Genomic DNA, 55,190 nt, shown 5'->3' on the forward strand with positions numbered 1-55,190 from the left:
GCTTCAAGGGTGTCGGCGAGGATGGAAGCCTTGTCCCGGCCACCCGTGCCCTCTTCACCGCGGCCGAGCCGGATGAAGGAGCCGAGTTCGAGCCCGCGGCCCACTTCGGCGAGCGCACGCGAGTTGACCACCGCGGCCCGGAGCTTGGCCAGCTGGCCCTCCGGGAGATCCGGGTGGGTGCGGTACAGCGTGTCCGTGACCACCAGGCCGAGCACGGAGTCCCCGAGGAACTCCAGACGCTCGTTGGTGGGCAGACCGCCGTGCTCGTACGCGTACGAACGGTGGGTCAGCGCACGCACCAGAAGGGCGGACTCGAGGTGATACCCGAGCCGCCCTTCCAGAAGCGTGTGGGACGAGGCTGAGTTGATGTTGTCTGCCTGCTTCTTGGCGTGGGACAACTCAGACATCGGGCCTCTCACCAGCCGCTCAGACCTCGAGGACCTGGCGCTTGTTGTAGGTGCCGCAGCTCGGGCACGCGATGTGCTGCAGCTTCGGCTCCTGGCAACGCTCGCACGAAACCAGGGTGGGGACCGCAGCCTTCCACTGCGACCGGCGGTGGCGCGTGTTGCTGCGCGACATCTTCCGCTTCGGAACAGCCACGGCTACTTCTCCTGCTTCTCGTCGACGCCCGGTTCGGCGCCGCCCATGTTGTCCTTCTCGCCGTCCTGAACGGTCTCGGCGAGTCCTTGCAGTGCCGCCCAACGGATGTCGACGGCATCGTGGTGATGGTCCGGATTCTCGTCCAGCCTGACTCCGCACTCGGAGCACAGGCCGGCACAGGTCTCCTTGCACACCGGCTGCAACGGCAGTGCGAGCACCACCGCGTCACGCAGCACAGGCTCGAGGTCGAACGAGTCGTCCTCGAGGAAGTACCTGTCCTCGTCGTCCTCGGCGTCGTCGACCGGGTCCGCGGTACGCCCGCGGTTCCGGTCATCGGCGTCAGGGTACGAGAACATTTCCTGGAAGTCCGCTGCGACCTCGATCGTCAGCGGCTCCAGACACCTTACGCACTCCCCTTCGGCCGTCGCACGGGCGGTGCCTGTGACGAGCACCCCTTCCATGACGGATTCGAGGCGGAGCTCCAGCTCCATGGGCGCCTTCTCCGGCACACCGACGACTCCGTCGATGCCGAGGTCCTTCGGCGCCTCCACCGTGCGGGAGAACCGCTTCATGGCACCGGGACGCCGGCCCAGCTCGCGTGTGTCGAACACGAGAGGGCTGCGGTGGTCGAGGTGGCCGTTCAGGGCTTCTCCTGCTTTCGGGATCATGTGCGTGTGCGGCTTCGGGAGGCCCGCTCCGTCCCCTGAAGGGGAAGCGGGCAGCCGGGATCGCGGATATACGCGCGACCGAAGAGCCAGGATACTGGACGTACCGCCCAGCCCCCAAACCGCTCCCCCGCCGCCCGGTTTTCCGGGGCGTCCGGCTCAGCCGCCCTGCTCGTACCGGCGCAGCTGGTCCAGGTCGATCATGCTCGTGTCGAAGAGGCTGGTCTCGTCCAGTGCGCCGTCGCCCTGCCGGGCGGGCGCCTGGGCCTGCTGGGGCCAGCCGTAGCCCTGCTGCTGGTCCGGGTCGTACGCCTGCTGCTGGTAGGCGTACGCGTCGGGCTGCTGCTGGTAGCCGTAGCCCTCCGGCGGGAGCGGCTGGTCCTGGTAGGCGTACGTCTGCGCGTACTGCGGTTCCTGCTGGGCCTGGCCGGGGAAACCGGAGGGCGCGGGGTCCCCGTATCCGGCCGCCGGCGCGAAGTCCTGCGGGGTGGGGTCCGCGTAGGAGGGGGCCTGCGGGGCCGGGTCCCCGTAGGCGGGGTCCCGGGGGGCGGGCTGCGGGGCGGCGAGCTCGGCCAGGCCCGCCCAGTGGTCCTCGTCGCTGGTGTGCACCGGGCCGCCGGCCGCGTCCTGTGCCGCCATGTGCGCGCCGAGCTCGTCGGTGGCGACCCGGCCGTGCAGCTTCTGCCTGCCGCGCCCGACGGCCTCCAGCGTCTTGGCGAGGACGGCCTCGAAGGCGCCGAACTTGGCGTCCACGTACGCGTCGGCACGCTGCCTGAGGGTCTCGGGGTCGGCGCTGCGCTCGGGCGCCTCGGTGTAGTCGGGGTCCTCGTAGCCCTGCCCGTCGAGGCCCGGACCGCGGCCCAGGAGCTTCTCGCGGCCCCGGTCGACGGAGCCGAGGGTCTTGGTGAGGACGACCTCGAAGTTGGCCAGCTTGCTGTCGACGTACTCGTCGGCCTCGGCGCGGACCTCGTCGGCCTCCCTGCGGGCCTCGGTCAGGAGGCGGTCGGCCTCCGCCTGGGAACGCATGACCACCTCGGTCCCGGCGATCAGCGTGCCGCGTTCGGCGCGGGCGGACTCGATGATCCGCTCGGCCTCCCGGCGGGCCTCCTCGACGACCTGCTCACGCCCGCCGAGGACCTCCTCGGCGTGTGCGAGCGAGCCCGGCAGCGCCTCGCGCACCTCCTGGAGCATCGCGAGCAGCTCGGCGCGGTTGACCACGCAGGACGCCGACATGGGCATGGAGCGGGCGCTCTTGACCGTATCGACGATCCCGTCGAGCTTCTTCTGTACGTCCACCGTGTGCTCGCCACTCTCTGCCGCTGTTGGAGACGGACGGGACGACTGTACGGCCAGTCGCCGCCGGTCCGACACCTGGTGACGGTACGTCAGCGCCTCAGGGGCGGCGCAGCCGTTCCACCAGGGCCGTGTGGACGGCCGGCGGCAGCAGGTGCGACACGTCGCCACCCCAGGTGGCGACCTCCTTGACCAGCGAGGACGACAGGAAGCTGTACGTCGGGTTGGTGGGCACGAAGAGGGTCTCGACACCGGTGAGGCCGATGTTCATCTGGGCCATCTGCAGCTCGTAGTCGAAGTCGCTGACGGCCCGCAGGCCCTTCACGATGGCCGGGATGTCGCGCTGCCTGCAGAAGTCGACCAGCAGGCCGTGGAACGCCTCGACCTCGACGTTGCCGAGGTCGGCGGTCACCTCGCGGATCAGCTCGATCCGCTCGTCGACCGTGAACAGCCCCTTCTTGGACTGGTTGATCATCACCGCGACGTGCACGACGTCGTAGAGTTTCGCGGCCCGGCCGATGATGTCGAGATGTCCGTTGGTGATGGGGTCGAACGACCCGGGACAGACGGCGCGTCGCAACGTGGTTCCCTCGCTCTCCGGTGCGGTCATCGTGCGTCTTCGCACGTGGAAGCGGCGCGACCGTACCAAAACGTCGCCTCGCCGTAGCGGCGGGAACGCAGCGGCTCGAACCCTTCGGGCCAGCCGAATTCCCCGCCTCTGGTGCTGCGTTCCACGGTGACGAGGGCATCGTCCGTGAGCCACCCCTGAGCACGGAGTGTGATCAGTATCTCCCGGAGGCCGTCGTCGGTGACGGCGTACGGCGGGTCGAGGAAGACCACGTCGTAGGGCTCGGCGGGCGCCGGACCCGTCACGGTCTGTTCCGCTTTGCCGGTACGCGCCTCGGCGCCCGGGAGGCCGACCGCCCGGATGTTCTCCCGGACGGTGCGGGCGGCCCGGGCGTCGGCCTCGACGAGCAGCACATGGGAGGCGCCCCGGGAGAGCGCTTCGAGGCCGACCGCCCCGGAGCCCGCGTAGAGGTCGGCCACCCGGGTGCCGTCGAGGGTGCCGAGGAGGGCCTCCCAGGTGGAGAAGAGCCCCTCGCGCGCACGGTCGGAGGTGGGGCGGGTGCCCGTACCGGGCGGGACGGCCAGGCGGCGTCCGCCGGCCACGCCGGCGATCACGCGGGTCATGGGTGTCAGGTCCTCGGGTCGCGGGGGCACGCAGGGAGGAGACGCGTGCCGTGATCCCACGATATGGCGTCGGGGCGGACGCGGCCCCGGCCGCCCTCGGGGGCCCGTCCGGCGGGTCCCGGCCCGGACGGCCCGCGCCGCGCCGGGTCACCCCTTGTCGAGGTACTCCTCGCGTTCCTTGTCCAGCAGGGCGTCCAGCGCCGTGCGCAGCTCCGGCAGGCGGTCCAGGGCGGGGTCGGCGGCGACGACCCGGACCGCCTCCTCGCGGGCGGCGGCGATGACCTCCTCGTCGTCGATGACGCTGAGCACCCGCAGGGAGGAGCGGACGCCGGACTGGGCCTGCCCGAGGACGTCGCCCTCACGGCGCTGTTCGAGGTCGATCCGGGAGAGTTCGAAGCCGTCGAGCGTGGCGGCGACGGCGGAGAGCCGGGCCCGGGCGGGGGACGCTTCGTGGGCCTCGCTGACCAGCAGGCAGAGGCCGGGGGCCGAGCCGCGCCCGACCCGGCCGCGCAGCTGGTGCAGCTGCGAGACGCCGAAGCGGTCCGCGTCCATGATCACCATGGCGGTGGCGTTGGGGACGTTCACCCCGACCTCGATGACGGTGGTGGCCACCAGGACGTCGGTCTCCCCGGCGGCGAACCGGCGCATCACGCCGTCCTTGTCGTCGGGCTGCATCCTGCCGTGCAGCACCTCGATCCGCAGCCCGGCCAGCGGGCCGCGGGAGAGCTGGGCGGCGATGTCCGTCACGGCGAGCGGCGGGCGCTTCTCCGCGTCCTCGGGGGCGGCCCGCTCCGTGCCCTTCCTCCCGCCGGCCTCCTCCGGGTCGTCCCCGATGCGGGGGCAGACCACGTAGGCCTGGTGGCCGCTCTCGGCCTCCTCGCGGACGCGTTCCCACGCGCGGTCGAGGAAGTGGGGCTTGTCCTTGGCGGGGACCACATGGCTGGCGATGGGTGAGCGGCCGGCCGGCAGCTGGTCCAGGACGGAGGTCTCCAGGTCGCCGAAGACCGTCATCGCGACCGTACGCGGGATGGGGGTGGCGGTCATGACGAGGAGGTGCGGGGGCTGCTTGCCCTTGGAGCGCAGGGCGTCGCGCTGTTCCACCCCGAAGCGGTGCTGCTCGTCGACGACGACCAGGCCGAGGTCGTGGAACTTGACCTTGTCCTCGATCAGGGCGTGGGTGCCGATGACGATGCCGGCCTCGCCGGTGACCAGGTCGAGCAGGGCCTGGCGGCGGGCCGCGGTGCCCATGGAGCCGGTGAGCAGCACCACTTTGGTGCCCCGGTCCGGCCCTCCGAGCATGCCTCCCTCGGCGAGCTCGCCCATCATCTCGGTGACCGAGCGGTGGTGCTGCTGGGCGAGGACCTCGGTGGGAGCGAGCATGGCGGCCTGGCCGCCGGCGTCCACGACGCGCAGCATGGCGCGCAGGGCGACCAGGGTCTTGCCCGAGCCCACCTCGCCCTGGAGCAGGCGGTGCATGGGGTGTTCGGTGGCCAGGTCGTCGAAGATCTCGGCGGTGACCTTCTGCTGGCCCTCGGTGAGGGTGAAGGGGAGCTTCGCGTCGAAGGCGTCGAGCAGGCCGCCCGCGCGGGGCCCGCGGGCGACGGCGGGGAGCTGGGTGTCGGCGTACCGGCGGCGGGCGAGCGCGACCTGGAGCACGAACGCCTCGTCCCAGCGCAGCCGCTCCCGGGCGGCGGCGACGTCGGCCTTGGTGCGCGGGCGGTGGATCTTCAGCAGCGCCTCGGGCAGCGGGACGAAGCCGCGCCCCTCCCTGAGCGGTGCGGGCAGCGGGTCCACCGCCTCCCCGGCGCTCGGCAGGACGGTGTCCACGGCCTTGGCGATCCGCCAGGAGTCGAGCTGCTTGCAGGCGGGGTAGATCGGCAGCAGCTGCCCAGCGAAGGCGTCGACGGCCTCGGCGGCCCCCTCCTCCTCGTCCGGGTCCCGGGCGTCCAGGAGCTGGTAGGTGGGGTGGGCGAGCTGCAGCTTGCGGTTGAAGACGGAGACCTTGCCGGCGAACATCGCGCGGCGGCCGGGGAGCAGTTCCTTGTGCGGCTTGTGGACGCCGTGGCCGAAGAAGACCAGCTGGAGCCGTCCGCTGCCGTCGGTGAGGGTCACCTCCAGGCGCTTGCCCCGGCCGTTGTTGAACACCATGATCCGCGCGTCGGCGACCTGGGCGACGACCGTGACGTGCTCGTCCAGCGGGAGGTCGGTGAGCGTGGTGAGGCGGCCGCGCTCCTCGTACCGCCGCGGGTAGTGGTGCAGCAGGTCGCCGACCGTGTGCAGGCCGAGGTGCTCGGCCATCACCTTCGCGGTGGCTCCGCCGAGCAGCTTCTTCAGTGGTTCATCGAACGCAGACACGCGTTCCATTGCACACCACGTCACTGACACCCGGGGCCGGGCGCCACGGGGGGACTCTCATTCGACGCCGATCAGCAGGGGCGCGGTCCTCGGGCCGCCGCGGTAGACGACGGTGTCGACGGCGAGATGGCTCTCACGCACATGGGCGGTGAGGGCGTCGGCGAGGGTGTCGGGGGTGTCCTCGCCGAGCACCAGGGTGACGAGCTCCCCGCCGGCCGAGAGCATCCGGTCCAGGACGGTGCGGGCGGTGGCGGCGGGCTCGTCGCCGATGACGGCGATGTCCCCGTCGATCAGCCCGAGGACGTCGCCGGCCTGGCAGATGCCGGCGGTGGTCCACGACTGCCGTTCGGCGACGGCGAGTTCGGCGTACCGGGTGGCTCCGGCCGCCGCGGTCATCGCGACGACGTCCTCGTCGAAGCTGCGGCCGGGTTCGTGGACGGCGAGGGCGGCGAGGCCCTGGACCGCGGCCCGGGTGGGGATCAGGGAGACGCGTACGCCCTCGGCCCTGACCTGTTCCGCGGCGGCCGCGGCGGTGTGCCGCAGTTCCGCGTCGTTGGGCAGCAGGACGACCTCGCGGGCGTGGGCGCGGCGGATCGCGTCGGCCAGCTCGCCGCTGGCGGGCGGTTCGCCGGGGCGGGCGAGGACGGTGGTGGCGCCGGCCTCGGCGCACAGTTCCAGGAGCCCGTCGCCGGGGACAACCACCACGACGGCGCGCTGGGCGGGTTCGGGGCCGGGGCGGAGGCGGTCGGCCGCGAAGTGGGTGATCCGGATCCGGTGGGGCCGGCCGGCCTCCACCCCGGCCTCCACGGCGGCTCCGGCGTCGTCGACGTGGACGTGGACGTTCCACAGCCCGTCGCCGCCGACCACCACCAGGCAGTCGCCGAGCGCGTCCAGCCGGGCGCGGAGCCGGGCGACGGCGTCGTCGGACGCCTCCAGCAGGTAGATCACCTCGAAGGCGGGCCCGTCCTGCGGTTCCGGCTCCGCGCAGGCGCCGGGCGCCGGGGGCGGTGCGGCCACGGGTACGGCCGGGGCCCGGCCGCCGAGCGCCTCCAGCAGGGCGCCGAGCACGGTCACCAGCCCCTGCCCGCCGGCGTCCACCACCCCCGCGCGCCCGAGGACGGCGAGCGTGCCGGGTGTCCGGGCCAGCGCGGCGCGGGCGCCCGTGTGGGCGGCGCGGGCCACGTCCGTGAGGGTGGCGGCCGGGGCAGTGGCGGCCGCGGCCCCGGCCGCCTCGGTGGCGACGGTCAGCACGGTGCCCTCGACGGGGTGGGCGACGGCGAGCCGGGCGGAGGAGGCGGCCTCGGCCAGGGCCCGGCGCAGGTGATCCGGGTCACCCGACCCGGCGAGGACGCCCGCCATGCCGCGCAGCAGCTGGGCGAGGATCGTGCCGGAGTTCCCCCGGGCCCCGATGAGCGCGCCGTGGGCCATGGCGTGGACGGCGTCGGCGCGGGCGGGGGCGGTGGTGCCGGTCCCGTGGGCGGCGAAGACGGCTTCGACGGCCGCGGCGGCCGACTCCATGGTCAGGTAGAGGTTGGTCCCGGTGTCGCCGTCGGCGACGGGGTACACGTTGATCGCGTCGATCGCCTCGCGCTCACGGCCCAGTGCCTCCAGGGCCAGCGAGCACCAGGTGCGTACCGCGACGGCGTCCAGGGCGTCGGGGGACTGCGGCACCGTTGGTCCTCCTTGAACGGCCGTGGGGCTGGCTGCACCGCAGAGTAGTCCCCGGGCGGATGCCCGGGCAGGGACAGGTGCGGACCGAAGGCCCGGCGAGCCGTGGTAGTTTCGTATCTCCGGAGCAGGCGTTGTATGCTGCTTCGGTTGCCCGACGAGAGTCGGGACATTCCCCGGTACCGCCACTTCAGAAATGATTCCGGCGCGCCGGAATTCTCTGTACGTGCATCTGAAGTCTTTGGAGTGACCCGTGGCTGCCAACTGCGACGTTTGCGGCAAGGGGCCGAGCTTCGGCAACAGCATTTCGCACTCGCACCGCCGTACGTCCCGTCGCTGGAACCCCAACATCCAGCGCGTGCGTGCCGTGGTCGGTCGGACGCCGAAGCGGCTCAACGTCTGCACCTCGTGCATCAAGGCCGGCAAGGTCGCGCGCTGACGTCCCCGTCGTAGCGCAGCCTTCCGGTTGCCCAAAAGCCGGTCCACCTCGGTGGACCGGCTTTTTGCTGTCCTGCGGCCGGTTCAGGGGGCGGCCGGCAGCGACCAGCCGTGGTGGACGGGGCCGATGCCGCCGCCCAGCGCGAACCCGCCGCGGATCGCGCCGGTGACGTACGCCTTCGCGCCCCGTACGGCGGTGGGTACGTCGTCGCCCTTGGCCAGGTGGCAGGCGATGGCGGAGGCGAGGGTGCAGCCGGTCCCGTGGGTGTGGCGGTTGTCGTACCGGGGGGCGCGCAGCCAGTGCTCCTCGTCGCCGTCGGTGAGCAGGTCCACGGCTTCGCCGGGGAGGTGGCCGCCCTTGATCAGCACCCATCGCGGCCCGTGGGCGAGTACGGCGTCGGCGGCCCGCCGCATGTCCGTCTCGCCGGTGACGGTGATCCCGGTGAGCTGGGTCACCTCGTCGAGGTTCGGGGTGGCCACGGTGGCGACGGGCAGCAGTTTCGCGCGTACGGAGCCGAGCGCCTCAGCGGCCAGCAGCGCGTCGCCGTGCTTGGAGACGCCGACGGGGTCGACGACCACGGGGGCGCCGGTGCCGGCCAGGAGTTCGGCGACGGTCTCCACGAGGACGGCCGAGGACAGCATGCCGGTCTTCACGGCCTGGACGCCTATGTCGTCCACCACGCTGCGGTACTGGGCCCGGACCGCTTCGACGGGGAGTTCCCACGCCCCTTGCACACCGAGGGAGTTCTGAGCGGTCACGGCGGTGAGCACGCTCATGCCGTGCGTCTCGAGGGCGAGCATCGTCTTCAGGTCGGCCTGGATGCCGGCACCGCCGCCGGAGTCGGATCCGGCGACGGTGAGCACGCGGGGCGGTACAGCGGTGGCTTCGTTCATGGAACGGAATCTACTGGGCGTCCTCGATGGTTCCGAAGTGGTCCCAGCCGCCCTTGCTGGTCCAGGGCGCCCCGTCGACGGTGACCTGGGGCAGGGCCGAGGGGCTGAGGACCTCGCCGATCACCTTCCAGCGGGCCGGGAGCTTCACGTCGGGCGGGAACGTCGCCACGATCGCGTGGTCCTCTCCCCCGGTGAGCACCCACTGGAGGGGGTCGACGCCGACGGCCTGGCCGATGTCGGACATCTGAGAGGGGATGTCGATGAGCCCGGACCTGAGGTCGATCCGGACCTTGCTGGCCTCGGCGATGTGTCCGAGGTCGGCGACGAGTCCGTCGCTGACGTCGGTCATGGCGGTGGCGCCGAGTCCGGCCGCGGCCGGGCCGGCGTGGTAGGGCGGTTCGGGGCGCCGGTGGGCCTCGACGAAGGCGCGCGGGGAGCGGAACCCCCGGGAGAGCACGGCGAATCCGGCGGCGGACCAGCCGAGCCAGCCGGTGACGGCGACGACGTCGCCGGGCCGGGCTCCGGACCTGGTGACGGGTTCGTGGTTGCGCAGGTCGCCGAGTGCGGTGATCGAGACGGTGATGGTGTCACCGCCGACGACGTCGCCGCCGACCACGGCCGCTCCGGCGACCTGGCACTCGTCCCGCAGCCCGTCCATCAGTTCGCCGGCCCAGGTGACCGGGAGGTCGGCCGGGACCACGAGGCCGAGGAGGATCGCGGTGGGTACCGCCCCCATGGCCGCGATGTCGGCGAGGTTCTGCGCGGCCGCCTTACGGCCGACGTCGTACGCGGTCGACCAGTCGCGACGGAAGTGCCGTCCTTCGAGGAGGATGTCCGTACTGGCCACGACCCTGCGGTCGGGAGCGGCCACGACCGCGGCGTCGTCGCCGGGTCCCAGCCGTACCGCCGGAGTGGTGGTGAGCCGGGAAGTGAGCTCTCTGATGAGCCCGAACTCCCCCAACTCGCCCACGGTTCCCTTCACCGAGTCTCACCTCTCATTTATCGCACCGGACATCCGTCCGGGCTGGTTCAGCGGCGGGAGGTCCAGGCCCCGGCCGGGCCGGCGACGGGTGTCCAGAACCCCGGGACGTACGGGCACCGCTGTCCCTCCTCTGCTCCGGTGGGCTCGCGGTCGCGGGCCCGTAGTGCTGTCGGTACCGTCAAGGCATACGTCAACTTCGGTGGTACGCGCGCCACGCCCGGCGCCGGCCGGCCCGTAGGTCTCCCCCCGGCCCGCGACGACGCGATAACGTGGCGTCCCTTTCCCCCACATGATCCTCGTGGCCGCCCTGGAGGTTCCGTGGTACAGGCGTACATCCTCATCCAGACCGAGGTGGGCAAGGCGTCGACCGTCGCCGAGACCATCGCAAGACTCCCGGGAGTGATCCAGGCAGAGGACGTGACAGGTCCCTACGACGTGATCGTGCGCGCGCAGTCCGACACCGTCGACGAACTCGGGCGCATGGTGGTCGCCAAGGTCCAGCAGGTGGACGGCATCACACGGACCCTGACCTGCCCGGTCGTCCACCTCTGACCCCCGTCTACCCTGGACCGGTGACGCATCGTGCCCGCCGGTCCCCCGGTTTCCCCCGTCTCGTCCCGTCCGCCGCCCTGGTGGTGCTGGCCGCGGCGGGATGTTCGTCGGGCGGCGGGCCCTCGGTGGCGGTTCCCACGCCGTCGTCCGAGGCCGCCGCCTACTGCGAGGCGCTGCACAAGGAGCTGCCGGAGAGCATCGCCGGCCTGGAACGCACCGACCCCGAGCCGGACTCGGTGCTGACCGCCGGCTGGGGTGACGGGGCGATCGTACTGCGCTGCGGGGTGCCGCGGCCCTCGAAGATGGACGACGCCCAGTCCAAGGGGGTCGACGCGGACGGCGTCAACTGGCTGCTGGAGCAGCCCGGTGACGCCGGTCCGCGGTTCACCACCACCTACCGCAAGGCGTACGTCGAGGTGACGCTCGGGCCCGGGTACGCCCATGACATCACCCCGCTGTCCGCCTTCGCGGGGCCCGTGGACCGTACGGTCCCCGAGAGTCTGTGAGGCGGTTCAGCGCAGTCCGGTCGACCGGTCCAGCGCCGCCCGGATGAGGCGGTCGACCAGTTCCGGGTAGTCCACGCCGCTCTCCTGCCACATACGCGGGTACATGGAGATCGGGGTGAAGCCGGGCATGGTGTTGATCTCGTTGATGACGAACGTGCCGTCCTCGGTGAGGAAGAAGTCCGCGCGCACCAGACCCTCGCAGGAGGCCGCCTCGAACGCTCCGACGGCGAGCCGCTGGACCTCGGCGGTCTGCTCGGCGGTGAGCGGCGCGGGCACCAGGCCGGCCGCGGAGTCGATGTACTTGGCCTCGAAGTCGTAGAAGTCGTGTGCGGTGACCGGCGGGATCTCGGCCGGCACGCTGGCGCGCGGGCCGTCCTCGAACTCCAGCACGCCGCACTCGATCTCCCGGCCGCGCAGCAGGGACTCCACGAGGAACTTGGGGTCGTGGCGGCGGGCCTCCTCGATCGCCTCGTCGAGTCCGGAGGGGTCGTCGACCTTGGTGATCCCCATGGAGGAGCCGCCGCGGGCGGGCTTCACGAAGAGCGGCCAGCCGTGTTCGGCGGCGAACTCCATGATGCGCTTGCGGGCCGCGGGGCGGTCCGCCTCCCACTCGCGGGGGCGGACCACCTCGTACGGGCCGACCGGCAGCCCGAAGGAGGTGAACACCCGCTTCATGTACTCCTTGTCCTGGCCGACGGCCGAGGCGAGCACCCCGGAGCCGACGTAGGGGACGCCGGAGAGTTCCAGGAGTCCCTGGAGGGTGCCGTCCTCGCCGTACGGGCCGTGCAGCATGGGGAAGACGACGTCGACCTCGCCGAGGGCCCTGGGCACCTCGCCCGGTTCGCCGACGACGACCTCGCGGTTGCCCGGGTCGACGGAGAGCGTCACCGCTCCGCGCGCGGAGCCGGCCAGCTGGTCCACGTCGGGGACCTGCCGGCCGGTGATGGCCATGCGGGCCGGGTCGTCGGCCGTGAGGGCCCACCGGCCGTCCCGGGTGATGCCGATCGGCAGGACGTCGTAGGCCGTCCGGTCGATGGCGCTCATGACGGCGCCGGCCGTGACGACCGAGATGCCGTGCTCGGAGCTCCGGCCGCCGAACACGACGGCCACACGCGGCTTGCGGCGCCGGCCGGTGCTCTGTTCCCGGCTCGTGGAGCGCTGTTCGGAGCCGGTGTGGCTCTCAGGGCTCTGGGGGAGGTTCTCGCTGCTCATATCGCGTTGAGGGTACCTGCTGGTAGCGCCGGTCCGGCGGACCAGGCCGCGGAACGGAAGCAGCACCACTCCGGTGCGGGCCCCGGTTCCGCGGCGCGGGCCCGCTCAGCGCCGCTCGGGCTTGGCGCTGCGCGACATGAGTTCCTTGAGGGCCACCATCGGGGGCTTGCCCTCGTGCACGATCCCGACGACCGTCTCGGTGATCGGCATGTCGACGCCGTGCCGGCCCGCCAGGTCCAGCACCGACCGGCAGGACTTGACGCCCTCGGCGGTCTGCCGGGTGGCGGCGACGGTCTGCTCCAGGGTCATGCCCCGGCCGAGGTTGGTACCGAAGGTGTGGTTGCGCGACAGCGGTGAGGAGCACGTCGCCACCAGGTCGCCGAGCCCCGCGAGTCCGGCGAAGGTCAGCGGGTCGGCGCCCATCGCCAGGCCCAGGCGCGTGGTCTCGGCGAGTCCGCGGGTGATGAGCGAGCCCTTGGTGTTGTCGCCGAGGCCCATGCCGTCGGCGATGCCCACGGCGAGCCCGATGACGTTCTTGACGGCGCCGCCGAGTTCGCAGCCGATGACGTCGGTGTTGGTGTAGGGGCGGAAGTAGGAGGTGTGGCAGGCGGCCTGGAGCCTGGTGGCCACGTCCTCGTCCGCGCAGGCCACGACGGCGGCGGCGGGCCGGCGTTCGGCGATCTCCTTGGCGAGGTTGGGGCCGGTGACGACGGCGATCCGTTCCCGCCCGACGCCGGTGACGTCCCCGATCACCTCGCTCATCCGCTTGGTGGTGCCTAGTTCGACGCCCTTCATCAGGGAGACGAGGACGGTCCGCGGTCCCAGGTGGGGCGTCCAGTCGGCGAGGTTGGCGCGCAGCGTCTGCGAGGGTACGGCCAGCACCGCGAAGTCGGCGCCGTCGAACGCCTCGGCCGCCTCGGCCGTCGCCCGGACGCGGGCGGGCAGCTCGATGCCGGGGAGGTACTCGTGGTTGACGCGGGTCCGGTTGACCTCGTCGGCGATCCGGGCGCGGCGTGCCCAGAGGGTGACCTCGCAGCCGGCGTCGGCGAGGACCATGCCGAAGGCCGTTCCCCAGGAACCGGTTCCGAGGACGGCGGCCTTCGCGGGACGGGTCACGCGGTTCCCTTTCCTTCTGCCTTGCGCCGCTGTTCGGCACGGGCCTTGCGGTGATCGTAGGGTGCGGCGGGGGCCTTCTCCCCGCGCACCTCCTCCAGCTGGGCGGTGACCGCCGCCATGATGACCTCGGTGGCCTGGCGCAGGACGTCGGGCGTCGGTTCGAGCCCGTGGAAGCGGGTGAGGTCGACCGGCGGTCCGGCCTGTACGCGGAGGGTCTTGCGGGGGAACAGCCGGAGCTTGTTCTCCTTGGCGTAGGGCGGCATCGCCAGGTTGGCGCCCCACTGGGCGACGGGGATGACCGGGGCCCTGGTCATCAGTGCGACGCGGGCCGCCCCGGTCTTGCCGGCCATCGGCCACATCTCGGGGTCGCGGGTGAGGGTGCCCTCCGGGTAGAAGGCCACGCATTCGCCCCGCTCGATGGCGGCGACGGCGGCGCGGAAGGCGTCCAGCGCGTTGGTCGTCTCGCGGTAGACGGGGATCTGGCCGGTGCCCCGGAGCATCATCCCGACGAAAGGCGCCCGGAACAGCCCGGCCTTCGCGAGGAATCGCGGCACCCGGCCCGTGTTGTACTGGAAATGCGCGTAGGAAAGCGGGTCCAGGTAGGAGTTGTGGTTGACCGCGGTGATGAATCCGCCGTCAGCCGGAACGTTCTCCATTCCCCGCCAGTCGCGCTTGAACAGAACCACCAGCGGCGGTTTTGCGATGACCGCTGCGAGGCGGTACCAGAAGCCGATTCTGCGGCGGGACACTCGGGCGCCTTCCTCTAGGACTGATCCGCTGCCGGGCCGGTGGCGCTGTCGCCCCTCCCCTGGCCTCCTGCGGTAGGAGAACACCGTACGCCTCGCTCCCGGGGGCGGGACCCCGGGCCGTCGTACCGGCAGGCGAGAATGGGGCGTGATGCGCACGGAGGGGGAGATCGCCACGAACACCGACCCGACCGGCTCCTGGTCCCTGGTCGTCCCGCTGAAACCGCTCGCCCGTGCCAAGAGCAGGCTGGGGGCGAGCGCCGGGGAGGAGTTGCGCCCGAGGCTGGCGCTGGCGTTCGCCCAGGACACGGTGGCCGCCGCGCTGTCCTGTCCGGCGGTGCGGGATGTGGTGGTCGTCACGGACGATCCGGTGGCGCGGGCGGCGGTGGCGGAGCTCGGGGCCCGTACGGTGGCGGACGTTCCGGCGGCCGGTCTCGACGCGGCGCTGGAGCACGGGGTGCGGACGGTGCGCGCCCGGCGCCCGGGTGCGGCGGTGGCGGCGCTCAACGCGGATCTCCCCGCCCTGCGGTCCGGGGAGCTGGCGCGGGTGCTCGAATTCTCCGCCGCATTCCCCCGGGCATTCGTCACCGATGCCCAGGGAATCGGCACCACTTTCCTTTCCGCCGCCCCGGGCGTGGAATTGCGGCCTGCTTTCGGCGGGCCCTCCCGCGCACGGCACCTCGCGTCGGGGGCGGTGGAGGTGCCCGGTCCCGGTCTCGACTCGGTCCGCCGGGACGTGGACACGGCGGACGATCTGCGGGTGGCGCTGGCCCTCGGGGTGGGCCGGTGGACGGCCGCGGTGGGCGCCGGTGCCCCGCGGGCCCCCGTTCCCCGTCCGCCCGTCCGGGCACGGGCGGAGGGATAGGGTGGCGCGCATGCAGGCGACCTCGTTCACGTACGACCCCGAGACCCGGTCCGGCAGTGTGCTGCTGGACGACGGCACCCCGGTGGACTTCGGCGCCGCCGCCTTCGACGCGGGCGGCCTGCTGCTGCTGCGGCCGGGGCAGCGGGTGCGGATCGAGACGGAGGGCGAGGGGCCCTCGGCGCGCGTCACCCTGGTGACCCTGCAGACGTTCTGAGAGCTCCGGCCCCCTCGGAGCTACGGGCAGGAGGGGCTCCGAAGGACACCGGACAGCCCGCGGGCCGGGCTCCCCGAGGGGAGCCCGGCCCGGTGCGTTCCGGACTGCGGGCGGCTGCCGCCCGGCTCACTTCTTACGCGTGGTGGCCTTCTTGGCCGCGGTCTTGCGGGCCGTGGTCTTCTTGGCCGGCGCCGTCTTCGCGGTGGTCTTCTTGGCGGGCGCGGTCTTGGCGGCGGTGGTCTTCTTGGCCGCTGCCGTGGTCTTCGCCGGGGACGCCTTCTTCGCCGTCGCCGTGGTCTTCTTCGCGGCCGTCGTGGTCTTCTTCGCCGGGGACGCCTTCTTCGCCGTCGCCGTGGTCTTCTTCGCGGCGGCGGTGGTCTTGCGTGCCGTCGCCTTCTTGGCGGTGGCCTTCTTGGCGGCCGCCTTCGCCGTCGTACGGGTGGAAGAACCGCCCGAGAGGCTGCCCTTGGGTGCCTTCTTGACGGAGACCTCGCCGCCCTTGGGGAGCTTCTTGGAGCCGCTCACCAGGTCCTTGAAGCCCTGGCCCGCGCGGAAGCGGGGCACGGAGGTCTTCTTGACCCGCACCCGCTCGCCCGTCTGCGGGTTGCGGGCGTAGCGGGCCGGGCGGTCGACCTTCTCGAACGAGCCGAAACCGGTGACCGAGACCCGGTCGCCGGCGACGACCGCACGGACGATCGCGTCGAGCACCACGTCGACGGCGTCGGCGGCCTGCTGACGGCCGCCGAGCTTGTCGGCAATCGCTTCTACGAGCTGCGCCTTGTTCACGTCTTCCCCTTCGGAGACATTGCCGGAACGAAACTGTTCAGGCTTTTTCGCACGTTAGGCAGATATATACCGCAAATCAAACACGAAACGGGCTAATCACCCTAGTGCCGCAACGAAGTCGACCGCCGCACCCTTCAGCGGGGTCGGTCACCTTCGGGGAATCGGCCCTCATCGAGGTCCTTCATCAACCGGTCCAGGCGCCTTGCCGCGCCCGGGAGATCGTGCTTAGCCGCGGCCGTGACGGCCAACAGCTTCCGGGACAGCGCCATCCGTACGCCCTCCGGGACTTGCAGTGCGCGCACTCGCGTGTGCGCTTCCTTCAGTCGGTCGGCGACTTGGCCATAGAGCTCGAGTTGGCTGTCGCGTTCCATGCACCGATTGTGCCATCTGGGGCGAGTTGTCGCCCGAGGGGGTCCCAACGGACGACTGCGCCCCCTGCCGGGAGGCAGGGGGCGCAGTCGTGGAAAAGCGCTGATCAGACCTTGAGCGTCTGCGGTTTGTAGGAGGGCCGGGCCGCCTCGTACGTCGCGATGTCCGCTTCGTTCTGAAGGGTGAGGCTGATGTCGTCGAGACCGTTCAGCAGCCGCCAGCGGGCGTTCTCGTCGAGTTCGAAGTCGGCGGTGACGCCCTCGGCGACGACCTGCCGCCTCTCCAGGTCGACGGTGACCTCGGCCATCGGGTCGGCCTCCGTCAGCTCCCACAGCCGGTCGACGACGTCCTGGTCCAGGACGACGGTCAACAGGCCGTTCTTCAGCGAGTTGCCGCGGAAGATGTCGGCGAACCGGGAGGAGATGACGGTCTTGAAACCGTAGTTCTGCAGAGCCCAGACGGCGTGCTCGCGGGAGGAGCCGGTACCGAAGTCGGGGCCGGCCACCAGGACCGAGGCACCGCTGCGCTCGGGACGGTTGAGGACGAAGTCCCCGTCCTTGCGCCACGCCTCGAAGAGCCCGTCCTCGAAGCCGTCGCGGGTGACCTTCTTCAGCCAGTGCGCGGGGATGATCTGGTCGGTGTCGACGTTGCTGCGGCGCAGCGGGACGACGCGGCCGGTGTGGGCGGTGAATGCTTCCATGGCTATCGGACTCCGGCGGGCGTACGGGTGTCGGACAGGTCGGCCGGCGAGGCCAGGTGGCCCAGCACGGCGGTGGCGGCGGCAACCTGCGGGGAGACCAGGTGCGTCCGGCCCCCCTTGCCCTGCCTGCCCTCGAAGTTGCGGTTGGAGGTGGAGGCGGAGCGCTCACCGGGGGCCAGCTGGTCGGGGTTCATCCCGAGGCACATCGAGCAGCCCGCGTGCCGCCACTCGGCGCCGGCGGCGGTGAAGACCTTGTCCAGGCCCTCCTCGACGGCCTGGAGGGCGACCCGGACGGAGCCCGGGACGACCAGCATCCGTACGCCGTCGGCGACTTTGCGGCCGCCCAGCACCGCGGCGGCGTTCCGCAGGTCCTCGATACGGCCGTTGGTGCAGGAGCCCACGAAGACGGTGTCCACGCTGATGTCGCGCAGCGGCTGTCCGGCGGCCAGCCCCATGTACTCCAGGGCCTTCTCGGCGGCGTTGCGCTCCGAGGCGTCCTCGTAGGAGGCCGGGTCGGGGACGTTCGCCGAGAGCGGCGCGCCCTGGCCCGGGTTGGTGCCCCAGGTGACGAACGGCGACAGCTCCGCGGCGTCGATGACCACCTCGGCGTCGAAGACCGCGTCGTCGTCGGTACGCAGCGTCCGCCAGTACTCCACGGCGGCGTCCCAGTCCTCGCCCTCGGGCGCGTGGTCGCGGCCCTTGAGGTACTCGAAGGTGGTCGCGTCGGGGGCGATCATGCCCGCGCGGGCACCGGCCTCGATGGACATGTTGCAGATGGTCATCCGGGCTTCCATCGAGAGCTTCTCGATGGCGGATCCGCGGTACTCGAGGATGTAGCCCTGGCCGCCGCCGGTGCCGATGCGGGCGATGATCGCGAGGATCAGGTCCTTGGCGGTGACGCCGTCGGGCAGTTCGCCCTCGACGGTGATCGCCATGGTCTTCGGGCGGGCCAGCGGGAGGGTCTGGGTGGCCAGGACGTGCTCGACCTGGCTGGTGCCGATACCGAAGGCCAGCGCGCCGAAGGCTCCGTGGGTGGAGGTGTGCGAGTCACCGCAGACGACCGTGGTGCCGGGCTGGGTCAGGCCGAGCTGCGGGCCCACCACGTGCACGACGCCCTGCTCGACGTCGCCGAGCGGGTGCAGCCGGACGCCGAAATCCGCGCAGTTCTTGCGCAGGGTCTCCAGCTGGGCGCGGGAGACCGGGTCGGCGATCGGCTTGTCGATGTCGAGGGTCGGGGTGTTGTGGTCCTCGGTCGCGATGGTGAGGTCGAGACGCCGGACCTGCCGCCCGGCCTGACGCAGGCCGTCGAACGCCTGCGGGCTGGTCACTTCGTGCAGCAGGTGCAGATCGATGAAGAGAAGGTCGGGCTCGCCCTCGGCGCGCCGGACGACATGGTCGTCCCAGACCTTTTCCGCGAGTGTCCTACCCATCGCTTTCCCTCCGGCCGGCGTCTTCGCCGGCCCAACTAGAGATTCGGTGCGCCTCCGTCCGGACCCCCGAGCAGGGCGGTGGCAGCGGGCCGTTGTACGGCCGCCGGTACAGGTTCGCAACTTCTGGAGAAAATTGAACTTGCGTTTCACAGAGTGAGACGCGAGTATCGTCGTATGGACAACTCTAGCGGCGTCGGCGTTCTCGACAAGGCGGCTCTGGTATTGAGCGCCCTGGAGTCCGGTCCGGCCACCCTCGCCGGACTGGTCGCGGCGACAGGGCTCGCACGGCCGACGGCACATCGCCTGGCCGTGGCACTCGAACACCACCGTATGGTGGCGAGGGACATGCAGGGCCGTTTCATTCTCGGCCCCCGGCTCGCGGAGCTCGCCGCCGCGGCCGGCGAGGACCGGCTCCTCGCGACGGCGGGACCCGTACTCACACATCTGCGCGACATCACCGGCGAGAGCGCCCAGCTCTACCGCCGGCAGGGCGACATGCGGATCTGCGTGGCGGCGGCGGAACGGCTGTCCGGACTGCGGGACACCGTCCCGGTCGGCTCCACGCTCACCATGAAGGCGGGTTCGTCCGCCCAGATCCTGATGGCGTGGGAGGAGCCCGAGCGTCTGCACCGGGGCCTCCAGGGGGCGCGCTTCACGGCGACGGCCCTCTCGGGCGTGCGGCGCCGGGGCTGGGCCCAGTCGATCGGCGAGCGCGAGCCGGGCGTGGCCTCGGTCTCGGCTCCGGTGCGCGGTCCTTCGAACCGGGTGGTCGCGGCGGTCTCCGTCTCCGGTCCCATCGAGCGGCTCACCCGCCACCCCGGCCGGATGCACGCCCAGGCGGTCATCGACTCGGCGGCCCGGCTGAGCGAGGCCCTGCGCCGCACGGGCTGAGGAATCGTCCCTGCCGGCTCCCCTCCCCCCGGCCGCCCCAGCGTCGTGGCGGCCCCCTTCTCCCTCCGGTGCCACCGTCCCGGAGCCCCCGGTGCCCTTCCCTCCCCGGCTGCCCGGCCAACAGGCCCGCGCCGCACGGGTGATGACGGCGCGGAGCCGTAACCGTCCTACGCGGAAGGGCCCTTCGCCGAAGCGAAGGGCCCTTCTGTCCTGCTCTGTACCCCCGACCGGATTCGAACCGGCGCTACTGCCGTGAGAGGGCAGCGTGCTAGGCCGCTACACAACGGGGGCTTGTTACTTCAATCGTGCGGTACTGCGCTGGGCTACCAGGACTCGAACCTAGAATGACGGTACCAGAAACCGTAGTGTTGCCAATTACACCATAGCCCATGGTGTTGCAAGTACCCCCGACCGGATTCGAACCGGCGCTACTGCCGTGAGAGGGCAGCGTGCTAGGCCGCTACACAACGGGGGCCCTAGCGATCCTCATCCGGCGGGAGCCGGATGGTTTCACCGCGTGAACATGGGTGCGACCCGGATGTTCCCACAGGAAGGATCTGTACCCCCGACCGGATTCGAACCGGCGCTACTGCCGTGAGAGGGCAGCGTGCTAGGCCGCTACACAACGGGGGCTTGTTACTTCAATCGTGCGGTACTGCGCTGGGCTACCAGGACTCGAACCTAGAATGACGGTACCAGAAACCGTAGTGTTGCCAATTACACCATAGCCCACTGAAACTCAACCCCGAGGGGTCTTGTTTCTGTCTGCGCTTCCCGGCCGGATCTTTCGGCCCGCTCGGGCGGCGCAGGAAGAACATTACCTGAAGGTGTCCGGCGCTCCAAAACGGGTATCGCCCGCCAGCAGGCCGGGCAGTTCGTCCAGGCTCCCGATGCGCGCCAGTTCGGGCCGTCCGCCCTGTCCCTCGCGGTCCAGCCAGATCCCGGTGAGCCCCGCCGCCACGGCCCCGCCCGCGTCGATGTCCGGCTCGTTGCCGACGTACGCCACCTCGTGCGGGTCGAGCGCGATGGCCTCGCACGCCGCGTGGAAGGCCGCCGCGGCCGGCTTGGCGACGCCCAGTTCGACGGCGCACACCACCGCCTCGAAGCGGTCCCGTACGCCGAGCGCGCGCAGCTTGCGGTCCTGGTTGTGGATGCTGGAGTTCGACAGGACGGCGTGCCGGAAGCCCCCCGCGAGCCGGTCCAGCACCGGCAGGACGTCCGGGAAGAGGGCCCAGGCGGCCTCGTAGCGCTCGGCGTGGCGCCCGAACCAGCCGTCGGCCTCGGCGTCGCTCACCGGGCGCCCCAGGAAGGCGCGTACGCGCTCCCTGCGCTGGCCCTGGAAGTCGAGCTCCCCGGCGGCGAAGCGCGCCCACTGCGCGTCCGTGATCGCTTTCCAGGCGTCCAGGGCCCGCTCCAGGGAGGTGTGCCCCGGGGGCAGGCCCTCGGTCCTGAGGTGCTCGCGCATGCCGATCCGGTCGGCTCCCGAGTAGTCGAAGATCGTGTCGTCGATGTCCCACAGCACCGCGCGGATCGTCATGGGACCGAACCTACCCCTCCCCCGGGCCCCGCGGAGGGAAGACCGGAGGCCGGGGCGCCCCCCAACGGGTGCCCCGGCCTCCGGTGTCCGTGTGCGTACGCCGTGTTACGCGGCCAGCTTCGCCAGCGCCGCGTCGATACGGGCGATCGTCCTCTCGCGGCCCAGGATCTCCAGGGACTCGAAGAGCGGCAGGCCGACCGTGCGGCCGGTGACGGCGACGCGGACCGGGGCCTGGGCCTTGCCCAGCTTCAGGCCGTGCTTCTCGCCGGCGGCCAGGACGGCCGCCTTGAGGGCGTCGGCGTTCCAGTCGGCGGCGATCAGCTCGGCGCGGGCGGTGACGAGCAGGTCGTCGGAGCCCTCCTTCATGGCCTTGTTCCAGGACGCCTCGTCCTCGACCGGCTCGTCCAGGAAGAGGAAGTCCACGTTGGCCGTGATGTCGGAGAGGACCGTCACCCGGGTCTGCGCGTGCGGGGCGATCTCGGCGAACCGCTCCGCGTCGAATGCCTCGGGCGCCCACGGGGCGAACGGCGCCTTCAGCCAGGGGCCGCACGCCTCGGTGAACGCCTTGACGTCCATCGCGCGCAGGTGCTCGGCGTTGATGTGCTCGCACTTCTTCAGGTCGAAGCGCGCCGGGTTGGCGTTGACGTCGGCGATGTCGAAGGCGGCGACCAGCTCGTCGCGGGAGAAGATGTCGCGGTCCTCGGCGATCGACCAGCCCAGCAGCGAGAGGTAGTTGAGCAGCCCCTCGGGCAGGAAGCCCCGCTCGCGGTAGAGGTTGAGGGATGCCTGCGGGTCGCGCTTGGAGAGCTTCTTGTTGCCCTCGCCCATGACGTACGGCAGGTGCCCGAAGGCGGGGATCTCCTTGGCGACGCCCAGCTCGATGAGCGCGCGGTAGAGGGCGATCTGGCGCGGGGTGGAGGAGAGCAGGTCCTCGCCGCGCAGGACGTGGGTGATCTCCATCAGCGCGTCGTCGACCGGGTTGACCAGCGTGTAGAGCGGGGCACCGTTGGCGCGGACGATGCCGTAGTCCGGGACGTTCTCCGGCTGGACGGTGATGTCGCCGCGGACCAGGTCGGTGAAGGTGATCGCCTCGTCGGGCATCCGGAAGCGGACGATCGAGGTGCGGCCCCCGGCCTCGTACGCGGCCTTCTCCGCGTCGCTCAGGTCGCGGCAGTGCCCGTCGTACCCCGAGGGCCTGCCGGCGGCGCGGGCGGCGTCGCGGCGGGCGTCGAGCTCCTCGGTGGTGCAGTAGCAGTGGTACGCGTACCCGGCGTCCAGCAGCTTGGCGGCGACGTCCTTGTAGAGGTCCATCCGCTGCGACTGGCGGTAGGGGGCGTGCGGTCCGCCGACCTCCGGGCCCTCGTCCCAGTCGAGTCCGAGCCAGCGCATCGAGTCGAGCAGCTGCTCGTAGGACTCCTCGGAGTCGCGGGCCGCGTCGGTGTCCTCGATACGGAAAACCAGGGTGCCCTGGTGGTGCCGGGCGAAGGCCCAGTTGAACAGGGCGGTGCGGACCAGGCCGACGTGGGGGTTGCCGGTCGGGGAGGGACAGAAACGTACACGGACGGGTGCGTTAACCACGCTTGATCACCTTGTTGGTGAGAGTGCCGATGCCTTCGATGGTGACGGCGACTTCGTCGCCGGCGTGCAGGGGTCCGACTCCTGCGGGGGTCCCGGTGAGGATCACATCGCCCGGGAGGAGCGTCATGGCCTCCGTGATGTGGACGACCAGGTCCTCGACGGAACGGACCATGTCGCTCGTACGGCCCAGCTGGCGTTGTTCGCCGTTGACCGTGGCCTGGATGGTCAGGTCGCCGGGGTCGAGGTCGGTCTCCACCCAGGGCCCGAGCGGGCAGGAGGTGTCGAAGCCCTTGGCACGGGCCCACTGCGGTTCGCGTCGCTGGACGTCGCGGGCGGTGACGTCGTTGGCGCACGTGTAGCCGAGGACGACGTCCCTGACGCGCTCACGCGGGACCTCGCGGCACATACGGCCGATCACCACGGCCAGCTCGGCCTCGTGGTGCAGCTCCTGGGAGAAGGCGGGGTACTCGATGGCGTCGCCCGAGCCGATCACGGAGGTGGTGGGCTTGAAGAAGGTGACCGGGACGTCCGGGACCTCGTTGCCCATCTCGGCGGCGTGCTCCGCGTAGTTGCGGCCGATGGCCACGACCTTGTTGGGGAGTACGGGGGGCAGCAGCCGGACCTTGTTCAGCGGGACCTTGGTCCCGGAGAGTTCGAAGTCCGTGTACGGGATGCCCTTGATGATGTCGAGGACGAGGGCACCGGACTCGATGGTCCCTTCGCCCTCGACCGCACCGAAGGCCACATTGCCGTCGATGGAGAACCTGGCGATGCGCACGGGTGCTGTCGCCCCTCACTTGCTGGCTGGCTGAAGACTGACGCTCCAGGCTAGCGCTTCGGCCGGGGGCGGCGTCCGCTTCAGCCGGCGGCGGGAGCGGGGGCCGGGGCGGGGGCCTTCATCAGGACGGTGCGGCGCGGGTTGGCCGTCCGGCCGGGCAGTTCCACGGTGTTCTCCCGCTGTTCCGGCAGTCGCAGGGTGGTGGCGTCGGAGAGGTGCGCCAGCCGGGTGCGCCGGGGGTTGGCGGTGCTGCGGGAGGGGGTCGTGGTGTTCATCTGCCGTGGGGGCCCTTGTCGTTCGGGCGCCGCGCGAAGGGGCGCCGGTGGTCGGATTCGCTATCCCTGTAAAGCGCCAGGCTAAACATCCGATTCCCCGCGGAAGCCTCGATGAGACGACGATCATCGTGTGAGTTTGCTCACGAACTTGCCGACAAATGGATCATTTCGGATTGTTGATCACGTATGACAAAAAGGACAATGGCTGACTGAATCCGCCATTCCGCTCCCGATCATGTCGTCTGGGACACCTGAAGCCCTCCGGGGACTCACCCTTTTTCACCCGTTTTGACCACGTAACTCTGCACGGCTTGTCACCCGCCCGTCACACCGCGTCACCCAGGTCACAGCCCGGCACACGGGCCTTGTTGGAGATCCGCCACTGTGCTGGAATTCCACGCACCGCCGCGGGTTCCAGGCCCAGCGCGCAGGGGCGCAACGCAGCGCCGAGTGGCGGCGGGAGGGGGAAGTACGCCGGTCACTCACGACCACCATGGGGCGCGTCCAGCGCCCCACGACGCCGACACCGTCCCGACGCCGCAGGCGGAGGGACGCCTGGTCCAGAGGTTGCGACGCTAGTGCAGGGACGTTTCAAGAGGGATGGCACGGGGTCTCCCCAGCCCCGCCAGGGCCGAGGGGAAGCTCCGGCGGATCAGGAGCCGCGCGGCGTGAACGACCGCGGCCCCTCCGCCCAGCACGCCCAGCACGCCCAGAAGCAGGGACCGGACGCGGCCGGCGACAACGGCGAGTCCACCAAGCCGGCCGGGGACGCCGAGACACCGGCGTCCAAGCCCGCGGGACCCTCCGGAGCCGGTTCACGTATCGCTCTGCGTAACTGGCGCATCAGCACGCGCCTGGTGTCCCTGCTCGCCCTCCCCGTGGTCGCGGCGACCACGCTGGGCGGTCTGCGCATCAACGAGTCCATGAACGACATGGACCAGTTGGAGCACATGCAGCTGCTCACCGAGATGACCAAGCAGGCGACCCTCCTGGCCAACGCGCTCCAGAACGAGCGCGACCAGTCCGCCGGACCGCTGGCGAACGGCGGCAAGGCGACCGATTACAAGGTCACCGAGCCCCGCAAGCGGACCGACCGGGCCAAGGAGACGTTCCTCGACGCCACCAACCAGATCGACAACAGCCCCGGTGACGAGGCGCTGGACAGCATCCACGCGAGCGTCAGCCAGATCAGCAACCAGCTCGGCGACCTGGCCAGCATCCGCAAGGACGCCTACGTCAAGGGCGCGCCCAGCCTCAACACGATCGACCGGTACAGCCAGCTGATCACCTCGCTGCTGAGCCTCTCGCAGGACATGGCGCAGGCGACCAGCAGCCCGGACATGATCAAGCGGACCCGTGCCCTGGCGGCGTTCTCGTCGGCGAAGGAGTACGCCTCGGTCCAGCGCGCCGTCATCGCGGCCGCGCTGCCCGGCAGCGACAGCCGCAAGGGCGAACTGAACGACAACGACCAGGCGTTCGGGCGTAACGCGCTCCTGAAGGAATCGCAGTCCAAGCAGACCTTCGAGACGACGTACGAGACCACGGGGAACAGCTCCGCCGAGCTCATGGCGTCGCTGGAGAACGGCAACCCCGAGATCACCGCCGCCGACATGTACGCGAAGAAGGTGCTCGACAGCCCGCTGGGTCTGGAGGGCAAGAGCACGCGGACGTACATGGACTGGTACGACCAGAGCTCCAACAAGATCCAGGCCATGAAGACCATCGAGGAGACGCTCCTCAGCGAGATGGAGACCAAGGCCCGCGAGCTCCGCGAGAGCTCGCAGCGTGAGGCGATCCTCAACGGTGCCGTGATCCTCATCGTCCTCGGTGTGTCGCTGGTCGGCGCCTTCGTCGTGGCGCGGTCCATGATCCGCTCGCTGCGGCGGCTCCAGGACACCGCGACCCGGGTCGCCCAGGACCGGCTGCCCGAGCTCGTCAAGCAGCTCTCCGAGTCGGACCCGCAGGACGTCGACACCTCGGTGGAGTCGGTCGGTCTGCACTCCCGGGACGAGATCGGCCAGGTGGCCGCGGCCTTCGACGACGTGCACCGCGAGGCGGTCCGCCTCGCCGCCGACCAGGCTCTGCTGCGGGGCAACGTCAACGCGATGTTCACCAACCTCTCGCGCCGCTCCCAGGGCCTGATCCAGCGTCAGCTCTCGCTGATCTCCGAGCTGGAGTCGCGCGAGGCCGACCCGGACCAGCTGTCCTCGCTCTTCAAGCTGGACCACCTCGCGACCCGTATGCGCCGTAACGGCGAGAACCTCCTCGTCCTCGCGGGCGAGGAGCCCGGCCGCCGGTGGACCCGCCCCGTGCCGCTGGTCGACGTGCTCCGTGCCGCCGCCTCCGAGGTGGAGCAGTACGAGCGCATCGAACTGGCCGCGGTGCCCGCCACCGACGTGGCCGGCCGTGTGGTCAACGACCTCGTGCACCTCCTCGCCGAGCTGCTGGAGAACGCGACCTCGTTCTCCTCGCCGCAGACCAAGGTCCGGGTCACCGGTCACGCGCTGCCCGACGGCCGCGTGCTGGTGGAGATCCACGACACCGGTATCGGCCTCTCCCCCGAGGACCTCGCCGCGATCAACGAGCGGCTGGCCTCGCCTCCCACGGTGGACGTCTCCGTCTCCCGCCGCATGGGTCTGTTCGTGGTCGGCCGGCTCTCCCTGCGTCACGGCATCCGGATCCAGCTGCGTCCCTCGGACTCCGGCGGCACGACCGCACTGGTCATGCTGCCCATGGAGGTCGCGCACGGGGGCAAGCAGCCGCCCTCCAAGCAGGGCCAGCAGCCCGCCGGAGGCCCCGGCGGCCAGCCGGCCGCCGGTCAGCGTGCCGGCCTCGCCGGTACCGCGGCGGCTCCCGCCAAGGGGCTGGCCGGCGGCCCCCAGCGCGGCCAGGTCGGCGCGGGTTCGGGTCCCCGGGCGGCGCTGCCCTCGCGGGACGGCGGGCCCCGCCAGCCGCAGCAGGGCCCCGGCGGCCCGCAGGGTCCGGCCGTTCCCGGTCAGGGAAGCGGCGACGCGCCCCGCCAGGGCGGCGGACTCGCCGGCGCCTTCGGCAACGCCCGGCAGGGCGCGGGCGCCCAGGGCCCGTCCGCGGGCCCCGACACCGCCGGCCCGAACCTCTTCGGCCACGGCGGACCGGGCCGGGGCGGTCTCGGCAGCCAGGGCGCGCGGCAGGCCCCGCAGCCGCAGCAGGCCCAGCACGGCAACCAGGGCGGCCCGGGCGACCAGGGCGGCTTCCAGCAGCCCGGCGGTCCGGCCCGGCGGCTTCCGGCGGGCGGCCCGCGGGCCGAACTGCCCGGTGGCAACCCGCAGCCGCAGCATCCGCAGACGACGAGCTGGGGTGTCGAGCAGCAGGGCGCCCCGGGGCGTACTCCGCTGGACGCCCCGCGCGGCCACGAGGAGCCGGGCTCCGGCCGGGCGGGCGGACCGGGCGGTTTCGCCCCGGGCCGGCCGTCCTCCCCCGGCCAGCCGTTCTCCCCGGACCCGTCCTTCGGCGCGCCGGCCCGGCGCCAGCCCCTGGAGGACCGTCAGGGCCCGGGCGCCACCGCCGAGTTCGCCCGTCCGGACTTCTCGGCCCCGCAGCAGGCTCCCCAGGCCCCGCAGGTGCCCCAGGACGCCGACCCGGCGAGCACCGCGCAGTTCCCGCGGCCCGACTTCGGCGCGCCCGCGCCGCAGGACCAGGGCTTCGGCGCACCCGCGCCGCAGGACCAGGTTTTCGGCGCACCCGCGCCGCAGGACCAGGGCTTCGGCGCCCGGGGCCCGCAGATGCCGGCTCCCCGTCAGCGGGACGACGCGGACTTCGGCGCGCCGAGGCCGCCGGCCATGGCCGAGCCGCCGCGCCGCCCCGCGCTGCCCCAGCAGCCCGAGGCGCTTCCGCCGGCGGGCCCGGGTGACGGACGCACCCCGCTGTACGACACGCTGGAGACCAACTGGTTCCACGGTCCGCAGCAGGGCGGTCAGGCGCCGTCCGCCGAACCGCAGGCAGCGGACGCCCCGGGGTCCCCGGCTCCGCAGGCCCAGCCCGCACCGCGCTCCGGTGCGGCGGATTCCGGGCCCACGAGTTCGTGGCGCACCTCGCCCAACGACGAGATCGTGCGGCAGGCCGAACGGGTCAAGAAGCCCGCGGCCGGCGGCATCACGACGTCGGGGCTGCCCCGGCGTGTCCCACGTGCCAATTTGGTTCCGGGCACCGCTCAGCAGCAGAATCATTCATCCGGACCCCAGGTCTCGCGTGCGCCCGACGACGTACGCGGCCGTCTGACCAATCTCCGCCGGGGCATCCAGCAGGGGCGGCAGGCCAACAACGGCCCGTCGACCGGCAGTTTCCCTCTCGGCCCCACTCACCAGCAGGAGCGTTAGTTGAGCCCGATGAGTCAGGCCGCACAGAATCTGAACTGGCTGATCACCAATTTCGTGGACAACACCCCCGGGGTGTCGCACACGGTGGTGGTCTCCGCCGATGGCCTGCTGCTGGCGATGTCCGAAGGTTTCCCGCGCGACCGCGCCGACCAGCTGGCGGCCGTGGCCTCCGGCCTGACGTCGCTGACCGCGGGTGCCTCCCGGATCTTCGAAGGCGGCGCGGTGAGCCAGACGGTCGTGGAGATGGAGCGGGGCTTCCTCTTCCTCATGTCCATCTCGGACGGGTCGTCCCTGGCCGTCCTCGCCCACCCGGAGGCGGACATCGGTCTGGTCGGATACGAGATGGCCCTTCTCGTCGACCGCGCCGGAACCGTCCTCACCCCCGACCTCCGTGCCGAGCTGCAAGGCAGTCTGCTCCACTAGGCGGCCATGCGGCAAAGACCTGACACGATCCGCCCAGGTACTACCCGAAACCCTCACCCGTCCGGCCGCCACAGACCCCCCACCGGCCCTTCCCGACCGCAAGGCGACATCCTGCTGTCACGCCCGGAGGACTCATGACCCCGCCACCCGCCTCACCTGATCCGTACGGCGCACTGCACCACGCGTCGTACGACGGTGAAGGCGACCAGCCGCTGGTCCGTCCCTATGCCATGACCGGCGGCCGGACCCGGCCGCGTTACCAGCTCGCCATAGAGGCGCTGGTCAGCACCACGGCTGACCCCGCGCACCTCGGGACACTGCTCCCCGAGCACCAGCGGATCTGCCACCTCTGCCGCGAGGTCAAGTCGGTGGCCGAGGTGTCGGCCCTGCTGACCATGCCGCTGGGTGTGGCCAGGATCCTGGTGGCGGACCTGGCGGAAGCCGGCATGGTGGCCATCCACCAGCCGGGCAACGGAGAGGCCGGCGGCGCGCCGGATGTGACACTGCTCGAAAGGGTGCTCAGTGGACTTCGCAAGCTCTAGCGGCGGGACGAGCCGTGCCACCACCTCGGCGAAGATCGTGGTGGCAGGGGGCTTCGGCGTGGGTAAGACCACGTTCGTCGGTGCCGTTTCGGAGATCAACCCGCTGCGCACCGAAGCCGTGATGACGTCCGCGTCCGCGGGCATCGACGACCTGACCCACACCGGGGACAAGACCACCACCACGGTGGCCATGGACTTCGGCCGCATCACCCTGGACCAGGACCTGATCCTCTACCTGTTCGGCACCCCCGGACAGGACCGCTTCTGGTTCATGTGGGACGACCTGGTCCGCGGCGCCATCGGCGCCGTCGTCCTCGTCGACACCCGCCGCCTCGCCGACTGCTTCCCCGCCGTCGACTACTTCGAGAACAGCGGCCTCCCCTTCGTCATCGCCCTCAACGGCTTCGACGGACACCAGCCCTACACCCCCGACGAAGTCCGCGAAGCCCTCCAGATCGGCCCCGACACCCCGATCATCACGACGGACGCGCGACACCGCGCCGACGCCAAGAGCGGCCTGATCACCCTGGTCGAGCACGCGCTGATGGCCCGGCTGAAGTAGGACCAAGTCAAAAGCGTTCCACGGAAGTTGTCGTGGCGAGGCGGAGGCGGTCTGTGTCGTTTGACACGCTCCGCCTCCGCCTTCATAACATTTCGACAGAGAATTGGGCTCACGCCGATACCCGACGCATCCGACCGGTGCCGCTGCGCTCACCTGAGTCCCGCCTTTTGACGGGGCTCGCTCTTTATGCCCGTTTTACGTGCGGCGTTCGCCACGCCGGTTCACACAATCCGACTGTTTGGAACGGGGCCGCTCCGCGTGCTGCAATGCCACGACTACCGAGTAGTACGGCCCTGAACGAATAATCCGGCACAAGGTTGGTGCCGGCGCCGAGAGGTTGTTGGTCGAGTGAGGCGAAGCAACGAGGGCTCCGCGGCGCAGCCGGAGCGGGGCAACTTCACCCCTCCGTCGCGTGCGGCGATATCGCCCACGGACACGTCCGACGCGGCGGAACCCGCAGGTGAGCGCAGCAGCCGGATGTCCCCGCGCAACTGGCGTGTGCCCACCCGGCTGAACGCGATCCTCCTGATCCCCGCCCTGGTCGGCCTGGTCATGGGCGGTTTCCAGGTGAAGGGCTCGGTCGACACCTGGAGCGAGGCCCAGGAGGCCGAGAGGACGGCGCTGGTCGTACGCGCCGCGGCGGAGTACGGGCAGGCGCTGCTGAACGAGCGCGACCTCACCGCCCAGCCCCTGCTCTCCAACAAGCGCACCGCCGAGGAGATCGAGCGGGTGCGCGCCGTCACGGACTCGGCCGCCGTCAAGTTCGACAACGCCGTCAAAAGCATGCCGGACAAGGAGGGCCTGCACCGCCGTCTGAAGCTGTTCGAGGCGGAGGAGCCCCTTCTCCCGGAGCTGCGCAAGATCGCTTATACGGCGGCGGCGGACCCGGTGAAGACCGAGGAGGGCTACACCAAGGTCCAGCACTCCCTGATGGAGTTCTCCAACGAGCTCGGTCTGGGCACCGGGAACATCACGAGCTACGGCCGTACCGTCTACGCGATCGAACTGTCCAAGGCCGCTGAATCGCTTCAGCGCTCGATCGGCATGCACCTGCTGGTGCGTCCGAGCCAGGAGGACGGCAAGTTCAAGGACCAGGTCACCGCGTTCAGCTCGTACAACTACCTGGAGCAGATCGCCCTCGGTGAGTTCACCTCCGGTGGCACGGAGGCCGACACGGCCCGCCTCAAGGAGGTCATGGCCGAGAAGGCCGCCGAGGGCGCCCGGGAGCTGAAGGCCGCCCAGGCCGAGGCCGAGGCGGCCGGCAAGCCGTTCGTGATGCCGCCGAGCATCGACGGTTCGGTCTTCGACGGCATGGCCCAGCAGATCGGCCAGGGGAAGTCCCCCGCGGAGCTGAAGGCGAAGGGGATCACCCCGGAGACCTGGATGGCCGCCGCCACCGCCAAGTTCGACGCTTACACCACGGTCGAGAACGAGCTGGTCGACAAGGCGGTGAACGAGGCCGCCGAGATCTCCGCCGACGCCCGCAACGCCGCGATCACCAACGCCGCGATCGTGGTCGTCGCTCTGCTGGCCGCCTTCGTCATCGCCGGGCTCATGGCCCGCCAGATGAGCCGCTCGATGCGCCGGCTGCGCACCGCCGCGTTCGGTATCGCCGAGCAGCGGCTGCCGATGCTGGTCGACCAGCTCTCGCGTACCGAGCCCGGCCGGGTGGACACCCGGGTGCAGCCGATCCCGATCAACTCGCAGGACGAGATCGGCGAGGTCGCCCGCGCCTTCGACCAGGTGCACCGCGAGGCCGTCCGGCTCGCCTCCGAGCAGGCCATGCTGCGGGGCAACGTCAACGCGATCTTCACCAACCTCTCGCGCCGCAACCAGTCGCTCATCGAGGGCCAGCTGACCCTCATCACCGACCTGGAGAACAACGAGGCCGACCCGGACCAGCTGTCCTCGCTCTTCAAGCTGGACCACCTGGCCACGCGTATGCGCCGCAACGGCGAGAACCTCCTGGTCCTCGCGGGCGAGGAGCCCGGCCGGCGCTGGAACCAGCCGGTCCCGCTGGTGGACGTGCTGCGTGCCGCCTCCTCGGAGGTGGAGTCCTACGAGCGCATCGAGCTCACCGGGGTGCCGGAGAGCGAGATCCACGGCCAGGCCGTGACCGACCTCGTGCACCTGCTGGCCGAGCTGCTGGAGAACGCCACCACCTTCTCCTCGCCGCAGACCAAGGTGCGGGTCACCGCGACCCGGCTGCCCGACGGCCGGGTGATGATCGAGATCCACGACAAGGGCATCGGCCTCACCGCCGAGGACTTCGCCGACATCAACCACAAGCTGGCGAACCCGCCGACGGTGGACGCCGCGGTCTCCCAGCGCATGGGCCTGTTCGTGGTCGGCCGGCTGTCCGACCGGCACGGCATCCGTGTCCAGCTGCGCCCGTCGGGCGAGCAGGCGGGGACCACCTCGCTGGTCATGCTTCCCGACGCCATCACCCACGGTGGCGGTGGCGAGGCCGCCCAGGAGAGCGACTTCACGGTCTCCTCGATCATCCCCGAGCGTCAGGCGCCCGCCTTCGACGCGGGCTCGCAGCAGACCCCGATGCGTACGGCGGCGGAGCTCGGCTTCGACGACTCGCGCTACGAGGCTCCGGCGGCGGACTCCCCGCAGCTCGACCCGGTCAACCGGTCGTTGCAGCGTGAGGAGCGGCGGGCCGCGCTGGAGGCGCAGGCCACCGGCGGGGAGCGGCACGAGCCGCAGCAGGCCCCCGGGCACGACGGGCAGGCCTACCCGCAGGGGCAGTTCGGCCAGGGGCAGTACCAGGACGGGCAGTACCGGCCCGAGGGTTACGCCCCGGAGCAGTACGCCCCGCAGGAGCAGCAGGGTTACGCCCAGCCCGGTTACGAGGGCGGCTACGGGCAGCAGTACGCCGCCGAGGGCGCCTACCCGCAGCAGCAGCCCCCGCAGCAGCAGCTCCCGCACCCCCAGCACGGCGGACAGCCGGAGCAGGCGCCGAACGGCTATGCGGAAGGCGCCTACGCGCCCGCCGAGCAGCAGCCGGCGCCGTACGCCGACGGGTTCGCGGCCCCCGCCGGCCTGCCCCGGCAGGACGGCTGGGCGGACCAGGGCGGCTACCAGGGCGGTTACGAGCCGCAGGCGCAGCCCGAAGCGGAATCCCCGCAGAGCGCTCCCCCGGAGCAGCCCGGCGGCGTAGGCTTCGACGCGTCGGGTCCGGTCGCGAACGCCGGCCACGATCTGACGGACGCGGGGCTCCCGCGCCGGGGCGGTCAGCAGCACTGGCAGCCCGCCGGCCGCGGAAACGATCAGCCTGCCGCACCGGCACCGGCGCAGCAGCGGGACCCGCAGGCGCAGGAGTCCGCCGGTCCGGACGGGAGCGGTCCCGACGAGTGGCGTTCGGCCAACGACGAACGCTGGGAGCGGGCCGAGCAGCTCCGGGAGCCGAAGGCGGGCGGTATCACCCCGTCCGGTCTTCCCCGGCGTGTGCCCAAGGCCAATCTGGTCGAGGGGGCGGCGGAGCAGACCCAGCAGGACGGCCCACAGGTCTCCCGCGCCCCCGAGGACGTCAGGGGCAGGTTGAGCAACCTGCGCCGCGGCGTGCAGCGGGGACGTACCGCGGGGTCGGACACAAGTACTACCTACAACCAGGAGCGTTAGTGTGAGCCCGATGAGCCAGGCGGCGCAGAATCTGAACTGGTTGATCACCAACTTCGTGGACAACACCCCCGGGGTGTCGCACACGGTGGTGGTCTCCGCCGACGGACTCCTGCTGGCGATGTCCGAAGGTTTCCCACGCGACCGCGCCGACCAGCTGGCGGCCGTGGCCTCCGGCCTGACGTCGCTGACCGCGGGTGCCTCCCGGATCTTCGAGGGCGGCGCCGTCAATCAGACAGTTGTGGAGATGGAGCGAGGGTTCCTCTTCATCATGTCCATCTCCGACGGTTCCTCTCTGGCCGTTCTTGCCCACCCCGAGGCCGATATCGGTCTGGTTGGGTACGAAATGGCACTTCTTGTGGACCGCGCGGGAAGTGTCCTCACTCCGGATCTCCGTGCCGAACTGCAGGGCAGTCTTCTTAACTAACAGACAGACAGTGCGTTTCTCGTCACCGCGCCATAAGGTGCGGTGACGCGGCGCCACTGGGGCGGCGACCGGCAGTTGGAGGAGGAAACGTGGCAGCACCCATCGGCGGGCACCCTTACGAGGGTGGTCAGCGCATTCCGGGTGAGCAGGACGGCAGCCGTTTCGACACCCCCTCCACGCCCGGCAGACAGGGTCCCGAGGACCCGTATCAGCCGTACCAGCCCTACCCCCCGTCCTACCCGCAGCAGCATCAGGGCGGGCAGCATCAGGGCGGTCAGTACCAGGACGGCCAGTACCAAGGCGGTCAGTACCAGGACGGCCAGTACCAGGGCGGTCAGTACCAGGGCGGTCAGTACCAGGGCGGTCAGTACCAGGAGGCCGGCCGGCGGCAGCCGCAGCACGGGCGGGGTGACGACTGGCCGCAGCGCCGGCCCGAGCAGCCCCATCAGCAGCCCGGGAGCGGGTGGCGGCAGCCGGGCGTCCCGCCGCAGAACCAGCAGCACGGCGGGCCGCGGTACGACACACCCCCGGCGCGTGTCCAGCCGGTCCAGCGGCAGGCGCCCGGACCGGCAGCGCCCGCGGCGCACAATCCGCTGGTCCGTCCCTATGCCATGACCGGCGGCCGGACCCGGCCGCGTTACCAGCTCGCCATCGAGGCGCTGGTCAGCACCACGGCCGATCCGGCCAGGCTGCAAGGGCAGTTGCCCGAGCACCAGCGGATCTGCCGGCTCTGCATCGAGATCAAGTCGGTGGCCGAGGTGTCGGCCCTGCTCTCGATCCCCCTCGGCGTTGCCCGGATCCTCGTCGCCGACCTGGCCGAGGCCGGACTCGTCGCTATCCATCAGCCCGGCGGCGACGAGACCGCCGGCGGCCAGCCAGATGTGACACTGCTCGAAAGGGTGCTCAGTGGACTTCGCAAGCTCTAGCGGCGGAGCGGCCCGCTCCACTACCTCGGCGAAGATCGTGGTGGCAGGGGGCTTCGGCGTGGGTAAGACCACGTTCGTCGGTGCCGTTTCGGAGATCAACCCGCTGCGCACCGAAGCCGTGATGACGTCCGCGTCCGCGGGCATCGACGACCTGACCCACACCGGGGACAAGACCACCACCACGGTGGCCATGGACTTCGGCCGCATCACCCTGGACCAGGACCTGATCCTCTACCTGTTCGGCACCCCCGGACAGGACCGCTTCTGGTTCATGTGGGACGACCTGGTCCGCGGCGCCATCGGCGCCGTCGTCCTCGTCGACACCCGCCGCCTCGCCGACTGCTTCCCCGCCGTCGACTACTTCGAGAACAGCGGCCTCCCCTTCGTCATCGCCCTCAACGGCTTCGACGGACACCAGCCCTACACCCCCGACGAAGTCCGCGAAGCCCTCCAGATCGGCCCCGACACCCCGATCCTGACCACGGACGCGCGACACCGCGCCGACGCCAAGAGCGCGCTGATCACCCTGGTCGAGCACGCGCTGATGGCCCGGCTGCGCTGAGAGGCTCCGCCGCACGGCGAAGGCCCCGTACTCCTCCCGGCGGGAGGGGTACGGGGCCTTCGTGCGGGGCGGGCGCGCCCCGGTGTCCGTCCTCGGGGCCGGCCGGGGCCCCGGGGGTCAGCCCTGCCAGCTGTGCGGGGCGCGGAAGCCGGGCGTGCGCTCCAGCCGGCGCCAGCCGGCGGTGGAGCGGCCGCGGCGGGCGGGGGCCTCGGTGCCGGCGGCGGCGCGGGCGAGCAGGACCGCGGTGATGGCGGCGAGTTCCTCGGGGCCGGCCTGGCCCTTCTCGACGCGCAGCACGGACTCGGCGGAAGTGGCGGTCATGGGTGTCTCCGTCTTCTGGGGCAGGGGTCGCGGGGGCGGCGGGGTCGCCGCGGTCTCCCGGACTACTGCGGGGGGTTGCCGTGCTTGCGGGACGGCAGGTCGGCGTGCTTGTTGCGGAGCATCGCGAGCGAGGCGATCAGCACCTCGCGGGTCTCGGCCGGGTCGATGACGTCGTCGACCAGTCCGCGCTCCGCCGCGTAGTAGGGGTGCATCAGTTCGGCCTTGTACTCCTTGACCATGCGGGCCCGCATGGCCTCGGGGTCCTCGGCGTCCGCGATCTGACGGCGGAAGATGACGTTGGCGGCGCCCTCGGCCCCCATCACGGCGATCTCGTTGGTGGGCCAGGCGTAGGTGAGGTCGGCGCCGATGGACTGGCTGTCCATGACGATGTACGCGCCTCCGTAGGCCTTGCGCAGGATCAGGGAGATCCTCGGCACGGTGGCGTTGCAGTAGGCGTACAGGAGTTTGGCGCCGTGCCGGATGATCCCACCGTGCTCCTGGTCGACCCCGGGCAGGAAGCCGGGTACGTCCAGCAGAGTGATGATCGGGATGTTGAAGGCGTCACACATCTGGACGAACCGGGCGGCCTTCTCGGACGCCTCGATGTCCAGGACCCCGGCCAGGGACTGCGGCTGGTTGGCCACGATGCCGACGACCTGGCCGTCGAGCCGGGCCAGGGCGCAGACGATGTTGCGGGCCCAGCGCTCGTGGACCTCCAGGAAGTCGCCGTCGTCGACGAGCTCCTCGATGACCTTGTGCATGTCGTACGGGCGGTTGCCGTCGGCGGGGACCAGGTCCAGCAGGACGTCGCCACGCCGGTCGGCCGGGTCGTCGCTCGGGGCGGCCGGCGGGTTCTCCCGGTTGTTGGAGGGCAGCATCCCGAGCAGGTAGCGGACCTCGGCGATGCAGGTCTCCTCGTCGTCGTACGCGAAGTGCGCGACGCCGGAGGTCTCGGCGTGGACGTCGGCGCCGCCGAGTCCGTTCTGGGTGATCTCCTCGCCGGTGACGGCCTTGACGACGTCCGGTCCGGTGATGAACATCTGCGAGGTCTCACGGACCATGAACACGAAGTCGGTGAGGGCCGGGCTGTAGGCCGCGCCGCCCGCGCACGGGCCGAGCATCACGCTGATCTGCGGGATGACGCCGGAGGCGCGGGTGTTGCGCTGGAAGATGCCGCCGTAGCCGGCGAGGGCGCTCACGCCTTCCTGGATACGGGCGCCGGCGCCGTCGTTCAGCGAGACCAGCGGCGCACCGGCCGAGATGGCCATGTCCATGATCTTGTGGATCTTGGTGGCGTGGGCCTCGCCCAGCGCGCCCCCGAAGATCCGGAAGTCGTGCGCGTAGACGAAGACCGTGCGGCCGTCGACCGTGCCCCAGCCGGTGATGACACCGTCGGTGTAGGGCTTCTTGGCCTCCAGGCCGAAGCCGGTCGCCCGGTGCCGGCGCAGCTGCTCGACCTCCTTGAACGAACCCGGGTCCAGCAGCAGCTCGATGCGTTCACGGGCCGTCAGCTTGCCTTTGGCGTGCTGCGCCTCGGTCGCCCGGTCGCTCGGTCCACGACGGGCCGCCTCACGCAGCGTCAGCAGTTCGGCCACCCGGCCACGCGTGTCGCTCGGCTCGCCCGGGATTTCGTCCACAACGGTCATGGATCGACCTTACGGACGCGGACCCGTTCTTCTCGCCGTCCACTCCGCACAGTCTCCCGCCCGGTTTCCTGGTGGCACCTGACAGATACTCCGCACCATGCAGTCCATCTGCCAGCGCGAAGGGCGCCCGGCTTGTGAGAACCATACAAAGTCATATATGTGATCTGGAGCACATCGATGCCGTCGCGCCACGCCGCCGATGTACCGGGGCGGCGGACGGCGGCACCGGAACAGCGGGCCACGCGGAGGCCACCACGGGGTGAACGGCGAAGGGGCCAGCCGCACCGCGTCCCTCCGCGGAGCGGGGCCCCCGGCACCGTAGCGCATCCGGGGCGTCCGGCTCCCGGACGTCCACCCGAGCCGCACTCCTCCCGCGCCCCGCCCGGGTCCTGTCCGCGCCCGGCCCGCGCCCCGTCGCCCCCGTCCCCGGCCCCGGCCGTCCCCGGTGCGCACCGGCTCCCGGCACGGACCGGCCGGGCACGGACCCGGGCCCTCGCGACGAGCCCTCGCGGCGGACCCGGGGTCCGCCCTCCGGGGCTCCCGCGCACCGCTCCCCCGTGCGGACCGCCCCGGCCTGCGCCCGGGGCCGGGGCGACGGATCGTGGGCGGATGTCCCCTTTCGACGAATCGCGCCCCTCCGGGCCGGGCGGCCCGGTCCTCCTCCACCACCTGCGGCTGATCGACGGGAGCGGCCGCGAGCCGGTGCCCGACGCCGCTCTGCTGATCGAGGGGGAGACGGTCCGGTGGGCGGGCCCCGGGGCGGAACTCGCCCCGGCCCAGGGGCCCGTGACGCGGGTGGACCTCGGCGGGCGGACGGTGTGCCCCGGGTTCGTCGACGCCCATGTCCATTTCGCGCTGCCGGGCCCCGGCGCCAGCCCGGTCCTCGGCCTGTACGAGCTGCCGAGCTACCGGACCCTGAAGGTGCTGGAGCGGTTGCGGGTCACCCTGGAGAACGGGGTCACCACCGCCCGGGACCTGATGGGGCTGGACGCGGGGTTCCGGCAGGCGGTGGCGGAGCGCAGGATCCCCGGGCCGAGGCTGCTGGTCGCGGTGGCGATGCTGAGCCAGCGGGCGGGGCACGCGGACTTCACGCTGGCCGGGGGGATCGACGGGCTGGCCCTCGCCGTCGCCTTCCCGCAGAGCCCGCCCGGCCTGGTGAACTCGGTCGACGAGATGCGGGCCAGGGTGCGTGACCTGGTCGCCGTGGGCGCGGACTGCGTGAAGCTGGCCACCAGCGGCGGTCTCGCCTCCCCGCACGACCGGCCGGAGTGGCTGGGGCTGCGGCACGAGATGGTCCGGGCGGCCGTGGAGGAGGCGGAGGCCTACGGCGGTCTGCCGGTCGCCGCCCATGCCATCGGGCGGCCCGGTATCGAGGCCGCCGTGCGCTGCGGGGTCGACAGCGTCGAGCACGGGTACGCGCTGGACGACGAACTGCGGGCCGAGATGGTGGACCGGGGCCAGTACCTGGTGCCCACCCTCCTGGAGACGACCCAGGACCTCGATCCGGCGCGCACCTCGCCAAAGGCGTACGAGAAGGGGGTGCGCTGGCACCGGGTCGCCCAGGAGTCGGTGGCCCGGTCGGTCGGTGCCGGCGTCAGGATCGCGATGGGTACCGACAGCGGTCTGGCGGTCGCCCACGGGCACAACCTCGAAGAGCTGGGGCTGCTGGTCTCCATCGGCGGAATGGCCCCCATGGACGCCCTGGTCGCGGGGACGAGCGGGGCGGCCCGGCTGTGCGGGGTCGGCGACGTGACCGGCACCCTGGAGGCCGGCAAGGCCGCCGACCTGGTGGTCACGGACGTCGATCCGCTGAGGGACCTCGCGGCGCTGGGCGATCCGGCGCACATCCTCGCGGTGGTGAAGGAGGGCCGGACGGCCGTCGACCGGGCCGGGGTACTGGGCGGCGCCCTGCCGCCGCTCTGCCCCTGACCCCGGCCGGGCCCGCGCGCCTTTCCGCCACCGGGCCCCGGGCCGCCGCAGACGGACGCCCCCCAGCCCGCTTGCCCGGCACGGGCGCCGGGCAAGCGGGCTGGGGCGATCGGCGGGGAATGCCGTCCGTGTGTCCGGCTGTCCGCCCGAGCGAGGGCACGGACGGTGTGCCGCCGGCTTCGGAGGGCGTGTGGTGGACAGGGTGCGAGCTGAGTGCGGGGCCCTCTGCGCTCAGCTGTAGTAGGCGATCTTGTCGTCGAGGACCTCCAGGGCCCGGCGCAGCGCCGCCACTCGCTGCTCCAGGGCGGCGCGGCGCTCGCGGAGGAAGGCGACCCGGTCCTGCGCAGAGTGCTCGGCGCGCAGGATGGCGACGAATCCCCGCAAATCCGCGATGCCGAGGCCGGCGTCGCGAAAGCACGTGACCAGGCCGATCCAGAAGAGATCGTCCTCGGTGTACTCCCGGCGCCCGCCGGTGGAGCGCCGGATAGGGCCGATGAGCCCTTCGCGCTCGTAGTAGCGCAGTGTGTCGAGGGACACACCGGTGCGGTCGGCCACTGCTGCCGGGGTGAGGCGGGTGGTCACAGGGCTCCTTGTCCGACCGTCGCTACCGCGCTTCGGCGAAGCGCGCCAGGTGCTCGTCATCGAGGCGCACACGGCGTGCGGCGAGTGCCTCCTCGATCTGCTCCACCCGGCTCACGCCGACGATGGGGTCGATCCCCCGGCGCATCAGCCATGCAAGGACGATCTGGTTCCTCGTGGCCGTCAGCTCATCGGCCACGTCGTCCAGGACCGAGAGCACCCGGGTGGTACCAGGGTGATCATAAGTCTGCGGAAGCGGCTTGTCCGCGCGCACGTAGGAACCCCACATCAGCGAGCTGTACGACCAGGTGGTGAGCCCCTCCGACCGAGCGAAGTCAAGATCCTCGTCGGTGAGCAGGCGATGGCCGCTCTCCGCGAGGGGGGTGAGCGGGCGCGGCTGGACGAGTGAGTGGCGCAGTTGCAGGGCCGTCCACGGTTCCACGCCCTGCTCCCGGGCGAGTGACCGGGCGCGCTCGACGCGCCAGGCGGCGTGGTTCGCCGCCCCGACCCGGAGAGCCGTTCCCTTCGCGACCAGCTCGCCGAAGGCACCGACGGTCTCCTCCAGCGGCACGGTGCGGTCCTCGGCGTGAGCCCAGAGGAGATCGACGTGATCGACTCCGAGACGCTCCAGGCTTCCCTCGACACCAGTCCGTACGGCAGGGGCGGAAAGCCCTTCGGCGCTCTGTGGCCAGGAGTGCGGGACGAGCGGGTTCTGCCGGACCTTCGTCGCGATCCGCACCGCGTCGCGCGCGCCGGGGCGGGCGCGGAGCCACGCGCCGATGACACGCTCGCTGGCACCGCCGGTGCCACTCGGATCGACCCAGAAGGAGTAGCAGTTCGCGGTGTCGAGCCAGACGCCACCTCCGCCGACGAAGGAATCGAGGATCGCGAAAGCCTCGTCCGGGTCGACGCGGGTGCCGAAGTCCATCGTCCCGAGGACGATCTGGGGGTCAGTGATGTCGGTGTCCATGCCCCTCATCATCGGATCTGGAGCGCGCTCCAGATCAAGTGCGCCCGGGGAGAAGTTCTGGGACGTTCGGCGGGGGCCGGCCGACGGCGTCCGTCGCGGACGACGAGACCGGCGGAGCCCTGGAACCGCTGCGGGGCACCTCCGCGGTGAACACCTGGAACGCCCGGCGCGCGTCGGTGCTCTCGTGGCCGGGCCGGGGGATGAGCGAGGGTACGACGGCCCCAGCGGCCCCCGCCCGGGCGAAGCGGCTCACCGCGCCGGACGCCGGGTCCCGGTGAAGGGCGAGGGTGCCCGTCCTCGTACGCGTCGTCGCGGCGCGGTCCGCGAGGGCGGCGCGGGTCAGCAGCCGCCGCAGTTGTAGTACGTGACGTCCCAGTGGTTGCCCTCGTCCGCGTAGACGTTGCCGGAACCGGACCTGTACTGGGCGGCGCCGTCGCCGCGCGTACCGATGTAGGTGAACGCGCTCTTCACGTAGCTGGTCAGGCAGGTGCTCTTGCCGAAGTCCAGCTTGTAGCCGTTCCAGTGGGAGTAGGTGCCGCTCGCGTGCCCGGTCTCGGTGCCGCCGGTGATGTTGAGGGCGCAGCCCGTGGCGCTCTTCAGCGTCTGGGCCCCCTGGGCGGTGGCCAGGTTGAGCTGGTCGAAGGAGGTGCAGGTGGCGACGTTCCGGTTGGAGCAGCCGCCGGACGAGGACCAGGTGATCCCGGAGGAGCTGAAGCGGGCGGTGGCCTGGGAGTGGGTCAGTTTGGTGACGGCGTGGGCCTCGCTCGCGCCGCTGCCGAGTACGCCGGTGCCGGGTACGAAGAGCGCGCCGAGGACGAGGGCGAGGGCGGTCAGGACGGAGCGGAGCCTGGTGCGGTTCGCCATGGGGGGATTTCCTCCTGAACATGACAATTGGGGGAGCCGGGCCGCCACGCGGGCCGGGCACGCAGATACTGCCCGGTTCCACGCGCGTCCACCAGGGGGCGTGGACCCTCCCGGCCGCCTGCCGGGAAAAATCTTCCACGGCAATGTTGAACGTTGAACCACATTGCTCTACAGTCGAAGTCGTTGAAGGTTAAACAAGAACTTCGACGACACCGTTTCGACGGCCACCCGCCTGTACGCCACCCCGTACGCGTCCCCCGAGGAGGAGCCATGGCTCTGTTCAACCGCAAGAACAACGGCACCCCGTCCACCGCCGCGACCGCCACCGCCGTAGTGGACCCCGCCCTGGCGGCCCTGTCCGGCACGTACACGATCGACCCGGCGCACAGCAGCATCGGTTTCACGGTGCGGCACGCCATGGTCACCAATGTGCGCGGCTCCTTCGGTGAGCACGAGGGCACGCTGGTGCTGGACGGCTCGGACCCGGCGAACTCCTCCGCCTCCATCGACGTCAGGATCGCCAGCGTGGACACGGGTATCGCGGACCGCGACGGGCACCTGGTCAGCGGTGACTTCTTCGACGCCGAGAAGTTCCCCCTGATGTCGTTCCGTTCCACCCGGGCCGAGCAGCTCGGCGGTGACTCCTACCGGATCACCGGCGACCTCACCATCAAGGACGTCACGCGTCCGCTCTCCATCGACCTGGAGTTCAACGGCTCCGCCACCGACGTCTACGGCAACGAGCGCGTCGGCTTCGAGGGCGGCACCGAGATCCTGCGCTCCGACTGGGGCCTGACCTGGAACGCGGCGCTGGAGACCGGCGGTGTGATGGTCAGTGACAAGGTCAAGCTGAACTTCGACATCTCCGCGATCAAGGCCGCCCCGCAGGCCTGATCCCCGTCCGCGCGCCCCGGCCCTCCACGCCGGGCGGCCCGCCACCCCGCAGACCGCGGGGAGCGCGGGCCGCCCGGCGTGGGGGGCCGGGCCGTGTCCGCGGCCCGGAGCCCGTCACCCCCTGCGGCGGACCTTCAGGGCGTTGTCCGTGCGGGTGGCGGGGTTGCCGTCCGGGTCGTTCTGGACACGCTCGTGCTCGCCGCTGAGCAGTACCTCCCACTCCCCTTCCGGCAGTTCCAGGGAGGCGAGGACCTCGTCCGTGGTCGGGAAGTGCACCGACGGGTCGGGGTTCCGCTCCCAGGGCGGGAAGCCGGTGTGGCCCACGACCAGGAGTACGCCGCCGGGTGCGACGGCCCCGGCCGCCCGGCGCAGGATCTCCTCGCGCGGCAGGTCGCCCATGGAGTGCAGGAACTGCGCGGAGACCAGGTCGTACTCCCCGCCGGGGAAGCTCTCGCCCAGGTCGTGCCACTGCCAGTCGACACGGTCGGCGACCCCGGCGTCAACGCCGTGCCCGGCCGCCCGCTCCAGGGCGACCCTGGAGATGTCGGTGGCCGTCACCCGCCAGCCCCGGCGGGCGAGCCACACCGCGTCGGCGCCCTCCCCGCACCCGAGGTCCAGGGCGCGGCCGGGCTCCAGGCCCTCGACCTCGCGGACCAGCACGGTGTTGGGGCTGCCGCTCCAGATCCGGTCGCTCTCGCGGTACCGGTCGTCCCACATCTCGGCGTCGGTCCTGCCGTCGCTGCTCATCGGTTCTCCGTAAGTCCGTGGCGGGCGTCCCCGAGCACGCGCTCGGAGACCTGGCGCTCGGCCTCGGCCGAGAAGGGGGAGCGGCGGGCCTCGACCGCGCGGGCGGTGTCCTCGGTGATCAGGTCCATGTTGATGGAGGAGGCGGCCTTCAGCCCGGCCGCGGCGGAGCCGATGAGCTGCTCCATGAGGTTGGTGACGTTCCCGGCGACCCACACCCCGGGCACCTCGGTCGCACCGGAGGCGGGGTCGGAGGCGATGTACGAGCCGATCACGTGGCCGCCCGTCTCCATGGCGGCCGGTACGAGTCCGAGGCTCTCCAGCACGCCGGAACGCACGGTGAAACGCGGCTGGACCACGACCGCCTCGCGCGGGACCACGGTGCCGTCGGCCAGCCGCACCCCGGTGAGCCGGCCGTCCTCCACCTCCACCCCGGCGACCTCGCCGTCCACCACGGCGATGCCCCGCGCGGCCAGCCGCTCGTACTCCTCGTCGCCGAAGTCGGCCTGCTCGTGGCGGAACAGCACCACGTCGTCGGTCCACTGCCGCCAGAGCAGGGCCTGGTGCACGGCCATCGGGCTGACCGCCAGGATGCCGACGGGCCGGTCCCGCACCTCCCAGCCGTGGCAGTACGGGCAGTGCAGCACCTCGGCGCCCCAGCGCCCGGCCAGGCCCGGCACCGGCGGGAGTTCGTCCGCCAGGCCGGTGGCGACCAGCAGCCGGCGCGCCTCGACCTCGCTCCCGTCCTCCTGTACGACCCGGAAGCCGCCGCCGGGCAGCTTCTCGGCCGACACCGCCTTGCCCTCCACGATCTCCGCCCCGTACCCGGCGGCTTCCTCCCGGCCGATGGCCAGCAGTTCCAGGGGCGGGACGCCTTCGCGGCCCAGGTAGTTGTGCGCGTGGGCGGCGGGCGCGTTGCGCGGGCTGCCCGCGTCGATCACGAGGACCGACCGCCGGGCCCGGGCCAGGGTGAGGGCCCCGCCCAGGCCGGCCGCGCCACCGCCGACGACCACCACGTCGTACCGGCGCACCGGCCCGCTCCCGCCGTTCCCGTTGCCCCCGTCGTTCCTGTCGTTCCCGTTGTCCCCGTCGTTCCCGTCGTTCATCCGGAACACCTCCGTCCGCTGCCGTTGCCGTATGCCGGAGATGGTGCGCCCGTCATCCCACTTCGACAACCTTCCTTGCCGAAGCAGCAAATTCGCACCACACGGTCTTGCCCGGGTTCCACTCCCCCACCCCCCAGGCGTCGGCGAGCGCCCCGACGAGCAGGAGGCCGCGCCCGCCCTCGGCACGCGGGTCCGGGTCCACAGCCGGGCGCACCTCACCGCCGCCGCTGTCGTGGACCACGATCCGCAGGATGTCACTCCAGGTGACCTCGATCTTGAAGCCCCGCCCGGGCGGCACGCCGTGCACCAGTGCGTTGGTGGCGAGCTCACTCACGCAGAGCAGTACGTCGTCGGTCTCCACCTCGCACGCCCAGTCGAGCAGGGCCGCGCGGACGAACTGCCGTACGAGGGGGATGGACCTGCGCTCACGGCGGTAGAAGGCCTCACGGAATTCGGTGATGCGGGTTGTCTCGTTCACAGGACGACTGTCACAGCCCGTCACTAGATTTACTCAACGCGTCAGGCCGTACCTCGCGGATGTACGGCTTCTGACGGGCCGTCCGGGGCCATGGTGCGGGGAGAGAGAGCACATGCAGGCGAAGAGGAACAAGCGGGTCACGTCCTGGCATGTGATCGGTGCCCAGCTGGCCGCCTTCCGCAAGGCGGCGGGGATGACCCAGGTGTCACTGGCCGACCGGTTCGGCCTGGGCGAGGACACGATCGCCTCGATCGAACAGGGGCGCCGACCGCTCCAGTCGGACTTCGCGGTGAAGCTGGACGCACTGCTGGACACCAAGAAGGCGTTGCAGGTCGCGGTGGAGAAGGTGCCGAAGAAGGAGCGGTTCCCCGCGTTCGTCCAGGACTTCATCGAGTACGAGCAGGAGGCGCTGACGCTGCTGTCGTACGAGAGCATGGTGGTGCCGGGGCTGCTCCAGACTGAGGCGTACGCGCGCGCCGTGTTCGCCAGCCAGTACCCGCCCCTGGAGAGCGATGAGTTGGAGGAGCGGGTCGCGGCCCGTCTCGACCGGAAGCGCGTCTTCGAGCGCAGGCCCCGCCTGATGGCCAACTTCCTGATCGAGGAGAGCATCCTGCATCGCCCTCTCGGCGGCCGCGCCGTGCTGCACGAGCAGATCCGGCATCTGCGCCGCTGCGCCGAACTCCCCTTCCTCGGACTCCAGATCATGCCGACGTCCCGGGAGACACACGCCGCGGTCGACGGCCCCATGGTCCTGCTGGAGACACCCGACCACGACCAGCTGGCCTATATCGAGGGGCAGCGGGTGAGTGTGCTGCTCGACGACCCCGACGAGGTCAGCGTGCTGCACCAGAAATATGGGATGCTGCGTTCGCAGGCACTCTCCCCGGAGGAGAGCATGCGCCTGCTGGACGACCTGCTTGGAGAATGATGACGCGCGCAGCAACCGGCACGGGCCTCACCTGGTTCAAGTCCAGCTACAGCGGCAGCGAGGGCGGCAACTGCCTTGAAGTCTCCTACGACTGGCGCAAGTCCAGCTACAGCGGCAGCGAGGGCGGCGACTGCGTCGAGGTCGCCACGCACCCCGCCGCCGTCCACATCCGCGACTCCAAGGTCACCGGGGGCCCGGTCCTCACCGTCCCCCCGGCCGCCTGGGCGGCCTTCGTGGCCGGCACCGTCGGCTGAGGTGCGGGCGTGAGCGGACCGCACGACCCCGTCGCCCGGGTGACCGGACGTGTGCCGCCTCCCGCCGTGGCGGTGGACGGGCAGGGCGACTGGGCGGCCGCCGAGCGGGCGCTGGGCGTACGGCTGCCCGAGGACTACAAACAGCTGGTCGGAGCCTACGGGCGCGGAGACTTCTGGGGTGCGCTGTGGCTGCGGACCCCGTTCGGCGCCGACGGCCCCTTCCGTCTCACGGCCGGTCTTCTGGACGACTTCGGTCCGCTGCGTGAGGACTTCCCCGAGGACTACCCGTATCCGCTCTTCCCCGAGCCGGGCGGTCTGCTCGCCTGGGCGGGTACGGAGAGCGCGGCACAGGTGTGCTGGCTGACCGAGGGCCCGCCGGAGTCCTGGCCCGTGGTGATCTGGTCGCGTGACGACGACTACGAGCGTTTCGACTGCGGGGCGGGCGCGTTCCTCGACGGGCTGACCGCCCGCACCCTCACCTCCGGGCTTCTGCACCACCGGCGGGACCTCGCCCCGTGGTTCGACCCCGGGGTCCCCCGTGACCATGTGTACGTCCGGCTGGAGGAAGGGGCCCTCCCCTACGCCGAGCGCCTGCGCATCCTGCGGGAGGCCCTCGGCCCCACCACCGACCGGGGCGGTTACGCGCACGACGGTGCGCGGCAGGACCATTTCGCCGTGAGCGGGACCGGTTGGCTGCTGACGTACGAGACGGCGTACGGGCACCAGCTCAGGGTGGCGTTCCCGCCCGCCGACAGCGAGGCCGCGCGCCGCGCGGTGCTGGCGTCGGTGGCCCGCGCGGGGTGCGCCGTACGGTCCGTCGCCACGGTCCACGGCACCTCGGCCTGGGCGCTCTGACCCGGGAGCCCAGGCCGGCCGGGGTGTGCGGCGGCCTCCACGGCCGCTTCGTCCTCGCAGGCGGGAGCGGCCGCCTCCACCAGCGCGCAAGCCGGGCTCCGGCTGCGCGTACGGATGCCGTGACCGGTCAGGACCGGCGCGAGAGCACAACTGCGAGGTGTCGCGGGCAGGAACGAGCCCCCCGCACCTGAACAGCTCGCACGGGGGCGCGGTACGGCCTGGAACCGGGTTCGTCAGCAGTGCGGACGGCTCAACGGCCCGTCGCCGTGGCGGCCGTACCGCTGGATGAGCGCGATCCGATCCCGCATCACGGAGCATGGCGGAACGTCACCGAATGAACACTCACCGTATGCTTCGGTCCGAAATCCCAGCCGGGTCTCCGGGTCCGAGCAGGACGGCGACGTGCCGTCTCAGCCCTTCAGCTGACGATTCGCCGGTTCTGGAGGGTGGCCACACGGCGCTGACCGCGCGGATTCCGGACGGACATGGAGCGTCGTGGTCCGCCGGAGAGGAAGCCACCCGGGGGCCGGCTCGCATGCCGGTCGATCCGTCCGGGCCGGAGCCCGGACGCCGCTCAGGCCGGGAACCCATCGTTCACAAGGAGAAGCGCCATGCAGAAGGCCACGGTCACGGTCAAAGCCAAGGACAGCACGGTCGAGCGGATCAAGCGATTCCTCGAACTCAACGACTACCAGGGCGAGATGAAGGTCGACCCGAACGCCAAGGACCAGGTCCTGGTGACGGGCGTCGGCCAGACGCCTCTCACGAACCCCACCCTCACCCAGCTCGCCACGCAGATGGATCTGCTGCTCCCCAAGTCGCGTTCGGACTACGACCTAGTTGTACTCGGGGGCGGCCCAGCCGGTTTGGCCGCGGCCATCAACGCCCGGAGCCTTTACGGCCTCACCACGCTCGTCATCGAGCAGTACGCCCCGGGCGGGACAGCCGCTACGGCGATCAACAGGATCGACAACTACCTCGGGTTCCACGAGGGGATCACCGCCGGCGAGCTGTGCCACAACGCCGTCCTCCAGGCGAAGAGCTTCGGGGCGGAGTGGCTGCCCGGCTACAGCGTGACGGAGTTCAAAGCCAGCGACGACCCGAAGACGACGAAGCACACAATCACCGCGACGAACTCCGACAGCCCCCACGATCACGTCACGGTGACCGCCTCACTGGTCCTGATCTCCAGCGGCGTCATGCCGCGAAAGCTGAGCCAGCCCGGCGCCAGCACCTTCGAGGACCAGGGCATCTACTACTACGCCCTGCCCCCGGACGCGGACGGCGTGACGGCGAAGGACACGATCGTGATCATCGGCGCGGGCGACTCGGCCGGACGGGCCGCGCTCATGTTCGCCGACAAGAAGGCCCAGGTCATCATGCTCATCCGTAAAACCTTGACCAGCGACATGCTCACGGTGGTCTCCGACAAGATCAAGCAGGCGAAGAACATCACCCTCGTGGAGAACACCGAGGCCACCGAGTTCAAGGCCACCACGGACCCGAACGCGAAACTGACGGTGGTGACCGCCGCCAAATCCTACGAAGCCACGGCCGTCTACGCCCTCATCAGTGCCGACCCGCAGACCAAGTGGGTCGAGGACGCGGGCATCACCGTCGTCCGCAAGGACCCGAAGGACCCGTGCGGCCTCGTCGCCACCGGCATGGACATCTACTTCGACGCCATCAACAACGGGACGTTCGACCACACGAAGCACGACCTCAGCAAGGTGGCCGACATGACCACCCACAAGCCCGGCGTCTTCGCGGCCGGTGACGTCCGCTTCCGCGCCCTGCGCCGCATCGCCACCGCCGCCGGGGAGGGCACAGAGGCGGCCCTCGCCATGCACAACTACCTGACGGCCAAACCCCACGTCCTCGACGCCGAGGCAGACCGCCCTGCCCCCTCCTACTACCTGGCGTAAGAAGCCGTTGTCCTGCCGGACTTGAGCGCGGTGTGATCGGAAGTGGCCGCCGGGACGGGTGAACCTCGTCGCGATCACGTATGAGGACAGGGCCTCCGGCGCGGTTCGGAGTTGCCGGGACACCGAGCAGGCCAGGAGGCCCTGTTGTCCATGTTGTACGGCCAGAAGCGGGGATCTCGACTCGGCCGGCCGTGTCGTGCGGTTGCCTCGCTCACCGGTACACGCCCGGCCGCGTCGTCCGGGGGCGAGGGGCCGGGGCGGCCCGCGTGAGAGCATCCGTCCATGAACAGCGACCTGGAGATAAGCGCTCTGGCGATCAACGTCACCATCCCTCAGGAGCTCCGCTGGACGGACACCCGCCGCGATCAGACGTTCACGCTGACCACGCTCAATGTCCGGCTCCTCCCGGACGGCAGCCTCGCCGCCAAGGCCTACGGCAGGCCGGTTGAGGGCGGCCGGGGCGCGTACGTCTCGTTCCCCGTGCCCGACCGGCCCGAACTGGCGGCCCTGGTCTCAAAGGCCGCCGGCCGCGCCGGGACGTTGTGGGCCGCCCATCGCGGTCTCGGCTGAGCCCGTCGCAGTACCGGGCGGTGACCGGCGGATCACGGCCGGACGCCGCCCGGCCCGCCCGGCCCGCCCAACTCGTCCGTACCGCCTGGCTCGTCCGTCCCGGAGGTGCCGTTCGCCGGAATCCCTGACGCCGACGCGCGCGGACGCCCCGGGGCGGGTGGGGGGCGGGACCGGGCTCAGGCGGAGGCGCGGGCGATGGTGCCCGTGGTGAGCGTGGCCAGCATCTCCCGCAGAGCAGTCACGAAGTCCAGCTCGAACGCGGCGAGTGAGGGATCGGCTTCGTAGGCGGCGAGCATCGCCGGGGAGGGCCGTGCGTGTGTCCACACCGCGCCGACGGCCATGATCATGCCCGCGGTCAACTGCGGTGCGCTGTCGCCCAGCTCGGGAAGGCACCGGTGGGCCAGCGCCGCGGTGCCGGCGACGTTGGCCACGGCCGCGCGCTTGTGGCGGGCGGCCACCTGCGGGGAGACGTTGTGCTCCAGTACGCCCGCTCGGGCGGGTTCATCGGCCCCGCCGGACGGGACCAGACCTCCGGCTCTCCCGAGCCCGCCGGTCTTCCCGCAGGCGCCGACGACCCGGCGGAGGTCAGGCGGCTGTGGGCTGTGAGCGAGCAGCTCACCGGCGTCCCCTTCGACCTCGAAGCCGGAACAGCCCCCAGCTGGTTCTGACCACCACCGGCATCGCCAAGGGCTGGTCCCCCAGCCGTCGCCGAAGTGCCCAGCAGCGCGAACACACACAGGGACGGGTCCGCCGCTCCTGGCCGCATACCGGCCCTCCGCGCAGCCGTCCTGTGCGGCTCGGGTCGTCGCCGTCTCGCTTGTCGGAGTTCCGCGTCCCTGCGGGATTCCGGCAAGGCACATCCGGAAGGCCCCCGCACCTGCTCGCCGGTGAGCAGGCGGGCTACCCGGCCGCGGGCCTTCTCCTCCGCGGCCCGGCGCACGCTGCCGACGGGTGGCGTTCCCGCCCGCCGACAGCGAGGCCGCGCGGTGCCGGCGGTGGTGGCCCGCGCGGGGTGCGCCGTACGGTCCGTCGCCACGGCCCACGGCACCTCGGCCTGGGTGCTCCGACCCGGGAAGCCTCCGCCCCGGACCACCGGCTCCGGGGCGGGGCCGGGCGGCGGGGGTGTCGGTCCGGGCTGGTACAGATGCACCATGACCACTTTCCAGGACTTCGCCTTCAAGCTCCTCGTCGTCGAGGAGTTGATGTACCGGGCGGGGACGCTCACCCCGGTGTTCGACCTGCGGGCCCACATGCGGGGGCTCGGGGTGAAGGACCTCGACACCCATGTCGAGAGGAACGGGCTGGAGTACACCATTCTGGACGAGGCCCGCGCCTACTTCGAGGCGCTGGAGATACCGGCGGAGCTGCTGGCCGGTGTGGAGCACCTGGTCTTCGACGGCGGGAACCGGGTCTTCATGGAGTGCGCGCCCGTCTGGGACGGCGAGGACGACCTGTTCGACGTACGCCGGCTGGACGACCTGGAACTGCTGCCCAACCTCAGGCTCTTCACCGGCGGGCGGGCGCTGGAGCACATGGTTCCCGGCGCGTCGGAGATCCTGGCCGCCAGGGGGGTCGCCACGCGGTAGCCAGTGGGGTTCTGCCAGGTGGTGCCGTATGCCTCCCCCGGGGTGGGCTACGGCACCACCTGGCACAGCCCTGTCAGGACGAGTACCGAAGCGGATCTCAAGCGCGAGATGATCTTTCTGCATGGCGCGTGGGGGCCTGTCGGGCGGACGATGAACCCCGCTGGAGCCTCTGTCGCCGCAGGGCAAGAAGCCCGGCCGGCCACCGGCACGGACCCGTCGGCAGCTGATCGACGGCACACGCTTCCGGGTCCGTACCGGCATCCCGTGACGGGGCCCGCACGGGGAGCGCAGGCGCTGGAGCCACGTGCGCGTCGGCGCTTCGTCAGCGGTCATCCGTTCCGGACAGAGCCAGTTGACGCAGACGGCAGGCGTACCAGCTGCCGGCGAGACAGATCACCACGTAGATGGTGACCGCCTGGACGGCGAAGTTCGGGTAGTGGAACTCCCACCGCCCCGCAGCCGGGTCGCTGCCGAAGTCGGCGTTGCTCCAGATGGGGGGCATCATCCAGCCGATCACTCCGCCGAGGCCCTGGGCGGCGATGTACAGCACCACGAACTCACCCAGGCACCAGGCGTAGGCGCGGCGGTCCCGTCGGATCAGGGCCCGGACCTGGGCGCGTGCGCCGCCGAAGCGCCATCGCGCGCCCGCCGGGGCGACACGGGCGCTGACCTCCGGCGCGAACACCACGGCCGCGACGACCAGGCCGAGCAGGGCGACGGCGCTGACCGCCATGGTCGCCTCCGAGCCGACACGGCTGCGGATCTGCGGCGTCAGCAGCAGAGCCAGGATCGGGAGGTTGACCACGAGACCGGCCGCGTAGACGCGTCCCAGGACCCCGATCGGCGGTATCAGGTCAAGGCGGCGAGCGTAAGCAGTGTCCATGCCATCGAGTCAAGCACACTCCTTCACTTTGGTGAAGCACTTTCTTCACCCAAGTGAAAGAGTGGAGTAGCCTCGTCCGCATGAACGCCGAGGAAGGGCCCTTGACGGACGGGGCCTCACTGGGGCATGAGCTGAGCCTGTGGGTGGTGCTCTTCCATGACGCCGTCGCCGCCCACCTGGGCGTCAACGCGACCGAGCACAAGGTCCTCGACCTCGTCGGCCGCCATCCCGGCGTCAGCCCCACCCGGCTCGCCCAGGAGACGCGACTGAGCTACGCGGCCATCACGAAGATCACCCATCACCTGGTTGAACTCGGCTACGTCCGCAGGGAGCGCGACCCTTCCGACGGCAGGAAGTTCGCCCTCTTCGTGTCCCCGGAGCACCGGCGGTCCATGACCGGCGTGATGGCGCCGCTGATCGCCGGCATGGCCCGCGTCACCGGTGAACTCACCGAGTCCGAACGCGAGACGGTCAGCCGATGGCTCATGGGAACCGTCACGGCCCTCCGCGAGGCCACGACAACGGTCCGCGCCCATCACAACAGCCCCGCCACGCCCAGCGATCAGGGCTTTCACAGCACGCCCTAGTTGGCGGCGGTCATGGACCCCCGAAGGGGAGCCCGCCGGACACCCGTCCCGGCGCGACACACACCCATCCACCTCGGCACCTCGGCCTCACCCGGCACCGGTCACGGCCGAAGAGGCGGCCCCGGGTGATCCGCCGGTCCCCGCCCCACGGCGGCGACGATTCCCGAAGGCCGGTCACGAGTCGGCACGCGCCCCGGGCGGACACCGCCCGGGGCTCCGCCGCAGTCGATGACGGGAACGCGGGCGCGTCCGCGCGAGAGCATCCGTCCATGAACAGCGGCCTGGAGACAAGTGCTCCGGCGGTCAACGTCATCCTCCCGCAGGAGCTCTGCCGGACGGACACCCGCCGGGACCGGACGTTCACGCTGACCACGCTCAATGTCCGGCTCCTCCCGGACGGCAGCCTCGCCGCCAAGGCCTACGGCAGGCCGGCCGAGGGCGGCCGGGGCGCGTACGTCTCGTTCCCCGTGCCCGACCGGCCCGAACCGGCGGCCCTGGTCTCAAAGGCCGCCGGCCGCGCCGGGACGTCGTGGGCCGCCCATCGCGGTCCCGGCTGATCCCGTCGCAGTACCGGGCGGCGGCCGGCGCGCCGTCAGGTCCTCACAGGGGCCGGACGGTGAGTATCTGCTGGGCGTGGCCGACCGGTCCGGTGGTGTCGTGCAGGACGGTGCTGGTGATGCCGTGGCCGGCTGGGCCGAAGGTGACCGTGGTGTCGAGTCCGGTCCAGTGGCCCTCGGGCTGCCGGTGCAGATGGACGGTCAGGTCCACGTTGGGGAACATCCAGGCGGTGGGCGACTCGCGTACGGCGATGCCGTTGGCCGTGTCCACGAGCGCGACGTAGGACGCGAGCGGGCTCGCGGTCTCCCCGGCGACGAGGTCGAGGCGGGAGGAGATCCAGGCGGTCGCGCGGCCCGGGGCGGGCGGGGCGACGGGGCGCACCTCCAGGGAGCGGACGTATCCGCCGGGCCAGAGGCCGGCCATCGGCCAGGGGGCGAGGTCCTCGGGCGGGGTGAGCGGGGCGGCGCCGCCTCCGGCGACGGCGCCGGTGTCCTGGGTGCCGAGGAGCCAGGCGCGGGCGCGTACGACGGGGCGGCCCGCGATGAGCACGACGGCTTCGAGGAGTTCGATGGTGCGACCGGGGCGGACGGCCTCGATCCGGATCTCGCACTCGTCGAGGGCGAGGCGGCCGAGGATGTCGTAGCTGATGCGGGCCACCGGCAGGGCCCCGCCCGGCCGGGAGGCCAGGTGCTGGTCGAGGGCGTGCACGACGAGGCCGCCGAGCGGGCTGAAGTGCTGCTCGCCGGGGTCCCACGCGCCGCCCGCGTGCGGGGTCGGCCTGTAGCGGTGCTCGTCGACGCGTTCGTAGTAACTGCCGGTGCTCAACGGGGTCTTTCCTCTCGGGCGGGCGGCGGGCGGTGTCCGGCCCGGCGGCCGGAAAGCGGTGTACCGGGTCCAGTATCCGGTCCGGCGGCGGGCGCCATTGGTATGGACATGACTAGACCACCGGTCTAGCCTCGAACTTGGTCTAGACCGCAGCGGGTTCCGTGGTCTCCGCTTTCCCCTGCCCTGCCGTACTCACTTTCGCCCCGCCCCGTCCGGCAGGCGCAACGGAGACCCCGTACCCGTACAGACATCCGGAACACAGGATCACGGGAGCGCACGATGCGTAGGAAAGTCACTTCGTTACTCCTCGGCCTCGGGCTGTTCGGCGGCGCGTTCGCCGCGACCGCCGGGAGCGCCCAGGGCCACGGCTACACCGATTCACCCGTCAGCCGCCAGCAGTTGTGCGGCAACGGCACCGTCCGCAACTGCGGGCAGATCCAGTGGGAGCCGCCGAGCGTGGAGGGCCCGAAGGGCTTCCCGACCCGGGGGCCCGCCGACGGCCAGATCTGCGCGGGCGGCAACGGCCGCTTCTCCGAGCTGGACGACCCGCGCGGCGGGAACTGGCCGGCGACCAGCCTCACCGCGGGCCAGAACCACACCTTCGTCTGGCGCATCTCGGCGCGCCACGCCACCACCGACTTCCGGTACTACATCACCAGGGACGGCTACGACCCGACGAAGCCGCTGACCCGGGCCGACCTGGACCCGCAGCCGTTCCTGACGGTGCCCTTCGGCGGCCGGCAGCCCGGTTCCACGGTGAGTCACTCGGGTGTGCTGCCGCGGAAGTCCGGCAAGCACCTGATCCTCGGTGTCTGGACCATCGCCGACACCGGAAACGCGTTCTACGCCTGCTCCGACGTGAAGTTCTGACAGGACGCGGAGCCGTGACGGGCACTCCCGGGCGCGCTGCCCGGACACACGGTCCCGATCCGGCGTCCTGATCCGGCGTCCTCACGTGACGTCCCCGATGTGGTCCGGCCCGGTACAGGGCGGGTACCGGGCCGGACCACACCTCCCCGCACCTCCCCCCGCGCTTCCCGTATCCCCGCAGAAGGGAACCACCCCCCATGTCCCGAAGAGAGGCACGGAGCGCCCGCAAGGGCCGTCTCCTGGCCGTCCTCCTGGCCGCCGCCGGTGCCGCCCAGGCCCTGCTCGGCACGGCGCCCGCCGCGTCCGCGAGCGCACCGGCCGCCTCCGCCCGCGCGGACGCGGCACCCGCGCGCACGGCGGGCACCCCGGCCGGCACCGCCGCGGCGGACACCTGCGCGCTGAAGTCCCGCCCGCAGGGCAAGGTGCTCCAGGGCTACTGGGAGAACTGGGACGGCGCCGCCAACGGTGTGCACCCGCCGTTCGGCTGGACGTCGATCGCCGACCCCCGTATCCCCCAGCACGGCTACAACGTGGTGAACGCGGCCTTCCCGGTCATCCTGTCCGACGGCACCGTGCTGTGGGAGGACGGCATGGACTCCACGGTGAAGGTGCCGACGCCGGCCGAGATGTGCCAGGCCAAGGCGTCCGGCCTCACCCTGCTGATGTCGATCGGCGGTGCGGCGGCCGGTATCGACCTCAGCTCCTCGGCGGTGGCCGACCGCTTCGTGGCGACCGTGGTGCCGATCCTCAAGAAGT

59 protein-coding genes and 5 tRNA genes (2 of these 64 only partly in view) are annotated in these 55,190 nt (G+C 71.5%); 27 read left to right on the forward strand and 37 right to left on the reverse strand.

What is annotated here, in order from left to right; all coding sequences use genetic code 11:
* The 8 genes from rnc to CP967_RS08870 all read right to left on the reverse strand — a co-directional run.
* Positions 1–407, reverse strand: the start of a protein-coding gene (gene rnc, locus CP967_RS08835) for a ribonuclease III (protein WP_150487439.1). It extends 415 nt beyond the left edge of the window; the window shows 407 of its 822 coding nt (coding positions 1–407); the start codon lies at positions 405–407; its stop codon lies beyond the left edge, outside the window.
* A 19-nt stretch (positions 408–426) separates the two neighbouring features.
* Complete coding sequence (gene rpmF, locus CP967_RS08840; protein ID WP_003965982.1) at positions 427–600, reverse strand: 50S ribosomal protein L32; 174 nt, start codon at positions 598–600, stop codon at positions 427–429.
* Positions 601–602: 2 nt separating this feature from the next.
* Complete coding sequence (locus CP967_RS08845; RefSeq protein WP_150487440.1) at positions 603–1,268, reverse strand: YceD family protein; 666 nt, start codon at positions 1,266–1,268, stop codon at positions 603–605.
* Between the two features lie 156 nt (positions 1,269–1,424).
* The gene (locus CP967_RS08850; RefSeq protein WP_150487441.1) at positions 1,425–2,561 is read right to left on the reverse strand and encodes an ATP synthase F0 subunit B; all 1,137 of its coding nucleotides are present in this window, start codon (positions 2,559–2,561) and stop codon (positions 1,425–1,427) included.
* A 97-nt stretch (positions 2,562–2,658) separates the two neighbouring features.
* Positions 2,659–3,138 (reverse strand): pantetheine-phosphate adenylyltransferase, encoded by a 480-nt coding sequence (gene coaD, locus CP967_RS08855; RefSeq protein ID WP_190175000.1) that lies wholly within the window; start codon positions 3,136–3,138, stop codon positions 2,659–2,661.
* A gap of 26 nt (positions 3,139–3,164) precedes the next feature.
* The gene (gene rsmD / locus CP967_RS08860; RefSeq protein ID WP_150487443.1) at positions 3,165–3,749 is read right to left on the reverse strand and encodes a 16S rRNA (guanine(966)-N(2))-methyltransferase RsmD; all 585 of its coding nucleotides are present in this window, start codon (positions 3,747–3,749) and stop codon (positions 3,165–3,167) included.
* Positions 3,750–3,896: 147 nt separating this feature from the next.
* Positions 3,897–6,113, reverse strand: coding sequence for an ATP-dependent DNA helicase RecG (recG, locus tag CP967_RS08865; protein WP_150487444.1), 2,217 nt, complete (start codon positions 6,111–6,113; stop codon positions 3,897–3,899).
* Positions 6,114–6,161: 48 nt separating this feature from the next.
* A complete protein-coding gene (locus tag CP967_RS08870) occupies positions 6,162–7,775 on the reverse strand; it encodes a DAK2 domain-containing protein (protein ID WP_150487445.1) in 1,614 nt (537 codons plus the stop codon).
* A gap of 250 nt (positions 7,776–8,025) precedes the next feature.
* On the opposite strand from CP967_RS08870, the gene rpmB reads away from it, so the two are divergent.
* Positions 8,026–8,211 carry a 50S ribosomal protein L28 gene (gene rpmB, locus CP967_RS08875; RefSeq protein ID WP_003965989.1) on the forward strand — a complete coding sequence of 62 codons (186 nt, stop codon included), beginning with the start codon at positions 8,026–8,028 and terminating at the stop codon, positions 8,209–8,211.
* Positions 8,212–8,294: 83 nt separating this feature from the next.
* On the opposite strand, the gene thiD is transcribed toward rpmB, so the two are convergent.
* On the reverse strand, positions 8,295–9,104 hold the full coding sequence (gene thiD, locus CP967_RS08880; protein ID WP_150487446.1) for a bifunctional hydroxymethylpyrimidine kinase/phosphomethylpyrimidine kinase: 810 nt from the start codon (positions 9,102–9,104) through the stop codon (positions 8,295–8,297).
* Between the two features lie 10 nt (positions 9,105–9,114).
* Complete coding sequence (locus CP967_RS08885; RefSeq protein ID WP_150487447.1) at positions 9,115–10,086, reverse strand: thiamine-phosphate kinase; 972 nt, start codon at positions 10,084–10,086, stop codon at positions 9,115–9,117.
* A gap of 318 nt (positions 10,087–10,404) precedes the next feature.
* Between CP967_RS08885 and CP967_RS08890 the strand changes: the two genes are divergently transcribed.
* Positions 10,405–10,638, forward strand: a complete 234-nt coding sequence (locus CP967_RS08890; RefSeq protein WP_150487448.1) for an Lrp/AsnC family transcriptional regulator — start codon at positions 10,405–10,407, stop codon at positions 10,636–10,638.
* A gap of 20 nt (positions 10,639–10,658) precedes the next feature.
* On the forward strand, positions 10,659–11,144 hold the full coding sequence (locus tag CP967_RS08895; protein WP_150487449.1) for a DUF3515 domain-containing protein: 486 nt from the start codon (positions 10,659–10,661) through the stop codon (positions 11,142–11,144).
* A 6-nt stretch (positions 11,145–11,150) separates the two neighbouring features.
* Here CP967_RS08895 and CP967_RS08900 read toward each other — a convergent pair whose 3' ends face one another.
* From CP967_RS08900 to CP967_RS08910, 3 genes are all read right to left on the reverse strand, one after another.
* The gene (locus CP967_RS08900) at positions 11,151–12,356 is read right to left on the reverse strand and encodes a D-alanine--D-alanine ligase family protein (RefSeq protein WP_150487450.1); all 1,206 of its coding nucleotides are present in this window, start codon (positions 12,354–12,356) and stop codon (positions 11,151–11,153) included.
* A gap of 105 nt (positions 12,357–12,461) precedes the next feature.
* On the reverse strand, positions 12,462–13,472 hold the full coding sequence (locus tag CP967_RS08905; RefSeq protein ID WP_150487451.1) for an NAD(P)H-dependent glycerol-3-phosphate dehydrogenase: 1,011 nt from the start codon (positions 13,470–13,472) through the stop codon (positions 12,462–12,464).
* Positions 13,469–14,221 carry a lysophospholipid acyltransferase family protein gene (locus CP967_RS08910; protein ID WP_150487452.1) on the reverse strand — a complete coding sequence of 251 codons (753 nt, stop codon included), beginning with the start codon at positions 14,219–14,221 and terminating at the stop codon, positions 13,469–13,471. The genes CP967_RS08905 and CP967_RS08910 overlap by 4 nt, the downstream gene beginning before the upstream one ends.
* A 148-nt stretch (positions 14,222–14,369) precedes the next feature.
* Here CP967_RS08910 and cofC point away from each other — a divergent pair, with 148 nt between their 5' ends.
* Together cofC and CP967_RS34545 are read left to right on the forward strand one after the other, a co-directional pair.
* Complete coding sequence (cofC, locus tag CP967_RS08915; protein WP_229888201.1) at positions 14,370–15,083, forward strand: 2-phospho-L-lactate guanylyltransferase; 714 nt, start codon at positions 14,370–14,372, stop codon at positions 15,081–15,083.
* A 10-nt stretch (positions 15,084–15,093) separates the two neighbouring features.
* Complete coding sequence (locus CP967_RS34545; RefSeq protein WP_229888200.1) at positions 15,094–15,297, forward strand: hypothetical protein; 204 nt, start codon at positions 15,094–15,096, stop codon at positions 15,295–15,297.
* 126 nt (positions 15,298–15,423) lie between these two features.
* Here the strand turns inward: CP967_RS34545 and CP967_RS08920 are convergent, their stop codons facing one another.
* The 4 genes from CP967_RS08920 to leuC all read right to left on the reverse strand — a co-directional run bounded on the left by CP967_RS08920 (position 15,424) and on the right by leuC (position 18,582).
* Positions 15,424–16,083 (reverse strand): HU family DNA-binding protein, encoded by a 660-nt coding sequence (locus tag CP967_RS08920; RefSeq protein ID WP_150487453.1) that lies wholly within the window; start codon positions 16,081–16,083, stop codon positions 15,424–15,426.
* A 134-nt stretch (positions 16,084–16,217) separates the two neighbouring features.
* Entirely contained in the window at positions 16,218–16,454 is a 237-nt protein-coding gene (locus tag CP967_RS08925) for an SCO5555 family protein (protein ID WP_150487454.1), read from the reverse strand.
* 104 nt (positions 16,455–16,558) lie between these two features.
* Positions 16,559–17,152: a 3-isopropylmalate dehydratase small subunit gene (leuD, locus tag CP967_RS08930; RefSeq protein WP_150487455.1), complete on the reverse strand. Its 594-nt coding sequence runs from the start codon at positions 17,150–17,152 to the stop codon at positions 16,559–16,561.
* Between the two features lie 2 nt (positions 17,153–17,154).
* On the reverse strand, positions 17,155–18,582 hold the full coding sequence (gene leuC / locus CP967_RS08935) for a 3-isopropylmalate dehydratase large subunit (RefSeq protein WP_150487456.1): 1,428 nt from the start codon (positions 18,580–18,582) through the stop codon (positions 17,155–17,157).
* 174 nt (positions 18,583–18,756) lie between these two features.
* On the opposite strand from leuC, the gene ndgR reads away from it, so the two are divergent.
* Positions 18,757–19,473: an IclR family transcriptional regulator NdgR gene (gene ndgR, locus CP967_RS08940; RefSeq protein ID WP_014048551.1), complete on the forward strand. Its 717-nt coding sequence runs from the start codon at positions 18,757–18,759 to the stop codon at positions 19,471–19,473.
* A gap of 218 nt (positions 19,474–19,691) precedes the next feature.
* Here the strand turns inward: ndgR and CP967_RS08945 are convergent.
* The 9 genes from CP967_RS08945 to CP967_RS08985 all read right to left on the reverse strand — a co-directional run bounded on the left by CP967_RS08945 (position 19,692) and on the right by CP967_RS08985 (position 23,641).
* Positions 19,692–19,764: transfer RNA gene (locus CP967_RS08945), tRNA-Glu, on the reverse strand.
* 27 nt (positions 19,765–19,791) lie between these two features.
* A tRNA-Gln gene (locus tag CP967_RS08950) sits at positions 19,792–19,863 on the reverse strand.
* 12 nt (positions 19,864–19,875) lie between these two features.
* A tRNA-Glu gene (locus tag CP967_RS08955) sits at positions 19,876–19,948 on the reverse strand.
* An 85-nt stretch (positions 19,949–20,033) separates the two neighbouring features.
* Positions 20,034–20,106, reverse strand: a tRNA-Glu gene (locus tag CP967_RS08960).
* Positions 20,107–20,133: 27 nt separating this feature from the next.
* A tRNA-Gln gene (locus tag CP967_RS08965) sits at positions 20,134–20,205 on the reverse strand.
* 85 nt (positions 20,206–20,290) lie between these two features.
* On the reverse strand, positions 20,291–21,010 hold the full coding sequence (locus CP967_RS08970; RefSeq protein ID WP_150487457.1) for an HAD family hydrolase: 720 nt from the start codon (positions 21,008–21,010) through the stop codon (positions 20,291–20,293).
* Between the two features lie 105 nt (positions 21,011–21,115).
* Positions 21,116–22,588 (reverse strand): glutamate--tRNA ligase, encoded by a 1,473-nt coding sequence (gltX, locus tag CP967_RS08975; protein ID WP_150487458.1) that lies wholly within the window; start codon positions 22,586–22,588, stop codon positions 21,116–21,118.
* Positions 22,581–23,366 carry a fumarylacetoacetate hydrolase family protein gene (locus tag CP967_RS08980; protein WP_150487459.1) on the reverse strand — a complete coding sequence of 262 codons (786 nt, stop codon included), beginning with the start codon at positions 23,364–23,366 and terminating at the stop codon, positions 22,581–22,583. Before CP967_RS08980 ends, gltX begins: the two co-directional genes overlap by 8 nt.
* An 80-nt stretch (positions 23,367–23,446) precedes the next feature.
* Complete coding sequence (locus CP967_RS08985) at positions 23,447–23,641, reverse strand: hypothetical protein (RefSeq protein ID WP_150487460.1); 195 nt, start codon at positions 23,639–23,641, stop codon at positions 23,447–23,449.
* Between the two features lie 578 nt (positions 23,642–24,219).
* Here CP967_RS08985 and CP967_RS08990 point away from each other — a divergent pair.
* From CP967_RS08990 to CP967_RS09025, 8 genes are all read left to right on the forward strand, one after another.
* Positions 24,220–27,996, forward strand: coding sequence for a sensor histidine kinase (locus CP967_RS08990; protein ID WP_150487461.1), 3,777 nt, complete (start codon positions 24,220–24,222; stop codon positions 27,994–27,996).
* 9 nt (positions 27,997–28,005) lie between these two features.
* Positions 28,006–28,419: a roadblock/LC7 domain-containing protein gene (locus CP967_RS08995; RefSeq protein WP_019992295.1), complete on the forward strand. Its 414-nt coding sequence runs from the start codon at positions 28,006–28,008 to the stop codon at positions 28,417–28,419.
* Between the two features lie 134 nt (positions 28,420–28,553).
* A complete protein-coding gene (locus CP967_RS09000) occupies positions 28,554–28,961 on the forward strand; it encodes a DUF742 domain-containing protein (RefSeq protein ID WP_150487462.1) in 408 nt (135 codons plus the stop codon).
* On the forward strand, positions 28,942–29,523 hold the full coding sequence (locus CP967_RS09005) for a GTP-binding protein (RefSeq protein ID WP_150487463.1): 582 nt from the start codon (positions 28,942–28,944) through the stop codon (positions 29,521–29,523). Before CP967_RS09000 ends, CP967_RS09005 begins: the two co-directional genes overlap by 20 nt.
* A 348-nt stretch (positions 29,524–29,871) precedes the next feature.
* A complete protein-coding gene (locus tag CP967_RS09010) occupies positions 29,872–33,150 on the forward strand; it encodes a sensor histidine kinase (RefSeq protein WP_150487464.1) in 3,279 nt (1,092 codons plus the stop codon).
* 10 nt (positions 33,151–33,160) lie between these two features.
* Positions 33,161–33,574 carry a roadblock/LC7 domain-containing protein gene (locus tag CP967_RS09015; RefSeq protein ID WP_005311461.1) on the forward strand — a complete coding sequence of 138 codons (414 nt, stop codon included), beginning with the start codon at positions 33,161–33,163 and terminating at the stop codon, positions 33,572–33,574.
* Between the two features lie 89 nt (positions 33,575–33,663).
* The gene (locus CP967_RS09020) at positions 33,664–34,500 is read left to right on the forward strand and encodes a DUF742 domain-containing protein (RefSeq protein WP_150487465.1); all 837 of its coding nucleotides are present in this window, start codon (positions 33,664–33,666) and stop codon (positions 34,498–34,500) included.
* The gene (locus CP967_RS09025; protein ID WP_014048542.1) at positions 34,481–35,062 is read left to right on the forward strand and encodes a GTP-binding protein; all 582 of its coding nucleotides are present in this window, start codon (positions 34,481–34,483) and stop codon (positions 35,060–35,062) included. Before CP967_RS09020 ends, CP967_RS09025 begins: the two co-directional genes overlap by 20 nt.
* 117 nt (positions 35,063–35,179) lie before the next feature.
* Here the strand turns inward: CP967_RS09025 and CP967_RS09030 are convergent, their stop codons facing one another.
* Together CP967_RS09030 and CP967_RS09035 are read right to left on the reverse strand one after the other, a co-directional pair.
* Entirely contained in the window at positions 35,180–35,383 is a 204-nt protein-coding gene (locus CP967_RS09030) for an acyl-CoA carboxylase subunit epsilon (protein WP_150487466.1), read from the reverse strand.
* 62 nt (positions 35,384–35,445) lie between these two features.
* Entirely contained in the window at positions 35,446–37,029 is a 1,584-nt protein-coding gene (locus CP967_RS09035) for an acyl-CoA carboxylase subunit beta (protein ID WP_150487467.1), read from the reverse strand.
* A 609-nt stretch (positions 37,030–37,638) separates the two neighbouring features.
* On the opposite strand from CP967_RS09035, the gene CP967_RS09040 reads away from it, so the two are divergent.
* A complete protein-coding gene (locus CP967_RS09040; protein WP_150487468.1) occupies positions 37,639–38,958 on the forward strand; it encodes an amidohydrolase family protein in 1,320 nt (439 codons plus the stop codon).
* Positions 38,959–39,189: 231 nt separating this feature from the next.
* On the opposite strand, the gene CP967_RS09045 is transcribed toward CP967_RS09040, so the two are convergent.
* From CP967_RS09045 to CP967_RS09055, 3 genes are all read right to left on the reverse strand, one after another.
* A complete protein-coding gene (locus tag CP967_RS09045) occupies positions 39,190–39,540 on the reverse strand; it encodes a MerR family transcriptional regulator (RefSeq protein ID WP_150487469.1) in 351 nt (116 codons plus the stop codon).
* A gap of 22 nt (positions 39,541–39,562) precedes the next feature.
* Positions 39,563–40,516: an aldo/keto reductase gene (locus tag CP967_RS09050; protein ID WP_190174982.1), complete on the reverse strand. Its 954-nt coding sequence runs from the start codon at positions 40,514–40,516 to the stop codon at positions 39,563–39,565.
* A 330-nt stretch (positions 40,517–40,846) separates the two neighbouring features.
* Positions 40,847–41,371 carry a hypothetical protein gene (locus tag CP967_RS09055; protein WP_150487471.1) on the reverse strand — a complete coding sequence of 175 codons (525 nt, stop codon included), beginning with the start codon at positions 41,369–41,371 and terminating at the stop codon, positions 40,847–40,849.
* A gap of 270 nt (positions 41,372–41,641) precedes the next feature.
* Between CP967_RS09055 and CP967_RS09060 the strand changes: the two genes are divergently transcribed.
* Complete coding sequence (locus CP967_RS09060; protein ID WP_150487472.1) at positions 41,642–42,265, forward strand: YceI family protein; 624 nt, start codon at positions 41,642–41,644, stop codon at positions 42,263–42,265.
* Between the two features lie 114 nt (positions 42,266–42,379).
* Here CP967_RS09060 and CP967_RS09065 read toward each other — a convergent pair whose 3' ends face one another.
* From CP967_RS09065 to CP967_RS09075, 3 genes are read right to left on the reverse strand one after another with little or no spacing between them, the layout of a single operon-like run.
* Positions 42,380–43,012: an SAM-dependent methyltransferase gene (locus CP967_RS09065; RefSeq protein WP_150487473.1), complete on the reverse strand. Its 633-nt coding sequence runs from the start codon at positions 43,010–43,012 to the stop codon at positions 42,380–42,382.
* Complete coding sequence (locus tag CP967_RS09070) at positions 43,009–44,115, reverse strand: NAD(P)/FAD-dependent oxidoreductase (protein WP_150487474.1); 1,107 nt, start codon at positions 44,113–44,115, stop codon at positions 43,009–43,011. Before CP967_RS09070 ends, CP967_RS09065 begins: the two co-directional genes overlap by 4 nt.
* 52 nt (positions 44,116–44,167) lie before the next feature.
* A complete protein-coding gene (locus tag CP967_RS09075; RefSeq protein ID WP_150487475.1) occupies positions 44,168–44,593 on the reverse strand; it encodes an ATP-binding protein in 426 nt (141 codons plus the stop codon).
* 112 nt (positions 44,594–44,705) lie between these two features.
* Here CP967_RS09075 and CP967_RS09080 point away from each other — a divergent pair, with 112 nt between their 5' ends.
* The 5 genes from CP967_RS09080 to CP967_RS09100 all read left to right on the forward strand — a co-directional run bounded on the left by CP967_RS09080 (position 44,706) and on the right by CP967_RS09100 (position 49,125).
* Positions 44,706–45,521, forward strand: a complete 816-nt coding sequence (locus CP967_RS09080) for a helix-turn-helix domain-containing protein (protein ID WP_150487476.1) — start codon at positions 44,706–44,708, stop codon at positions 45,519–45,521.
* On the forward strand, positions 45,521–45,775 hold the full coding sequence (locus tag CP967_RS09085) for a DUF397 domain-containing protein (protein WP_150487477.1): 255 nt from the start codon (positions 45,521–45,523) through the stop codon (positions 45,773–45,775). Before CP967_RS09080 ends, CP967_RS09085 begins: the two co-directional genes overlap by 1 nt.
* 9 nt (positions 45,776–45,784) lie before the next feature.
* Positions 45,785–46,630, forward strand: coding sequence for an SMI1/KNR4 family protein (locus tag CP967_RS09090; protein WP_150487478.1), 846 nt, complete (start codon positions 45,785–45,787; stop codon positions 46,628–46,630).
* Positions 46,631–47,241: 611 nt separating this feature from the next.
* A complete protein-coding gene (locus tag CP967_RS09095) occupies positions 47,242–48,555 on the forward strand; it encodes an FAD-dependent oxidoreductase (RefSeq protein WP_167535353.1) in 1,314 nt (437 codons plus the stop codon).
* 282 nt (positions 48,556–48,837) lie between these two features.
* On the forward strand, positions 48,838–49,125 hold the full coding sequence (locus CP967_RS09100) for a hypothetical protein (RefSeq protein ID WP_150487480.1): 288 nt from the start codon (positions 48,838–48,840) through the stop codon (positions 49,123–49,125).
* A 176-nt stretch (positions 49,126–49,301) separates the two neighbouring features.
* Here the strand turns inward: CP967_RS09100 and CP967_RS09105 are convergent, their stop codons facing one another.
* Positions 49,302–49,583: a hypothetical protein gene (locus CP967_RS09105; protein ID WP_229888198.1), complete on the reverse strand. Its 282-nt coding sequence runs from the start codon at positions 49,581–49,583 to the stop codon at positions 49,302–49,304.
* A gap of 15 nt (positions 49,584–49,598) precedes the next feature.
* Here CP967_RS09105 and CP967_RS09110 point away from each other — a divergent pair, with 15 nt between their 5' ends.
* A complete protein-coding gene (locus CP967_RS09110) occupies positions 49,599–49,793 on the forward strand; it encodes a hypothetical protein (protein ID WP_229888197.1) in 195 nt (64 codons plus the stop codon).
* Between the two features lie 483 nt (positions 49,794–50,276).
* Entirely contained in the window at positions 50,277–50,711 is a 435-nt protein-coding gene (locus CP967_RS09115; RefSeq protein WP_150487481.1) for a DUF6892 domain-containing protein, read from the forward strand.
* A gap of 322 nt (positions 50,712–51,033) precedes the next feature.
* Here the strand turns inward: CP967_RS09115 and CP967_RS09125 are convergent, their stop codons facing one another.
* The gene (locus CP967_RS09125; protein WP_150487482.1) at positions 51,034–51,594 is read right to left on the reverse strand and encodes a hypothetical protein; all 561 of its coding nucleotides are present in this window, start codon (positions 51,592–51,594) and stop codon (positions 51,034–51,036) included.
* An 80-nt stretch (positions 51,595–51,674) separates the two neighbouring features.
* Between CP967_RS09125 and CP967_RS09130 the strand changes: the two genes are divergently transcribed.
* Both CP967_RS09130 and CP967_RS09135 read left to right on the forward strand, forming a co-directional pair.
* Complete coding sequence (locus CP967_RS09130) at positions 51,675–52,181, forward strand: MarR family winged helix-turn-helix transcriptional regulator (RefSeq protein WP_150487483.1); 507 nt, start codon at positions 51,675–51,677, stop codon at positions 52,179–52,181.
* Between the two features lie 269 nt (positions 52,182–52,450).
* Positions 52,451–52,738, forward strand: coding sequence for a hypothetical protein (locus tag CP967_RS09135; protein WP_150487484.1), 288 nt, complete (start codon positions 52,451–52,453; stop codon positions 52,736–52,738).
* Positions 52,739–52,781: 43 nt separating this feature from the next.
* Here the strand turns inward: CP967_RS09135 and CP967_RS09140 are convergent, their stop codons facing one another.
* A complete protein-coding gene (locus CP967_RS09140; RefSeq protein WP_150487485.1) occupies positions 52,782–53,564 on the reverse strand; it encodes a thioesterase family protein in 783 nt (260 codons plus the stop codon).
* 279 nt (positions 53,565–53,843) lie between these two features.
* On the opposite strand from CP967_RS09140, the gene CP967_RS09145 reads away from it, so the two are divergent.
* Both CP967_RS09145 and CP967_RS09150 read left to right on the forward strand, forming a co-directional pair.
* On the forward strand, positions 53,844–54,434 hold the full coding sequence (locus CP967_RS09145) for a lytic polysaccharide monooxygenase auxiliary activity family 9 protein (RefSeq protein ID WP_150487486.1): 591 nt from the start codon (positions 53,844–53,846) through the stop codon (positions 54,432–54,434).
* Between the two features lie 197 nt (positions 54,435–54,631).
* Positions 54,632–55,190 carry the beginning of a chitinase gene (locus tag CP967_RS09150; RefSeq protein WP_150487487.1) on the forward strand. Its footprint extends 584 nt past the window's final position, so only the first 559 of its 1,143 coding nucleotides appear in the window; it begins with the start codon at positions 54,632–54,634; the stop codon falls past the right edge of the window.

It is taken from the genome of Streptomyces nitrosporeus (assembly GCF_008704555.1).
Classification (GTDB): Bacteria; Actinomycetota; Actinomycetes; order Streptomycetales; family Streptomycetaceae; genus Streptomyces; species Streptomyces nitrosporeus.

What these genes read in the sequence shown, in the direction of transcription:
- CP967_RS08900 (WP_150487450.1), bottom strand. Translation starts at nt 12,356, where the DNA reads ATGAGCAGCGAGAACCTCCCCCAGAGCCCTGAGAGCCACACCGGCTCC.
- CP967_RS09060 (WP_150487472.1), top strand. Translation starts at nt 41,642, where the DNA reads ATGGCTCTGTTCAACCGCAAGAACAACGGCACCCCGTCCACCGCCGCG.
- CP967_RS09115 (WP_150487481.1), top strand. Translation starts at nt 50,277, where the DNA reads ATGACCACTTTCCAGGACTTCGCCTTCAAGCTCCTCGTCGTCGAGGAG.
- CP967_RS08970 (WP_150487457.1), bottom strand. Translation starts at nt 21,010, where the DNA reads ATGACGATCCGCGCGGTGCTGTGGGACATCGACGACACGATCTTCGAC.
- CP967_RS34545 (WP_229888200.1), top strand. Translation starts at nt 15,094, where the DNA reads ATGCAGGCGACCTCGTTCACGTACGACCCCGAGACCCGGTCCGGCAGT.
- rsmD (WP_150487443.1), bottom strand. Translation starts at nt 3,749, where the DNA reads ATGACCCGCGTGATCGCCGGCGTGGCCGGCGGACGCCGCCTGGCCGTC.
- CP967_RS09145 (WP_150487486.1), top strand. Translation starts at nt 53,844, where the DNA reads ATGCGTAGGAAAGTCACTTCGTTACTCCTCGGCCTCGGGCTGTTCGGC.
- leuC (WP_150487456.1), bottom strand. Translation starts at nt 18,582, where the DNA reads ATGGGTAGGACACTCGCGGAAAAGGTCTGGGACGACCATGTCGTCCGG.
- CP967_RS09135 (WP_150487484.1), top strand. Translation starts at nt 52,451, where the DNA reads ATGAACAGCGGCCTGGAGACAAGTGCTCCGGCGGTCAACGTCATCCTC.
- recG (WP_150487444.1), bottom strand. Translation starts at nt 6,113, where the DNA reads ATGGAACGCGTGTCTGCGTTCGATGAACCACTGAAGAAGCTGCTCGGC.
- CP967_RS08985 (WP_150487460.1), bottom strand. Translation starts at nt 23,641, where the DNA reads ATGAACACCACGACCCCCTCCCGCAGCACCGCCAACCCCCGGCGCACC.
- CP967_RS09130 (WP_150487483.1), top strand. Translation starts at nt 51,675, where the DNA reads ATGAACGCCGAGGAAGGGCCCTTGACGGACGGGGCCTCACTGGGGCAT.
- CP967_RS09125 (WP_150487482.1), bottom strand. Translation starts at nt 51,594, where the DNA reads ATGGACACTGCTTACGCTCGCCGCCTTGACCTGATACCGCCGATCGGG.
- CP967_RS09035 (WP_150487467.1), bottom strand. Translation starts at nt 37,029, where the DNA reads ATGACCGTTGTGGACGAAATCCCGGGCGAGCCGAGCGACACGCGTGGC.
- leuD (WP_150487455.1), bottom strand. Translation starts at nt 17,152, where the DNA reads ATGGAAGCATTCACCGCCCACACCGGCCGCGTCGTCCCGCTGCGCCGC.
- CP967_RS09070 (WP_150487474.1), bottom strand. Translation starts at nt 44,115, where the DNA reads ATGAACGACGGGAACGACGGGGACAACGGGAACGACAGGAACGACGGG.
- CP967_RS09065 (WP_150487473.1), bottom strand. Translation starts at nt 43,012, where the DNA reads ATGAGCAGCGACGGCAGGACCGACGCCGAGATGTGGGACGACCGGTAC.
- CP967_RS08925 (WP_150487454.1), bottom strand. Translation starts at nt 16,454, where the DNA reads ATGGAACGCGACAGCCAACTCGAGCTCTATGGCCAAGTCGCCGACCGA.
- CP967_RS09055 (WP_150487471.1), bottom strand. Translation starts at nt 41,371, where the DNA reads ATGGCGAACCGCACCAGGCTCCGCTCCGTCCTGACCGCCCTCGCCCTC.
- CP967_RS09040 (WP_150487468.1), top strand. Translation starts at nt 37,639, where the DNA reads ATGTCCCCTTTCGACGAATCGCGCCCCTCCGGGCCGGGCGGCCCGGTC.
- ndgR (WP_014048551.1), top strand. Translation starts at nt 18,757, where the DNA reads ATGGACAACTCTAGCGGCGTCGGCGTTCTCGACAAGGCGGCTCTGGTA.
- thiD (WP_150487446.1), bottom strand. Translation starts at nt 9,104, where the DNA reads ATGAACGAAGCCACCGCTGTACCGCCCCGCGTGCTCACCGTCGCCGGA.
- CP967_RS09095 (WP_167535353.1), top strand. Translation starts at nt 47,242, where the DNA reads ATGCAGAAGGCCACGGTCACGGTCAAAGCCAAGGACAGCACGGTCGAG.
- CP967_RS09030 (WP_150487466.1), bottom strand. Translation starts at nt 35,383, where the DNA reads ATGACCGCCACTTCCGCCGAGTCCGTGCTGCGCGTCGAGAAGGGCCAG.
- CP967_RS09080 (WP_150487476.1), top strand. Translation starts at nt 44,706, where the DNA reads ATGCAGGCGAAGAGGAACAAGCGGGTCACGTCCTGGCATGTGATCGGT.
- CP967_RS09085 (WP_150487477.1), top strand. Translation starts at nt 45,521, where the DNA reads ATGACGCGCGCAGCAACCGGCACGGGCCTCACCTGGTTCAAGTCCAGC.
- cofC (WP_229888201.1), top strand. Translation starts at nt 14,370, where the DNA reads ATGCGCACGGAGGGGGAGATCGCCACGAACACCGACCCGACCGGCTCC.
- CP967_RS09050 (WP_190174982.1), bottom strand. Translation starts at nt 40,516, where the DNA reads ATGAGGGGCATGGACACCGACATCACTGACCCCCAGATCGTCCTCGGG.
- CP967_RS08995 (WP_019992295.1), top strand. Translation starts at nt 28,006, where the DNA reads ATGAGTCAGGCCGCACAGAATCTGAACTGGCTGATCACCAATTTCGTG.
- CP967_RS09000 (WP_150487462.1), top strand. Translation starts at nt 28,554, where the DNA reads ATGACCCCGCCACCCGCCTCACCTGATCCGTACGGCGCACTGCACCAC.
- CP967_RS09015 (WP_005311461.1), top strand. Translation starts at nt 33,161, where the DNA reads ATGAGCCAGGCGGCGCAGAATCTGAACTGGTTGATCACCAACTTCGTG.
- CP967_RS08845 (WP_150487440.1), bottom strand. Translation starts at nt 1,268, where the DNA reads ATGATCCCGAAAGCAGGAGAAGCCCTGAACGGCCACCTCGACCACCGC.
- CP967_RS09100 (WP_150487480.1), top strand. Translation starts at nt 48,838, where the DNA reads ATGAACAGCGACCTGGAGATAAGCGCTCTGGCGATCAACGTCACCATC.